Below are 56,048 nucleotides of genomic sequence, written 5' to 3'. Positions count from 1 at the left end.
ATACGGTCGACCGCGCACTGCCGACCGTCGCCTCGGTGCTGTACGACGCGGTCCTGCTGCCCGGCGGCCCCACCGGCACCCCGCCGCTCACCGCCGACCAGGACGCGATGCGCTTCGTGCGGGACGCCTACCGGCACGGCAAGCCGGTGGGCGCGCTCGGCTCCGGCGTGGGCGTGCTGTCGGCCCTGGAACCGGAGGGCGTGCGGGTGTCCACCGAGTTCCACACCGTGGTCTCGGACCAGGGCGTCGTGACGGACACCTCACCCGGCACGGCGAGCGCGGAGTTCGTACGCGCGTTCGTGGCGGCCGTGGCCGGACACCGGTACTGGAACCGGCCGCCGGCGCTGCGCTGAGCGGGCCATCGGGGCGGGGCGCGGGGAACTGCGCCCCGTCTCGGGCGCGGGCGCGGAACACTGCGCGCCCGGCCCTCACGGGCCCGCGGCGTCAGGAGCGTTCTCCCAGCGGGGCGCGCCCGCGTTCCCGCGCACCCTCGCGGGTGCGGCCGGCGGCGACGGGGCGCCGCGGGTTGCGGCGCAGGTACTCGCCCTCCAGTTCGGCCATCCGGCCGTTGTGGGCGCGCAGCGCGTCGTTCGAGGCGTACAGCAGCGTGTCGTGGCGCGTGCGGTGGATGTTCTCCAGCTCTTTCATGAGCTGCTGGTCGTCCAGCGTGCTGGGGTCGACTCCGGTCATGGCGGTGTTCCACTCGTCGTGTTCGTTCATGGGCTTCGGGTACCCGCCCGGTGAGCACTACCCCCGAGCGGCATCCGGGAGAAACCATGGATCTCGCCTTTCTGCATCCACTCTACGAACATCCGGGCCCCTGGGCCTCCGTCTACGTCGACACCTCCCGCCACACCGAGAACACCGCCCACGTGCGGCACCTCACCGCCGAGGCGATGGCCCGGGAGCTGGCCGAACAGGGCGCCGACGACGCGACGTGCCGGGCGGTACGGAGCGCGCTGGAGGATCTGCGGCACTCCCCCGAGCCACATGGCCGCGCGCTGTTCGCCCGGGCCGGGGAGGTGGTGCTGGATCCGCCGCTGGCCCGCTCCCCGCGGGGCGACCTGGCCCGCTGGGCACCGCTGCCGCACACCGCGCCCCTGCTGGAGCTGGCGGGCGAGGACCCGGTCTGTGTCGTGGCCTACGTCGACCGCAAGGGCGCCGACTTCGAGCTGCGCACCGGGCTGGGCCGAAAGGACGCCGGCACGGTGACCGGGCGGACCTGGCCGATGCACCGTACGGGCTCCGCGGACTGGTCCGAGCGGCACTTCCAGCTGAAGGTCGAGAACACCTGGGAGCACAACGCGGCCGAGATCGCCGACGCGCTCAGCGTCTGCCAGGAGGAGACACGGGCCGACCTGCTGGTCCTCGTGGGGGACGACCGGGAGCGGCGGACCGTGCGCCGGCGGCTGCCCGAGCGGCTGCACGACCTGGTGGTCGAGGCCCCCCACGGCACCGGCAGCAGGCTGCTGGAGGAGGACGTGGAGCGGGCCCGCACCGAGCATGTACGGCAGCGGGCACAGCGCGAGCTGGAACGGTTCCTCGCGGCCCGTGAGCCGGGTGCCGACGGGCGGGCCGGGGCCGCGGAGGGCGTGCCCGCGCTGGTCGAGGCCGCCCGTGAGCACCGTATCGACGAGCTGCTGCTGCACCCGGACGGGCCCGACGCGCATCGCCAGGTGTGGATCGGCGAGGATCCGGACCAGATCGCGGTGCGCCGTACGGAGCTGACGATCCTCGGCGAGCAGAACTCCTGGTCGGCCCGGGCGGACGACGCCCTGATCCGCTCGGCGGTCGCCACCGGCGCCGCCGCTCTGGCGGTGACGCCCGCGACGGAGGCGAACGGGGCCGAGGGGCCGGTGGGCGGCCTGGGGGCGCTGCTGCGCTGGGCGTGAGCGCGGGTCGCCCCCGGCGCCGTCCCCGGCCCACCGGTTGTGACCGGTGGGCCCGCTACCGTGCCCGTTCCACCCGCCGCTCGTCCCACACCGGCTCCGGCGTCTCGCGGACGCGTCCGTCGCTGCCGAAGACCAGGTAGCGGTCGAAGGAGCGGGCGAACCAGCGGTCGTGGGTGACCGCGAGGACCGTGCCGTCGAAGGCCTCCAGGCCCTCCTGGAGGGCCTCGGCGGACTCCAGGTCCAGGTTGTCCGTGGGCTCGTCCAGGAGGAGGGCCGTGACGCCCTGAAGTTCCAGCAGGAGGATCTGGAAGCGGGCCTGCTGGCCGCCGGAGAGCCGGTCGAAGGCCTGCTCGGCCTGCTGGGTGAGCTCGTAGCGGCGCAGCCGGGACATCGCGGCACCCCGGTCCTGGGAGTGTTCCGTCCACAGGATGTCCAGGAGCTTGCGGCCGACCAGCTCGGGGTGCGCGTGGGTCTGGGCGAAGTGCCCCGGCACGACCCGTGCCCCGAGCTTCCAGCCGCCCGTGTGCGCGACGCCCTCGCCGGCCAGCAGCCGCAGGAAGTGCGACTTGCCGGAGCCGTTGGAGCCGAGCACGGCGACGCGTTCGCCGTAGAAGACCTCCAGGTCGAAGGGTTTCATCAGGCCGGTGAGCTCAAGTCCCTGGCAGGTGACGGCCCTTACGCCGGTACGGCCGCCCTTGAGCCGCATCTTGATGTCCTGCTCGCGCGGCGGCTCGGGCGGCGGGCCGGCCTCCTCGAACTTGCGCAGCCTGGTCTGTGCGGCCTGGTAGCGGGAGGCCAACTCATGGCTGATGGAGGCCGCCTGACGGAGGTTCAGGACGAGCTTCTTCAGCTGAGCGTGCTTCTCGTCCCAGCGCCTGCGCAACTCCTCGAAACGGGCGAAGCGTTCCTGGCGGGCCTCGTGGTAGGTGGCGAAGCCGCCGCCGTGCACCCAGGCGTCCGCGCCGGTCGGCGAGGGCTCCACCGAGATGATCTTCTCGGCCGAGCGGGCGAGGAGTTCGCGGTCGTGGGAGACGAAGAGGACCGTCTTGCGGGTCTCCTTCAGCCGCTCCTCCAGCCACCGCTTGCCGGGCACGTCGAGGTAGTTGTCCGGCTCGTCCAGCAGCAGCACCTCGTCGGTGCCGCGCAGCAGCGCCTCCAGCACGAGCCGCTTCTGCTCGCCGCCGGAGAGGGTGCGCACCTGCCGGAACTGCGCCTTGTCGTAGGGGACGCCCAGCGCGGCCATGGTGCACATGTCCCACAGCGTCTCCGCCTCGTACCCGCGCACCTCGGCCCAGTCGGCGAGCGCCTGCGCGTACTTCAGCTGGGCGGCCTCGTCGTCGACGGTCATGATCAGGTGCTCGGCCTTGTCGACGGCCTGCGCGACCTCACGGATCCGCGGCGAGGCGACCGACACCAGCAGGTCCCGTACGGTCGACTCGTCCCGTACGGAGCCCACGAACTGGCGCATCACACCGAGCCCGCCGCTGACGGTGACGGTCCCGCCGTGCGGCTTCAGCTCGCCGGAGATCAGCCGCAGCAGGGTCGTCTTGCCGGCGCCGTTGGGCCCGACCAGGGCGACCACGGCCCCTTCGCCGACCCGGAACGACACATCGCCGAGCAGCGCCCTCCCGTCGGGGAGGTAGTACTCGAGGTGTGCGGCTTCCAGATGTCCCATGGAGCCGCATTGTGCTGGTCGGGGGCGGGACCGGGCAAACGCATATCCGGCGCCGGACCGGCTCGACGGGGCACGAGACCGACATGCTGCCGACCGCATACAGTCGACGGGCGGTCGTAGACGGATGGTCGTACACGGGCTGACGTATGCGGCGGGTACGCGACCGTCGTACACGCTCGACCGCCGCGCCCCACCCGACGCCGCGCCGCCCAGTCTCCCCGTCGCCCGACGCCCCGTTACTCGACCTCGTCCAGCGGCCGCCCCGCCGGTCCGCTCTCCGGTCCCCGGCCCGTGGTCGCCACGACCGCGCCCGCCCAGGACAGGGCCTTCCAGCCGTCGGCCGGGGAGCCCTCCAGGATCACCACGCCGGTGTTGTCGAGGGGGCGGGCGGCGGCGAAGTCGACGTCGACGTTGTCGGCGCGCGCGGCGGTCCACATCCGGATCGCCGCGCCATGGCTGACCAGGGCGACCGTGCCGGCCCCGAGGTCCGCCGCCTCGGCGACCACGGCGTCGTAGCGCGCGAGCACCTCGGCGCCGCTCTCCCCGCCCGGCATCCGCAGCTCGGTGTCGCCGGCGGACCAGGCGAAGATCGTCTCCATGTAGGTCCGGCCCGCCTCCGAGTAGCCGTCCAGCATCTCCAGATCCCCGGCGGACACCTCGCGGATGCCGTCGCGCACGACGATGTCCAGGCCGCGGGCGGCGGCCAGCGGGGCGGCGGTGAGCTGGGTGCGGATCAGCGTGGAGGCGTACAGGGCCTCGACGTCCTCGTCGGCGAGCGCCTCGGGCAGGGCGGCCGCCTGGCGTTCGCCGAGGGCGGTCAGGCCGGGCCCGGGAATCGCCGTGTCGAGCAGGAAGTCGACGTTGGACGGGGTCTGACCGTGCCGGACGAGGAGCAGTCGCATGCGGCAAGCCTCCGGTGTCGTGACCGCTCCAGGGCAAGAAACGGCCACTTCAGGGTACCTGTCACGGCATGACCCCTGACGTGGACCTCACCGCCCCGAAGCCCGGTCGGCACGGCGTCCGTGACGCGCTGCTGGCGCTGGACTGCCGGCTTTTCGAGTTCGCCGCCGAGCGGAACTGGCCCCTCGCCGAGCCCGTGTTGCCGCGGCTGAGCCGGAGCGCCAACCACGGTGTGCTGTGGTTCGCCGCGGCGGCCGCGATGACGGCGAGCCGCACCCCGCGGGCCCGCCGGGCCGCCGCCCGCGGACTGGCCTCGCTGACCCTGGCCTCGCTCACCATCAACACCCTCGGCAAGCGGTCCGTGCGCCGGCCCCGGCCGGTGCTGGATCCGGTGCCGCTGGTGCGGCAGCTGAAGCGGCAGCCCATCACCACCTCGTTCCCCTCCGGCCACTCGGCGTCGGCGGCCGCCTTCGCGGCCGGTGTCGCGCTGGAGTCCCCGGCCTGGGGCGCGGCGGTGGCGCCGGTGGCGTGGTCGGTCGCGCTGTCCCGGGTCTACACGGGCGTGCACTTCCCGAGCGATGTGCTGGCCGGTGCGGCGCTCGGGGTGGGGGCCGCGTTCGCCGTACGGGGCCTGGTGCCGACGCGGGCCCAGATCGTGCCGCCGGCCCGGCCCCGGGCCGCGGTGCCGGCGCTGCCCGACGGCGAGGGTCTGATCGTGGTGGCCAACGGTGCCGCGGGCAGCGTGGAGCGGGTGCGCGCCCTCCAGGACGCGCTGCCGGGATGCGAGGTCGTGGAGTGCGAACCCTCCGATGTGCGCGCCGAGTTGGAGAAGGCGGCGCCCCGCGCCCGGGTGCTCGGGGTGTGCGGCGGGGACGGCACGGTGAACGCCGCCGCCGAGGTCGCCCTGCGGTACGACCTGCCGCTCGCGGTGCTGCCGGGCGGCACGCTGAACCACTTCGCCTACGACCTGGGCGTGGAGGACGTCCGCGATCTGGCCGGGGCCGTGCGGGGCGGCGAGGGCGTGCGCGTGGACGTGGGCCGGTTCACCTGCGACGGCGCCCGGAGCGACGGGACCCGGGCCGACGAAGGCCGAGGCGACAGCGCACGGGCCGACGGCACCCAGGGCATCTTCCTCAACACGTGCAGCTTCGGCGTGTACCCGGAGCTGGTGCAGGAGCGGGACCGCTGGTCGAGCCGGATCGGCGGCTGGCCGGCCGGGGTGCTCGCGGCGCTGCGGGTGCTGCGCGCCGACCGGCATCCGCTGGAGGCCGAGTTCCGGGGCCGGGCGCGGCCGTTGTGGCTGCTGTTCGTCGGGAACGGCACCTACCACCGGGTGGGCCTGACGCCGGGCCGCCGCCATGACCTCGCGGACGGGCAGCTGGACGTGCGGGTGGTGCACGGCGGACGGCGGCCCGCGGTGCGGCTGCTGGCGGCCGCCCTCGCCGGCCCGCTGACCCGCTCCCCCGTGCACGCGGCGGTCCAGGTGGGCCGGCTGCACCTGGCGGGTGTGGCGCCGGGTTCGCTCCTCGCCTACGACGGCGAAGTCACCGAGGTGGCGGGCGAGGTGACGCTGGAGAAGCTCCCCGAGGCGCTCACGGTGTACCGCCCGATCCCCAAGAATTGACTCACCGTCAGTCCAGATAGCAAAACGGCGGTCTCATCATTCGACATGCGGGCGTACGCTGCCGATCACCGACAGGACGTCGAACAGGGGAGTTCAGCCATGTCGAAGCCGCACATGCCGAAGCCGCAGGAGACCGCTGTCTACACGCACGGGCACCACGAGTCGGTGCTGCGCTCGCACACCTGGCGCACCGCCGCCAACTCCGCCGCCTACCTGCTCGGTTCGCTGAAGCCCCACATGAAGATCCTGGACATCGGCTGCGGCCCCGGCACCATCACCGCCGACCTGGCGGAACTGGTGCCCGACGGCCGGGTCACCGGCGTCGACCACGCGCCCGGCATCCTGGAGCAGGCCCGGGCCACGGCCGCCGGGCGCGGCCTGACGAACGTCGACTTCGCGGTCGCCGACGTGCACGCCCTGGACTATCCGGACGACACCTTCTGCGTGGTCCACGCCCACCAGGTGCTCCAGCACGTCGGCGACCCGGTCCAGGCGCTGCGCGAGATGCGGCGGGTGACCCGGCCGAACGGGTTCATCGCCGTCCGCGACTCGGACTACGCCGCGATGACCTGGTACCCGGCCTCCGAGGGCATGGACGACTGGCTGGAGCTGTACCGTCGCGTGGCCCGCGCCAACGGCGGCGAGCCGGACGCCGGGCGCCGGCTGAAGTCCTGGGCGCTGGCGGCGGGCCTGACGGACCTCACCGCCACCTCCTCCACCTGGACCTACTCCACCGCCGAGGAGCGGGCGTGGTGGAGCGGGCTGTGGGCGGACCGCACCGTGGCCTCGGCGTACGCCGACCGGGCGGCGGAGGGCGGCCACGCCACGCCGGAGCGGCTGACGGCCGTGTCGGAGGCCTGGCGGGAGTGGGGCAAGCGCGAGGACGGCTGGTTCGCCGTCCTGCACGGAGAAATTCTGTGCAGGAAGAGTGCCTGAATCCTGGTTTTCGGGAAACCCGGACAGCAGGAGGTTCACATTATGGTTGCCATCCTGCTCGTACTGCTTCTGGCGCTTATTCTGTTCGGTGCCGGATTCGCGGTGAAGATTCTCTGGTGGATCGCACTGGCGGTGCTGGTGCTCTGGCTGCTGGGGTTCCTGATGCGCGGGACCACCGCGGCCGGAGGCAGGGGCCGTTGGTACAGGTGGTGAATCACCCGGCGACGTCCGGCGTGATTCCGAGATACCGGATATCCGGAGTTGATCCGGAGCGATAAGTAACCGGGAGAATTCACTCCCGGGGAAGCAGTGGTCCCAGCGGCCCGAGGTCCAGATTCAGGTCCTCGGGCCGCAGGCCGTACCGCTCGCGCAGCTCGGTCATGCGGTCGTCGAGCAGCATCAGGGTGAGCCCGATCCGCTCCTCCTGCTCCTCGGTCAGTCCACCGTCGTCGAAGCGGCGCAGCGCCTGGCGCTCCATGAGCTGACGCAGCAACTCCACCACGGTCAGGACGAGTTTGACCAGGTCGCGCTCGACGGTGTCGGGTTCGAGGTCCAGCCGGTTGCGGGCGTGCGTCACGTCGAGTCTCCCCACGGCGAGGGTACTTGGGCGTTCACGGAGCTGATCAGGGCGTTGAGGTCGATGCGGACGAGGTCGACGTCCGCGATGCGCAGCGTGATGTCGCCCTTGATGACGACCCCGCCGGCGAGCAGCCGGTCGAGCAGGTCCACCAGGGCGATCTCCCGGCGTTCGACGACGGTCACGGTTTCTCTCCCGCGAAGGAATAGGCGGCCCAGGGGCCGGTGAGTTCGACCCGCATTCCGGGTGCTTCGCCCTTGGTCCGGTCGACGAGTTCCACGAATTCCTCGGAATGGGCGCGCGGCACCAGATAGGCGGCATTGAGCACATTGCGGCCCGCCGCACCGGAGAGCGCGGGATTCTGCGGGGTGTGCAGCCGGGAATCCTCGGCGTAGTCGGACAGCGTTTCGTGCAGTCCGCTCGCGAATGCCTCGGCGCGCTGCCAGGCGTCCTCGTGGGCCCGTACCCGCGAACTGCGCTGCCGTAGGTAGTCCCGGCCGCTGGCCGCCTTCTGCGCCGGTGCGGAGTCGTCCTGCGGTTCGGCCTCGACGTACACCTTGACGCCCCACTCCACCCGGCCCTCCAGCCGGTCCAGGGTGCGCCGGAAGTCGGCCTCGCGGGCCTCCAGCATGGTGCGTACGCCGCTGTCGTCCCGGAAGACGGTGGCGAGGCGCAGCGGGAGCGGGGTCGTGACGACGGTGAGGGCGTCGATGACGCCCTGGTGGGCGCGGGCGGTCTCGGTGAGCCAGTCCAGGTCCTCCAGACGCGTGTGGAGCGGTCCTTCGGCGAAGTCCCGCTCCGGCACATGGCTGACCACGGCGATCAGGCCGTGGTGGGCCAGCAGTCTGGGCGGATCGCCCGCCACGCCCGACAGCTGGACCTGAAGGGGCGCCTTGAACGGCCGGCAGACGGCGTACACGTAACGCAGTCCGGTCATCAGGTCTCCTTCTCGGTCCTGCCGGGTTCCAGGCGGGCGATTCGCTCGCGCAACTCGGCGTTCTCTCTGGTGAGTTCGTCGCGACGGGCCCGGGTGGAGAGGGCGGGGTCGTCCTCCCACCAGTCGATACCCATCTCCTTCGCCTTGTCGACGGAGGCGACGATGAGACGCAGTTTGATGGTGAGCAGTTCGATGTCGAGCAGGTTGATCCGGATGTCGCCGGCGATGACCACGCCCTTGTCGAGGACGCGCTCCAGGATGTCGGCGAGGTTCGCGCTGCCGTCACCGCGGCCGTAGGGCTCGGGCAGCCGTCCGGGGGTCGTCATCGACGGCTCCCACCCTCGGCGTACTCGTAATCCTCCTCGTCCGCGGCCTCCTCGTCGTACTCACCCTCGGGCTCTTCGTCGTCCTCGGCCTCCGCCGCGTCCTCCTCGTCGTCGTACTCGGCCTTCTCGTCCTCCTCCGCGTCCTCCTCGCCTTCCTCGCCCTCTTCCTCGGCGTAGGGGCCCTCTTCCTCAGCTTGCTCTTCCTCGCCCTCGTACGCCTCCTCGTCCTGCTCGCCCTCTTCCTCGGCGACGGCGTCCTCGTGGCTGCGGACGACCTCGCCGTCGCGGATCTCGCCGCGCCAGCCGTCCTCGACCTCGCCCTTGAGGGTGACGAAGCGGACGTAGTTCTTGAGGTCGAGCCGGGCCCGGCGACCCTGGGCGCGCCAGATGTTGCCGGTCTTCTCGAACAGGCCCTTGGGGTAGTACTCGATCACCAGCAGGACCCGCGTGAGGCTGTCGGCGAGCCGGTGGAAGGAGACGACACCCTTGGTGGTGCCCTTGGCGCCCTCCGACGTCCACGCGATGCGGTCGTCGGGGACCTGCTCGGTGGTGTGGGCCTTCCAGCTGCGGTTGGACCAGAAGACCTTCATCTGCCAGTCCGAGGTCGTGTCGTCGGCGCGGTTGGCGCTCTTGACGCCCTTGGCGAAGGTGCTGAAGTCCTGGAACTGGGTCCACTGGTCGTAGGCGGCGCGCAGCGGTACGCCGACGTCGACGTACTCGATGATCACCGTCGGCTTCTTGCCCGCCCCGCCCTTGCGCTTGCCCTTGCCCCCGCCGAGGTTCTTGAGGGCGCCCATCACGTTCTCCTTGGCGCGGGAGGCCCCGAGCTCCAGGGCGGAGCGCAGTGGCCCCTTGCCCTCGGCGAGCTTGCGGCCGCCGTCGAGCGCGAGCTTGGCGAAGCCCGGGCTCTTTCCTTCGGCGATGTCGTTGAGTTTGACCGTGCTCTCGCCGAGCTTGCGGCCGGCGCCGATCAGCAGGCGCTGGGCCTGCGCGGTGAGGTATTCCTGCACCTCGGCCTTGAGCCGGTCGGTGGCCTCGCTCTGGGCGAGGTTGCCGAGCGGGCCGGCCTGCTTCGTGGCGCCGCGCGCCGCGGAACCCGCGGAACCGAGGGTCTCCGTCATCACTCACCGCCTCCCTTCGACACCCGGGACCTGGTACCGCGGGCGGCGGTGCGCGCCGCGGCGGTCTTCTTGCCGGTCGTCTTCTTGGCCGCGGTCGTCTTCTTCGCGGCCGCCTTCTTCGCCGGCGCCTTCTTGGCCGGGGCCCGCTCCGAGGTCTTCTTGGCCGCCTTCTTGGCGGGCGGGGCCTTCTTCGCCGGAGGCTTCTTCTCGGCCGCCTTACGGCGCGGCCCGGACTCGTCGTCCGACTCCGCCTCGGGCTCTTCGTCCTCGTCGGCCGCGTACTCCTCGTCCTCGCCCGCGTCGTCGCTCTCGTCGTGCTCGGCGCGCTCGGCGTCGTCCTCGTCCTCGTCCTCGAAGCCGAGGTCCGACGTGTCCGGCACCACGCCCGCGATCTGGTCGCGGACCTGGGCGGTACGTCCGTGCAGCCGGTCGGCGATCGCGTCGATCTGCCGCTCGACCATCGCGCCCGAGGCCGCCTTGCCGACCCCGCGCAGATCCTCGCGCAGCTGGTCCCCGATCTCCTTGAACTGCGGGTTGTTCCGCAGCTGTCCGGAGACCAGGTCCGCGACCGCGCGCGGGCTCAGGTTCATCCGCTTGCCGGCCACCAACGTGCCCACGGCGAAGGCCAGTTTCAGCTTCTTGGTACGTCCGAGGACGTACCCGGCCCCTACCGCAAGGCCGAGTCCCACTCGATTCATCCTGATGTCCACTCGTCCGTGCCGGCCCGCGAGCGCGAGCCGATCTCCAGTCGGTCGAGGAGTTCGTCCTCCCTGCGGTCGAACTCCTCCTCGTCGATCTCGCCCGACTCCAACTGCTCCTCCAGCTGCGCGAGTTCGGCCCGGACCGTGGCCGGGTCGTAGTAGATCCGCTCCGCCTCGCGCAGCACCTGTCCGATCACCCACGCACTCCCGCGCACCGGGGCGAACGGCAGCAGCAGGACCTCTCCGATCAGGCCCACGACGTCACTCTCCTGAACTCTCCGCACCGGCCGTGCTGCCCGCGGGCTCGGCGGGGCCGGGCTCCACGAAGCTGTACGGCGGCAGCGGGCCGTTGACCCGCAGTTCGAGGTGCGGTCGGGACTTGCGGACCTGCTCCACCGAGGCCATGAACTCCTCGGCCGCGTCGCGGTCCACCAGGAACGACACGTTGGCGAGCCAGCCGGTCGACTCGGGACCGGCGCTGACGGCGGCGGCGACGGCCGCCAGGTCGTGCTGCACCTCGGCGGCGTCCTCGGCCTCGCGCGCCTTGACGGCGGCGACCACCATCTCGCCGAGCCGTAGCTTCTCCTCGTAACTGCCGCCGCCCGCCTGCCGGTTGGCCTCGGTCTGGGCGCGCAGTTCGGGGTTCTCGGCCATCACCCGGTGCAGTACGGCCTCTTCGTCGTGCGTGGCCTTGATGTTGTACTCGACCTTGCCGTCCAGCGTCCGCAGCCGCTCCTTGTAGTGCTCGGCTCGTTCGGCGAGCACCGCGGTGACGGTGTCGTCGTCGGGTGCGACGCTGCCGAACCGCATGGGCAGCACACAGCCGCCCGCGCCGGCCTCGGCGAGCACGCTCTGGTGGGCGAGCAGGTCCTTGCGCTTGGGACGCAGCCCTTCGGGCGCGTCACTGACGACGGCCGCCAGGTCGCCCTCCTTGAGGATGCGCACCGGGCGCGGCGGATCGCCGACGCCGCCCATGCCGTCGGGCAGCTTCGCCTGGGAGCCGTCCGTGATGCCGTACACGTACGTGCTCACTCCTGCTCCTCCTTCCGGCGCGCGGCCGTCGACTTACGGGCCCGCGGTCGCTGTTCGGTTCGCTCTTCGTTCCCGCCCTCGTCGCGCGCCTGCTTGAAGGCGTCGGAGAGGGTCTGCGCGGCGCCGGACAGGGCTCCCTTGGACTTGCCGCGGGCGCCGGACTCGGTGATCTCGCCGACCAGGTCGGGCAGGCCGGGGGCCTTGCGGGGACCGGCCTCGAGGTCGAGCCGGTTGCACGCTTCGGCGAAGCGCAGATAGGTGTCGACGCTGGCGACGACGACCCGGACGTCGATCTTGAGGATTTCGATACCGACCAGGGAGACCCGTACGAACGCGTCGATGACGAGCCCCCGATCGAGGACAAGTTCCAGGACGTCGTAGAGACCGCTGCTGCCGCCTCCGCCGCCGCTCTGCTGTGCCGGGACAACGGTCATGCCGACCGCTCCTCCTTGTCTGTGGGTGTGACGGGGACCAGAGGGCGACCTACCGGCCGCCCGGCCTGTGTGAGTCGGCCCGCCCGCGTTCGTAACGACGAACGCGCCGGTAACCGGTCAGCTGGCCCTCGGGGTCCAGATCGACCTGATAGCTCGCCATCAGGCTCATCGTGTCCGGAACCCTCGCGAGCTCCATGACCTCGATCTCCAGCGACCAGCCGTCCTCGGTCTGCTCGAAGGACGACACCGATTCGGCGGCCATGCCGGTGAGCTCCGCGAGCTGGGTGCGCGCATGACGCAGCACCTGCATGGGGTTCGGCCGGTCCTCCGCCGTGTCCTTTTCCGTCTTTTTGGGAGATTCCTGTGAATCCTGAGCGTCTGATGTGTTTTTTGTGTTTGCCATGGCCACCTCTCACTCCGGGTGGCCGCACTCACGTTCGCCAAACCTCCGAGACCTACGCGGGTCATCCACGCAACGCGTTGAGCCTGCGCCGGGCGGGTCCCAGAGCCCGGCCCCCGGTCATCACACCGGCCCAGGGGTTGGTGCGGGCCTGGTCGACGGCGTCCTCGACGCTCCAGCGGCGGGCGTCGAGGCCGGGGTCGTCCAGCTGGGTCCAGGACATGGGGGTGGCCACGGGGGCGCCGGGCCTGGCGCGCACGGTGTAGGGCACGACCGCGGTCTGGGCGTAGCCGTTGCGCTGTATGTCCAGGTAGAGGCGGTCGCCGCGGTCCTTCTTGCGGGGGGCGGTGGTGAACTTCTCGGGGTGCGCGGCGGCCAGGGTTTCGGCGACTTCCCGGGCGAACGCGCGCACCTCGTCGAAGTCGTCGTGCCCGTTCACCGGCACCACCACGTGCAGGCCGCGCGAGCCTGTCGTCATCAGCGCCGAGGGCAGTTTCAGCTCGTCGAGCAGCTCCGCCAGCAGCCAGGCCGCCTCGTGGACCGGCGCGAAGTCGTCCCCGGAGGGGTCGAGGTCGAAGACCATCCGGTCGGGGCGCTCGACGCGTCCGACGCGGGACAGCCAGCGGTGCAGGGTGAGACAGGCCTGGTCGGCGAGGTAGACGAGGGTGGCGGTGTCGTCACACACGGTGTGGCAAACCGTGCCGCCCTCCTTCGGCAGTTCGACGCGCTGGATCCAGTCCGGATAGGACTCCGGGGTGTTCTTCTGCATGAACGTCGGACCGCCGACGCCGTCCGGGAGCCGCTCCAGCATCAGCGGACGGCCCCGCAGGTGGGGCAGCATGAAGGGGGCGACGGCCCGGTAGTAGTCGACCAGGTCGGCCTTGGTGTACTCCTTGCCCGCCCCGTCGCCGGGGAAGAGGACCTTGTTCGGCCGGTGCACCTCGACGGTGCGGCGCCCGGCCCGCACCGTCCGGGTGGCGTCCTCGCTCACCGTACGATCGCCTCTTCGACCAGCAGGCGGGCGGCCGCCGCGATCGACTCGGCGTCGATGCCCATGGCGTGCAGCTGTTCGTCGGGCGAGGCCGAGCCGGGCATCGTACGGACGGCCAGCCGCACCAGGCGCGGTACGGGCCGTCCGTCGAGGAACGCGTCGAGGACGGCGTCGCCGAGGCCGCCCTCCTCGTGGTGGTCCTCCACGGTCACCAGACAGCCGGTCTCCTCGGCGGCCCGGCGCAGGGTGAGCCGGTCGACGGGCTTCACGGAGTACAGGTCGATCACCCGGACGGCGATGCCCTGCCCGGCCAGCGCGTCGGCGGCGGCCAGCGCCTCGAACACGGTGACGCCCGCCGCGACGATCGTCAGCCGGTCGCGGTCCGAGGAGCGCAGTACCTTGCTTCCACCGACGGGGAACTCCTCGTCGGGGCCGTAGAGCACCGGGCCGCCGCCGCGCGAGGTACGCAGATAGCGGATGCCGTCCAGGCCCGCCATGGCAGCGACGAGGTGCGCGGTCTGGTTGGCGTCGCACGGGTACAGCACGGTCGAGCCGTGCACCGCCCGCATCATCGCCAGATCCTCCAGACCCATCTGCGAGGGCCCGTCCTGCCCGATGGCGACACCCGCGTGCGAGCCGACGAGGTTGATGCCGGCGCCGCTCACGGAGGCCATGCGCACGAAGTCGTACGCGCGCGTGAGGAAGGCCGCGAAGGTCGAGGCGTACGGCACGAAGCCGCGCGCGGCGAGTCCCACCGCGGCGGCGACCATCTGCTGTTCGGCGATGTAGCACTCGAAGAACCGGTCGGGGTGTTCCTTGGCGAAGAACTCCGCGCGCGTGGAGTCGCTGACCTCGCCGTCCAGGGCCACGACGTCGCCGCGCGCGGTGCCGAGGGCGGCGAGGGCCTGTCCGTAGGCGTCCCGGGTGGCGATCTTCTCGTCGGATCCCTTGTCCCACCTGGGCAGTTCGAGGTGTCCGGCGCGTACGGCGTGCAGCATGCGGGCGGCGGGCGGTTCGTGGACGTGGATGCGGAGGTCGCGGGGGCCGCCGAGTTCGGCGATCGCCTCGTCGGCGTCGGGCAGCGGCTTGCCGTGCAGGCCCTCGCGGTCCTGGACGGCCTCGACGCCCTTGCCCTTGAGGGTGCGGGCGAGGATCGCGGTGGGCTGTCCGGCGGTGGAGACCGCCTCGCCGTACGCGCGGTCGACGGCGTCCACGTCGTGTCCGTCCACCTCGACGGTGTGCCAACCGAAGGCCTGGAAACGGCGGGCGTAGGCGTCCAGGTCGTGGCCGTGCCGGGTCGGGCCGCGCTGGCCGAGCCGGTTGACGTCGACGATCACCGTGAGGTTGTCGAGGTGCTCGTGCGCGGCGTGCTCGGCCGCCTCCCACACGGAGCCCTCGGCGAGTTCGCTGTCCCCGCACAGCACCCACACGCGGTAGTCGGTGCGCTCCAGCCGCTTGCCGGCGAGCGCGATCCCGACCCCGACGGGCAGCCCCTGCCCGAGCGACCCGGTGGCCGTCTCCACCCACGGCAGCCTGCGCGGCGTGGGGTGCCCCTCGAGTCGGCTGCCGAGCCCCCGGAACGTGGCCAGTTCGGCGTCGTCGATCGCGCCGACCGCCTTGTAGGAGGCGTAGAGGAGGGGTGAGGCGTGTCCCTTGGAGAGGACGAAGCGGTCGTTGCCGGGGTGGGCGGGGCGGTCGAAGTCGTAGCGGAAGTGGTGCGCGAGCAGTACGGCCATCAGGTCGGCGGCGGACATCGACGAGGTCGGATGCCCGGACCCCGCGGCATCGGCCGCGCGCACGCTGTCCACGCGCAACTGCTGTCCCAGGTCCACGAGTTCGGCGGTGTTCATGAGTCTCCCTCTGCGGAGGTGGCGGGGCGGTCGGAGCGCTTCACGGGGCCCGGGGCGGCATCCGGGTCCGGGGCCGCGTCAGGACCGTGGGGCCCGGCGGGCTCACCGCCGGGCTGGTTCTTGGCGGGTTCGCCGCCGGGCTGGTTCTTCGCCGGTTCGCCGCCGGGCTGGTTCTTGGCGGGCTCACGGCCTGCCCGCCCCTTCGCGGGCCCACCGCCCGACCGGCCCTTCGCGGGCCCACCGCCCGCCCCGCTCCTGGCCGTTCCGGCACCGGACCGCGTCTTCGCCGGTTCCTCCGTGTCCGCCCCGGCACCGCGCTCCGGGCGCCCCGGTACGCGGGCCAGCTCGGGGGAGGCCGTGTCCAAGGGGACCGACCAGGAGCGGACGAGGCCCAACTGGACGGCCTGCCGGGGCAGTACGGCGTCCAGCAGCCAGTCCGCCGCGACCCGGACCCGGTTGCCGGGCATCGCCGCGAGGTGGTAGCCGCGGGTGATCGCGCCGGCCGCCACACCGGACAGCGGGATGTTCAGCGGGTTGGCGGCCGCCTTCGCACCGCCGAGGTCCACGACGAACCCCAGGTCCCGGTGGACGTAGGGCCGGCTCGTGCCGTCCCCCAGGGAGGCGGCCACGTTGTGGGCGGCCGTGCGCCCCTGCCGCCAGGCGTGCTGGGCGGTCATCGGCGTGTACTGCCCAGGGTTGCGCGCATCCGGCACCGCGGCCGCGTCACCGCAGGCGAACACCTCGGGCCGGCCCGGCACCCGCAGCTGCGGGTCCACCAGCAGCCGGCCCCGCTCCATCGGCAGCCCGAGCGACTCGGCGAGCGGATCGGGCCGCACCCCCACGCACCACACCAGCGTGCGCGTCTCGACGAACTCGCCGTCGGTCAGCAGCACCCCCTTCGGCGTGGCCTCCTTCACGGACGTCCCCATGCGCACCTCCACGCCCCGTTCCCGGAGCGTGCGGTCGGCGGTGCGGGAGAGATGCTCGTCGAGTTCGGGCAGGACCCGCGGCGCGACGTCGAGGAGCAGCCAGCGCGGCCGCATGCCCTCGCGCAGCGGCTGCCCGCGTACCTGCGCGTCGGTGAACAGCTGTCCGTGCGCGGCGACCTCGGTGCCGGTGTAGCCCGCGCCGACCACCACGAAGGTGCAGCGGGCCGCGCAGGTGGCGGGATCGTCGGCGCCGGCGGCGAGTTCCATCTGCCGGGTCACGTGGTCGCGCAGATACAGCGCCTCCGGCAGTCCGCGGAAGCCGTGGGCGTGCTCGGCCACGCCGGGGATGGGCAGCAGCTTGTTGACGCTGCCGGCGGCCAGCACCAGCCGGTCGTAGCCCAGGCTGCCCTCGCCGCCCTCGGGGTCGGTGTAGTGGACGGTCCGCCCGTCCAGGTCGACGCCGTGGGCCTCGCCGAGCACCAGCCGCACCCGGGGCAGGGTGCCCGACAGGGAGACGGTGACCCGGCGTGGCTCCAGGATGCCGGCGGCGACCTGGGGTAGCAGGGGCAGATACAGGAAGTGGTCGGTCGGGTTCAGCAGGGTGATCTCGGCCCTCCCCCGGGCCTTCCGGGACAGTTCTCGGGCTGTCCGGTACCCGGCGAAACCGGCGCCGACGATCACGATGCGGGGTCGACTCACAGTGCGCCTCCGGGGCTGTCGCGTACCTCGGGAGCCTTCCGCGTCCCCCTGGCCAGGTGGCCCAAACGTCCGCCGGGCGCCGCACACCGCACCTCACGTCCGCCGGTTTCCGGCCTCGCCGCCGGGTACCCGGACCGCGTCCCGTCCCTCCCGTCGATGAGGTATCGGAGGTACCCCATGCCCGAGTACGGCTACTTCCTGTCCTGCGAGGAGTTCGGCCCCGCGGATCTCGTCGAGCAGGCGAGGATGGCCGAACAGGCCGGATTCCGCTCGCTGTGGATCTCGGACCACTACCACCCGTGGAACGGCGCCCAGGGCCAGAGCCCGTTCGTCTGGTCGGTCCTCGGCGCGCTCTCGGAGGCGGTGTCGCTGCCCGTGGAGACGGCGGTGACCTGCCCGACCGTCCGCACGCACCCGGCGGTGGTGGCGCAGGCCGCGGCGACCACGGCCGTCATGACGGACGGCCGCTTCCGGCTGGGGGTGGGCAGCGGCGAGGCCCTCAACGAGCACATCCTGGGCCATGTCTGGCCGCCCGCGCACATCCGTCTGGAGATGCTGGAGGAGTCGATCCAGATCATGCGCCGGCTCTTCACCGGCGAGGAGGTCAACCACCACGGCACGCACTACCAGGTCGAGAACGCCCGCCTCTACACCGTCCCCGACGAGCCCGTGCCCATCGACATCTCCGGGTTCGGCCCGGCGGCGACCTCGCTGGCGGCCCGGGTGGGCGACGGCTACATCACGATGACGCCGGACGAGTCGATGGTGGCCCAGTTCCGCAAGGGCGGCGGGGGCGCGAAGCTCGTCAGCGGCGGTACGAAGGTCTGCTGGGGCACCGACCGCGAGGAGGCGGTACGGACCGTGCACCGGCTGTGGGCGAACCAGTTCCTGCCGGGCGAGATGGCGCAGATCCTGCCCTCTCCGAGCCACTTCGAGCAGCTCCAGCCGCTGGTCGGCGAGGAGACGGTGAGCGAGAAGGCGGTGTGCGGGGACGACGTGGACGAGCACGTGGCGGCGCTGTCCGCGTTCGCCGACGCCGGCTTCGACCGGGTCTACGTCAACCAGATCGGCCCGGACCAGCGCGGCTTCTTCGACTTCTACCGCACCAAGGTGCTGCCGCAGCTCCAGCAGGGCTGACGATGAAGCTGCACCTCCCGGCGGTGTCGGTGTACACGGTGCCGACCGACGCCCCCGAGGCCGACGGCACCCTGGCCTGGGAGTCCACGACCATGGTGGTCACCGAGGTGACCGCGGGCGACGCGACCGGCACCGGCTGGACGTACGGCCCGCCGGCGATCGGCGACTTCCTGCACCAGCACCTGGCCCCGCTGGTGGAGGGCCGCGAGGCGCTGGACATCCCGGCCGTGCACGACGCGATGTGCCGCTCGGTGCGCAACGCGGGCCGGCAGGGCATCGCCGCGTGCGCGATCTCGGCGCTCGACATCGCCCTGTGGGACCTCAAGGCCCGTCTCCTGGAGGTCCCTCTCGTCCAGCTCCTCGGCACCGCCCGGCGCCGGGTGCCGGTCTACGGCAGCGGCGGCTTCACGACGTACGACGACACGCATCTGGCGGCCCAGTTGGGCGGCTGGGTGCACGGGCAGCAGATCCCGCGCGTCAAGATCAAGATCGGTGAGGGCTGGGGCCGGGCGGTCCCCCGTGACCTCGCCCGGGTCCGCGCGGCGCGCCAAGTGATCGGCACGCGCGCCGAGTTGTACGTCGACGCGAACGGCGCGTACACCCGCAAGCAGGCGGTCCGGGTCGGCGGGGTCCTCGCCGAGCTGGGCGTGGGCTGGTTCGAGGAGCCGGTGTCCTCGGACGACCTGACGGGGCTGCGCCTGGTGAGGGACGCGGTGGTCTGCGACGTCACGGCGGGCGAGTACGGCTACGACCTCCCCTACTTCGCCCGCATGATCGCCGCCGGCGCGGTCGACTGCCTCCAGATCGACGCCACCCGCTGCGGCGGACTGACCGAGTTCCTGCGCGCCGCCGCCCTGGCTCAGGCCCACGGCCTGGAGGTGTCCACCCACTGCGCCCCGCACGCCCACGCCGCGGCCGCTGCCTCGATCCCCAACCTCCGCCACATGGAGTGGTTCCACGACCACGTCCGCATCGAGTCGATGCTCTTCGACGGCGCCCTGGACCCGACCGGCGGCACGGTGCGCCCACTGACGGGCATCGGCCACGGCCTGACGCTACGAGCCGAGGACGCCCGGGAGTTCAGGGTGGCCTGATGTCCGGGGACGGCCCCCGAGCGAGCTCAGGGTGGCCTGATGTCCGGGGCGGCCCCCGAGCCCCGAGGACCGACTCGCTGCTTCTCCGCTAGCGGCGGCGCCACACCGAACGGGCGGTCAGGATCCCCGCCCCGAGGGCGAGGGCGGTTCCTGCCCGCCCTCGGTTGCGCGAGAACCAGTCCTGCGGGCTGCTCGACGTCGACTCCTCGTCGAACCGACCGTGCGCCCCGAAGTCGCGCCCATGAGGCCCGTCCGCCGGGCTCCACAGGTTGCCGGTGACGCCGTGCGCCCCCTCGTCCTGCTGCGACTCGAACGCGGTCCGCGCCAGATAGCGGTCCAACGCTCCCGGGATCACGGCATTGGCGACGAGGGTGGCCGCGGTGGAACCGCCCACCCAGTACTCCCGCCGCCGCCCGTGAGCCGCCGCGTGCACGATCGCCCGCGCCGCCACCTCCGGCTGGTACACCGGCGCGACGGGCCGGGCCCGCCCCGGCATCCGGCTCAACACCCAGTCGAACTGCGGGGTGTTGACGGCCGGCAGCTGCACCATCGTCGTACGGACACCGCTGCCGGAGTGCAGCAACTCGCAGCGCAGGGACTCGTTGAAGCCCTGGATGGCGTGCTTGGCGCCGCAGTACGCCGACTGCAACGGCACCCCGCGGTACGCGAGCGCCGAGCCGACCTGCACGATCGTCCCCCGGTCGCGCGGCAGCATGTGCCGCAGCGCCGCCCGGGTGCCGAACACATAGCCCAGGTACGTCACTTCGGTCACCCTGCGGAACTCGTCCGGGGTGATCTCGGTGAACGGGGCGAAGACCCCGGCGAAGGCGTTGTTGACCCAGACGTCGATGTGCCCGAACGCGTCGGTGACCTTCTGCGCCGCGTCGTCCACCGCCTTGGCGTCGGCCATGTCCACGGTGACGACGAGGGCCTCACCTCCGGCGCGCTGCACCTCGTCCGCCGCGGCGGCGAGCCCCTCGCGGCCCCGGGCCAGCAGGGCGACCCGGTCGCCGCGGGCGGCGAATGCCCGGGCCGCGGCCCGCCCCACGCCGCCGCTGGCCCCGGTCACCACAACAGTCCTGGCCCGCCGGGACAGCGCCTTCAACGGTCGGCCCACCACACATCACGCCCGGTGGTGCGGCTGCTCGGGGTCGATGTCGTCCGGCTTCGGCGGTACGCCGGGCCCGGGCTCTCCCCTCGGCGGTGTACCGGCGACGGGCCCGCCGGCCGCCCCGCCGGCCCCACCGGGCGCGACGGGCGGTACCGGCGGATACGGCATGCCGAGCCCGCTGGGCGGGGTGCCCGGTGCCGTGCCGCCGACGACGTGGTCGTGGCTCGCCGCGCGCCCGGCCTCCCGCTCCGGCGTGGGCCGGGACGTGGAGGGCCGGGCGGCGCCGCGCAGCACATAGGCGACGGCCCCGAGGATCGCCGCGGTGATCAGGGCGGCGGCCCAGTCGGGCAGGCCGAGGGCGAGGACCAGCCCCAGCGCGAGGGCGAGGGCGGCACCCGCATAGAGGGCGACGGCGCCGGACGCGGCGTACAGCATGGCCTTGCGGCGCTGCTTGCGGGTCTGCTCGCGCAGCTCCTCGCGTACGGTCTCGCGCGCCACCTGCGCCAGCTCGTCGACCAGATGCTTGTCCAGGTGTTCCAGATGATCCAAGCGGTCCATGCCCGCCGGGTACCCGCACGCCCGTACGCATAACGCCGTCCGTCACGGCCGATCACCGGTGCGCGCAGACTCCCCTCCCGTGGTCGGGGTGGGGGGATCGCGTGAAACGATCTCCCGGCCAGGCCGCCCCGACTAGGCTCGTCCGCATGGACATTCTGGGAGCCACGCTGCGTGTCTGCGTCGACGACCTGGAGACCGCGGTCCCCTTCTACGAACGGCTCGCCGGCGGCCCCGCCCTCCGCTTCGAACGCGGCGGCGTCCAGGTGGCCGCCGTCGGCTGCTTCCTCCTGATGAGCGGCCCCGAGGCCGAGTTGGAGATCCTCCGCAAGGTCGCGGCCACCATCGCCGTCAAGGACGTCGACGAGGCCCACCGGGTCCTGTCCGAACTGGGCGCGCACATCATCGCGGGACCGGTGGGGACCCCGGCGGGACGCAACCTGATCGCCATGCATCCCGACGGGGTGGTGTACGAGTACGTGGACCGGCGGGCGTAGGCGGCCGGTCCCCACGTACGCCGACCCGGCGACGACCGGCTGCCGACCGGCGACCGGCGACCGTATACAGGATCTTGACGACCGGTCACCGCATACGGAAGTCGTAGCGCGCCGGCAGCGGTTCCTCGGCGATCCGCTCCCACAGCCGCCCGACGGCCTCCGCCCCCTCCCGTAGGTCGGCGACCTCGAACCCCGCCTCGAAAACGGCCCGTGCCTCCTCCCGCCGTCCCTCGGCGACCAGGAGCCCTGCCTCGACGAACCGGAACCGGCCGCGCGCCCGCGTCCCGGGGTGCAGCCGCTCCCACACCGCCCGCGCCTCCGCGGGGCGCCGCACGGCCAGCAGCGCCTCGATCGCCTCGCGTCCCAGTGCGGCCGTGGCCGCCGTCCACACCTCACCGGCGTCGCGCCGCTCCCGGCACAGGTCGTCGAAGGCCTCGGCGTACCGGTCGGCGGCCCGCTCGTGGTGACCGACCTCCTGATCGGCCACGGCCAGGCAGCGCAGCAACGGCCAGACGGACGGGGCGAGTTCGAGGGCCCTCTCCCAGCTTCGCACCGCCTGCGCCCGGTCACCGGCGTGCCACTGCGCGACACCGAGGTGGTACTCGGTGTGCGGGGTGGCGGGCGCCGTCTCGAGCATGTCCCGCCAGTGCGGGGCGACCAGCGTTCCACCGGGCGGCCGCACCCGGCGCGGCTCCGGCAGCGCCCCGGCCCGCAGCAGCTGGAGCCACGGCTCCTGCTCCTGCGTGAGGGTGTCCTCGGCGAAGGGCGTGCCGGGCAACTTCCAGTCCGCGCGCAGCACTTCGAGGGCGCCCCAGCCGGATCCGGTGGCGAGGACCTCACCGGGTTCGGTGTCGGCGCAGGCCTTCCAGGCGGCGTACGCGGCGTCGACGTCGGCGCGCGGCAGCACCGCCTCGAGCCGCTCCTCCGCGGCCCGGGCCTCCGCCGTCCCGGCCGCCGCGGACTGGGGCGGACAGCTCAGCGGCCCGTACGCCTCCAGCCACGACACCTCGCTCTCCGCGTCCAGTCGTACGTGCTCCAACTGCGTGCGGGCGAGGCCCGCCTGGATCTCGCGGTAGCCGGCGCCGCCGGGCTCGGTGAGCCATTCCTGCCAGCGCCGCCCGCCCGGTCCCGCGCCCCACACGAACAGCTTGCGTCCGCGCAGCGCGTCCGTGGACGTCTGGACCAGCCCGTGTCCGTCGTCGTCGAGGGCGGCGATCCAGCGGCGGTGCCCGTCGGGCAGGTCGTAGAACCAGTCGGCCGCGTGCGACTGCCGCCGGATCTCGTCGTACGACGGAACCGGCACCTTCCGCAGGCGTCGCTCGTACCCGAAGTTCCAGGCCTCGTCGGCGGGGACGAGCACCCGGCGGTCCTCGGGCACGGCGGTGTTGGACCACCAGTACGTGGCCACGGGCCTCTCGTGCGGATTCCGTATACGGACGCCCGCATACAGGAAATCGGATCCCGTCGGCAGCCACAGGTCGACCTGGAACGGCAGGTCGCGCAGCCGTTCCCACTCCCACAGGCGCAGCATCTCGCCACCGTCGGGGGCGGGGACGCGGGCGGCGTGCAGCGGGGCGCAGGACAGGGTGGTGTGGCCGGTGGCGCCGATGTTCCATTCGATGCCGCCGGAGAACCAGGCGCCGTTGAGGGCGAAGGCGGCGGGCTGGAACACCGGGTTGCGGTACAGGAGTTCACGGCCGGACGGCTTGTGGAGGAGGGAGGCGATCCGGCCGCCCAGGCCGGGCAGGACGGTGGCCCGCAGCCGGTCGTTCTCGATGACCAGGGTGTCGATCCCGCGCGGCTCGCGCACCCGCTCGTAGCCGTCCCTGACATGCACGGGAAGCAGACTGCGCAGTGGCTCGTAGCCGATCTGGCGGGCCATGTCCCGGGGCAGGTCGTCCCGGTCGTCGACGCGGTGGAGGGCGTCGAGCGGCCGTAGCGGGGGCAGCGGGTTGTCGGGTCCCAACTCCGCGGCGGGCAGCGTCAGTAGCTCGTGCCGGATGGTCGTCACGTTCGCCATGGAAGCCGCTCGCCGGGGAGCTGAACAGGGGAGCCACCGGTCAGGATTGGGCAAAGGCGGACACCACGATGTCGGCGAGGAGGGCGCCGGCCGTTCCGTCCGGGTCCAGGTCGGGGTCGTAGATGGTGACGTTGAGCCCGACGCAGTGCGGGGAGGCCAGCAACGGGCGCAGCAGGGCGACGAGTTCGACGGGCAGGAGTCCGTGCGGGTCGGGGCTGTCCACGGCGGGCATGACGGACGGGTCGAGAACGTCCGCGTCCAAGTGGACCCAGAATCCGTCGAGTTCGGGGATCTCGAAGGCCTGGGCGGTGGCCCGGGCGAGCGCGTCGGCGCCCCACTCGCGGATGTCCCCGACGGTGACCACGGGGATCTTGAGGTCGGCAAGTTCTCTGCGGTCGTCCTCGAACTCGTCGCGGTTGCCGAAGAGTCGTACGTCCTCGTCCAGGAGGTAGGGCCTCAGGCCCTCCAGGTTCGTGAGGTCGTCCTGTCCGCGCCCGGTCGCCAGCGCGACCTCCTCCCCGCCTGCCGCGCCGATCCGGTCGGAGTTGCCGGGGTGCCGGAAGTCGGCGGAGGCGTCCACCGCGGCGAGCCCGTAGCGGCCGAGCCGGCGCAGCGCGAGGGAGGCGCCGAGCTGGATGGAGCAGTCGCCGCCGAGGACCACCGGGAACTCCCCGGCCCGTACATGTCGCTCGATCCGGTCGGCGAGTCGCACGGTGTAGGCGGCGAGCGCGGCCGCGTTGAAGACGCCGTCGCCCTCCCGCCAGTCCTCGCGGTCGTAGCGCGGCGGCACGACGACCCCGCCCTCCAGGGCGCCCAGCCGTTGCACGATCCGCTGCTCGCGCAGCGCTCCGGCGAGCTTGTAGCAGCCGGGTACGGTGCCGGGCGCGGGCGGCCGCAGCCCGAGGTTGGAGGGGGCGTCCAGGACCACTCTCGTACGCATGGGACTCACTTCCGGATCATCTCGGCGGTGACGGCCCACCGCTCGTGGTCCCGCCAGGCCCCGTCGATGTAGAGCATGTTCGGCGAGAAGCCCTCCAGGCGGAAGCCGCAGGAGCGGGCGAGGGCGATCGACGCGGCGTTGGTGGGCTGCACGTTGATCTCCAGGCGGTGCAGGCGCATCCCGCCGAAGGCGTACCGCACGACCATGCCGAGCCCCTCCCGCATCAGTCCGCGTCCGGCGGCGTGCGCGAAGGCGCCGTAGCCGAGCGCCCCGCACAGGAAGGCGCCCTCGACGATGTTGTTGATGTTGATGAACCCGGCGATGGCCCCCTCGCCGTGCTCGCCGTCCTTCTCGCAGACCAGGAAGCCGGCCTTGGTCGGGTCGTCGATCAGCCGGCCCGCGTACGCGGTGAACGCGCTCGCGCTGTCCGGCGGGAAGAGCCACGGCTGGTGCAGTTCCTTGCTCTCCCGGGCCCGCGCGGTGAACTCGGCGCCGTCCGCGTGGGTGATGTGGCGTATGCCCACGCGGGGGCTCTCTACGAGATAGCGGGGTGCGGTGTGCGGCATCCCGACACCTTACGACGGGTCAGCTGCGGCGCTTCATGAAATAGGCGCCGCACAGGGCGCCGATGACGGCCGTGGCCAGCAGCGCCATCCACAGCGGCATCGTCACTTCGGGGATCAGCAGTCTGATCTTGGTGGCGCGGGTGTTCTCGAAGATGAAGATCAGGGCGAGGAGGGCGAGCAGCAGGACGACCACCCGGGCGGGCGTCACCGCGCCACCGCCCTTTTTGCCGGTGGCGCCGCCGCTCTGGGAGGTCTTCGGGCTCATGCGACCAGGGTGAGCCCGAAGCCCTGGCCCCGCGCGGCGGGCGCCGCCCACCGGGTGAACCGACCGCGGGCCGGCCGGAGGGTTCAGCGGCCGACCACGGGCAGCTCCAGCACCCCGGTGTCCTGCGGCGCGCTGACCACGGTCACCGGCTTGATCCCGCGGTTGCCGAAGTAGGCGTCGTCGCTCGCCGCGATCACGAACCGCAGCCGGTGCCCCTTCTCGTACCGGTGCACGATCCCCGGCAGGGTCACCGTGAAGGTCCGGGTGACGTCGGGCACCCGGACCGGGGCGACCAGCCGGTGCACCAGCGTCCTGGTGCCGTCGGGCGCGATGTCGTACAGCTTGGCGAAGAGCACGAGCTTGTCGGCGGCGTTCCCGGAGTGCTGGGTCCGCTCGGCCTTCGGTGAGACCACCTTCAGCGTGGCCCTGGGCGCGCCCACGACGTCGGTGGTCCGTGCCAGTGGCTCGCTGGTCCAGCCGAGGTAGGTGCCCTCGGTGTCGTACGGGGCCGGGTCGGGCAGCCCGAGCGTGCCGTACAGCGAGCTCTCGGAGTGGCTGGTGGGGACGGCCCAGTTGGTGTACGTCCGGCTGCCGCGGGTCACCTTGGAGCGGTTGTCGACGAGCTTGCCGTCGCCGGACAGGTACAGCTTCTGGCTGAGTGCGGGGAGTCGGTCGGCGGTGGTGTAGGTGCGGGTCGGGTCGGTGATCCAGTCGCGGTAGTAGGCGAAGGCCGGTCCGGTGTCGGTGCCGGTCTTCTTGTGGAGGTAGCGGTCGAACCAGGCGAGGACGCGCGTGCCGACGTAGGTGGACTCCAGGTTGCCCTGGCCGAGGTTCAGCTCGCCGGGCACCATGCCGCCGCTGTGGCCCCAGGACTGCCAGATCATCTTGGTCGGGGTGCCCTGGGCCTTGAGCGTCCTGTACGTCGCCGTGGCCTCGTTGAGGTTGAAGAGGCTGTCGGCCTGGCCCTGCACGAGCAGCGTGGGTGCCTTGACGCGGCCGAGGTAGGAGACCGGGGAGACGCCGCGGGAGTAGGCGAGCAGATCGGCGGTCCGGTCGGCGGGATAGCTGCCGGAGTTCAGGGTGCGGATGGTGTCGCAGGCGTCGGTGACGAAGTGCAGACAGCCGAGGGAGTTGATCCGGGACGGGTCCAGGTTGGGGGTCGTGAGGGGCTGGCTCTCGCCGATGAGGTAGAAGCCGTTGGCCCACTGCCATTTGAAGGCGCCGGGGACCGGGCCGTGCGGGTCGGCGTTGTTCGGGTCGAGGGAGTAGGCGAGGTCGTGCCAGGTGATCAGCGGGACGAGCGCGTCGACGCGGTGGTCGACGGCGGCCGTCGCCATCTGGACGGCGCCGCCATAGGAGCCGCCGATCATGCCGACGCGCGGGTCGCCCTTGCGGTCGAGGGTGACGAAGTCGGCCTTGGTGCCGTCGTCGGCGGCCCGCTTCCCGGCGAGGAAGTCGACGAGTCTCGAGGCGGCCGTCCCGTCGATCGCCGGGTCGTCGAGCGAGATCAGACAGCCCGAGGCGCCGAAGCCGAGCCCGGAGTAGACGAGGGAGACGTAGCCGCGTTCGGCGAAGGCCTTGCCGATGGCGTCGGTGGAGCCGTCGGACTTGCTGCCACCGAAGCCGTTGGTGGCGAGTACGGCGGGGGCGCGGTGGGTGCGGTCCACGCCCGCCGGCCGGTAGAGGTCGGCGTCGACGGTGCAGGTACGGCCACCGGCCTGGACGGTGAACTTCAGCCCTGTGACGGTGTATAGGGCTGTTGCGGCGGCGGGGCCGGCACCTGCCGCGCCGAGCAGGAGAGCGAGTGGGACGCAGTATCCGAGCACACGACGGGACACGAGACCTCCGCGCTGAGGACAACTCGACCTACCGACCGGTAGGTACCGGCCGGTAGTCATGGTGTGACACGTGTCAGACGGGGTCAATCACCGTAACGAGTGTTTCTTGACGAGAATTCAGTGGAGCGCCGGTTCCGCGAGGGTCAAGGTGCCCCGGTCGGCGTCGAGTTCGGCCGCCACTCCGAACGGAATCGTCAACGCCCCTTCGCAGTGCCCGAATCCGAACCTCTCCACGACGGGCACCCCGAGACCGCCGAGCCGGTCGAGCAGCAGGGCGCGCACCTTGTCGTACGGATCGCACTCCTCCCACGACCCGAGAAGCACCCCGCGCACCCCCTCGAACCAACCCGCGCGCAGGAGTTGGGTGAGGTAGCGGTCCAGTCGGTACGTCTCCTCCCCCACGTCCTCCAGGCACAGCAGCCCGCCGCGGGCCGAGGGCCGGGCGTGCGGGGTGCCCAGCTCGGCGGCGAGCAGGCACAGACAGCCGCCGAGAGTGACGCCCCGCGCCCGTCCGGGGACCAGGGCCGTGCCGCCGGAGGCGATCGTACGGACCGTCTCCGGCGCGAGGAGGGTGGACCTGAGATGGTCCTGGGCTCGCGTGTTCTTGAGAAAGTCGACGCTCGCCGCCATCGGCCCGTGCAGCGTGACGAGACCCAGTCGGACGGCGAACGCCTCGTGCAGCGCGGTGATGTCGCTGTAGCCGACGAACACCTTGGGACCGGCCGCCCGCATCGCCTCCCGGTCGAGCAGGTCGATCATCCGCTGCACGCCGTACCCGCCCCGCGCGCACAGCACCGCGTCGACGGACGGATCGCACCAGGCGGCCTGCAGGTCGGCGGCCCGGTCCGCGTCCGTGCCCGCCAGGTAGCCGAACTCGCCGTGCCGGTCCAGCACATGGGGTGCCACCACCGGGTCCAGGTCCCAGCCGCGCAGGACGTCGAGGCCGGCCTGCAGCCGCTCCTCGGGCACGGGGCCACTGGGCGCGACGACGGCCACGCGGGCCCCGGGGGCGAGCCGGGACGGTCTGCGGAGTTCCTTCACTTGCTGAGCTCCAATGTCGGGATGCCGGGTGGGTTCAGGACGAAGACCTGGGCGTACAGGGAGAGTTCGGACTCCAGTGCCCGGGTCATCGTCTCCGCCCGCCGGAACCCGTGGCCCTCCCCCTCGAACGCGATGTACGCGTGCGGTACCCGCCGGCCTTCCATCCGGGCGAGGAACCGCTCGCACTGGGCGGGCGGGCAGATCACGTCGTCCAGGCCCTGGAGCAGCAGGAAGGGCGCGGTGATCCGGTCGGCGTGCTCGGTGGGCGACCGTTCCGCGTACCGCGTGGGCGCCTCGGCGAGCGAGCCGACCAGGCTCTCCAGGTACTGCGACTCGAAGTCGTGGGTCACTCCCTCGCCCCAACTGGTCAGGTCGAGGACGGGGTAGACGATGGTGCCGCAGGCGTAGACGTCGGTCGTGGCCAGGGAGGCGGCCGCGGTCCAGCCGCCGGCGCTGCCGCCGCGGATCGCGAGCCGGTCCCGGTCGGCGGTGCCCTCGTCGGCGAGGGCCTGGGCGACGGCCGCGCAGTCCTCGACGTCGACGACGCCCCACTGCTCGCGCAGCCGGTTGCGGTACTCCCGGCCGTAGCCGGTCGAGCCGCCGTAGTTGACCTCGGCGACGCCGATGCCCCGCGAGGTGAAGTAGGCGATCGCCAGGTCGAGGACCAGGGGGACCCGGCTGGTGGGACCCCCGTGCGCCCAGACGACGTACGGCGGCAGTTCGTCACCGGGTGCCACACAGGCCGGGTGGTGGGGCGGGTAGATGTGGGCGTGGACGTCGCGGCCGGCGGGTCCGGTGAAGGTGCGGATCTGCGGCTCGGGGTAGTACGCGGGGTCCACGGGGTCGTCGTGGCCCGCGCCGATCACCCGCGCCCGGCCGGTGCGGGTGTCCAGCTCCACCAGTTCGTGGGCGCTGCGCGGGCTGGCCCCGACGGCGACGACCCGCTCGCCGTGCACGGCGAGGGTGGGCGCGAACTCGGTCCAGGGGCCCGCCGCGTCGACGACCTCTCCGGTCTCGGGGTCGAGGATGCCGAGCGCGGTGGCGCCGCGGCCGTGCACGACGGCGATGGGTCCGCTCTCCAGCGGGGCGAACCAGCGGTGGCCGAGCTTCCACAGCGGCCCGCCGAACTCCTCCTCGCGCGGACACAGCGGCTCCCCGTCGCGGTAGAGGTTCCACCAGCCGGTGCGATCGCTCGCGTACAGCAGGGCACCGTCGTGGGCCCAGTCCACCTGCGCGATCGACTCCTCGGGCCCGCCCGCGACCGTCCGGGGCGCCCCGAGGGTGCCGTCGTCCCGGACGTCCGCGAGCACCAGCTCGGTGCCGTCCCACGGCATCCGCGGATGGTCCCAGGCCAGCCAGGCCGCACGCCGCCCGCCCGGGGCGAGGCGGGGCCCGGTCACGAACCGGTGCCGGGAGTCGGTGAGTTCGCGTACGGCGTCGCGGTCCTGGGCGGCCGAGCCGTCCAGCGGCACCGCGGCCGGGACGCGGCGCACGTCGCCGGGCCCGTCCCCGGTGAACTCCTCCAGCACGCACCACACCTCGCCGCGTTCGAGGAGCAGCACCGGCTCCGCCCAGCGCAGCCCGCCGCCCACCGGGGAGATCGGTGTGAGGGGTCTCGGGTCGGCGCCCGGCACATACCGGTACAGGCGCTGGTCGGCGAAGTTCACGAAGACCACGAGCGGTTCGCCGGCCACCACCGCGCCCGCCCAGGGCCGGCCGCCGTACTCGATGACCCGGCTGCGGGCGTCCCAGGGGGCCTGCAGCACCGACTCCACCACCCCGTCGGCGCGGCGCCGTACCAGGGTGCGCCGGCCGCCCTCGGTGGGGCGTGGCTCGGTCCACCACACCTCGTCGCCGACGAAGCCGGTGAACTCGGGATGCCCGTCGTGCGCGGCGGCCAGGGCCGCGCCGATCGGCGAGGGCCAGGACCCGTACGGCAGTGTCTCCACTTCTCCCCCAGTTCGCTCAGGCCGTGCGCAGGAAACGGTCGAGGACACGGACGCCGAAGTGCAGTGCCTCGACCGGGACCCGCTCGTCCACGCCGTGGAAGAGGGCCTGGTAGTCGAAGCCCTCCGGCAGCTTCAGCGGCGTGAATCCGTAGCCGGTGATGCCGAGTCGCGAGAACTGCTTGGCGTCCGTGCCGCCGGACATGCAGTACGGCACCACGTGTCCCTCCGGCGCGAACTCCTCGACGGCGGCACGCATCCTGGCGTACGTCGCCGAGTCGACCGGCGCCTGGAGCGCGACCTCGCGATGCTGGTACTCCCACTCCACGTCCGGCCCGGTCAGCAGGTCGAGGGTGGTGCGGAACTCCTCCTCGCCGCCGGGCAGGTAGCGCCCGTCGACGTGGGCCACGGCCTCGCCCGGGATCACGTTGACCTTGTACCCGGCCTCCAGCATGGTCGGGTTGGCGCTGTTGCGCACGGTCGCCTCGACGAGCTTGGCCGCCGGGCCGAGCTTGTCCAGCAGCCGGTCGACGTCCCTCAGGTCGGTCTCGATGCCGTACAGGGCGGCGAGTTCGGTCAGGGCCGCCCGTACGGTCGGGGTGAGGCGCAGGGGCCACTCGTGTTCGCCGATGCGGGCGATCGCGGCGGCCAGGCGGGTGACCGCGTTCTCCCTGTTCACCTTGGAGCCGTGCCCGGCCCGTCCGCGCGCGGTGAGCTTCAGCCAGCCCGTGCCCCGCTCCCCGGCCGCGATCGGGTAGATCTGGCGGCCGCCGCCGTCGTGGAAGGTGAACGCCCCCGACTCGCTGACCCCCTCGGTGCAGCCCTCGAAGAGCCCGGGGTGCCGGTCGGCGAGGAACCCGGAGCCGTCCTCGGCGCTGGCCTCCTCGTCGGCGGTGAAGGCGATCACGATGTCCCGCCGGGGCCGTACCCCTTCGCGCGCCCAGGCGCGGACGACGGCGAGGATCATCGCGTCCATGTTCTTCATGTCGACCGCGCCCCGGCCCCAGACCACCCCGTCGCGGACCTCCCCGGAGAAGGGGTGCACGCTCCAGTCCCGGGCCTCGGCGGGCACCACGTCGAGGTGACCGTGCAGGAGCAGCGCGTCGGCCGACGGGTCGGTGCCCTCGAGGCGTGCGACGACGTTGGCGCGTCCCCTGGTGCGTTCCAGCAGGACGGGCGTGAGGCCCGCCTCGGCCAGCCGCGCGGCCGCGTACTCGGCGGCGGGCCGCTCCTGGCAGTCGCCGCCGCCCCGGTTGGTGGTGTCGATACGGATCAGGTCGGAGGTGAACGTGACGACCTCGTCCAGTGCCTGCTCGTCAGCCATACTGCTCCTCCACCGCGGCCGAGACGATCGTGGTGACCGCCTTGAAGGTGCGAATCCCCTCGTACATGGTGGCGCTCGTGTACCCCACCTTCCGCTCGCCGATCCGGCCGACGCCCGGCACGACGGTCGCGGCGAGCGCGAGGTGCTCGGCGTCGAACTCCAGGACGATGGTGAACGGCCCGGCCTGGACCGGTTCGTGACGGACCGCCAGCGCGGTCGCCTCCTTGGCCGCGGCTCGGATGTCGGCGGCGGTCCTGGCCGGTGTCCGACACACGGCCGCGTACCGCGACACATGGTCCTTGACCGCGACCTTGAGCGCCTCGGGCGCGTAGCCGAGGGCGTCCTCGCAGGCCACGTCGTCGCCGGTGACGAGGACGACGGGGACGCCGTACTCGGCGACCACGTGCGCGTTGAGCAGCCCCTCGCTCGCGCGGACGTCGTTCAGCCACACCCCGGTGATGGAGTTGGCGAGGTAGGTGTGGGCGAGGACGCCCTCGGAGCCCGCGCCCGCGTGGTAGCCGACGAACGCGATGCCGTCCACGTCGCCGTGCTGCACGCCCTCCACCATGGACAGCGACTTGTGCCGTCCGGTGAGCATCTCGGTGCGGTCGTCGAGGCACTCCAGGAGCAGGTTGCGCATGGTCCAGTGCGCCTCGTTGACCACCACCTCGTCGGCGCCGCCGTCGAAGAAGCCCTGCACCGCCGCGTTCACGTCCGAGGTGAACATCGAGCGGCAGCGCTCCCACTGCGGCGTCCCCGGCAGCACGTCGGCCGGCCAGGTGACGCCGGTGGCGCCCTCCATGTCGGCGCTGATGAGGATCTTCATGCCGACTCACGCTACGCGGTTCCGCCGCATCCCGGCAGACCTGTGGATAACTCTCACCGGCCCGGGCCAGTGACGGTCACACCTCAGGCCGTACGCCCCACCACCAGCCACTTCGACGGCAGCTCGATGCGGGTGCCGTCGGGTCCGTGCTCGGTGGTCGTCAGGGGCAGTTCACCGCTCGCGAGGACGGTGAGTCCGGCGGAGCGCACATGCTCCGACAGCGCGTCGTCGGAGACCTCGCCGGGCGCGATGCCGTGCCGGAAGATCGGTGCCAGCTTGGGCGGCGGGCCGGCGGGGCCCTGGGCCAGGCCCATCAGGATGGGCTTTGCTGCCTCGGACAGCTCGACGAGGAAGCCGCGGCCGCGGTCCCCGAGGAGGGCCGCGAGTCCGTCCACCAGTGGCTGCCGGTCGGCGGGCTCGCACTGGTGGAGCACGCCCCGCATATAGACGTTGGAGTCGCCGAGTTCCGCGTGCAGTGCCGCCGCCTCGCCCTTCTCGACGGCGTCCAGCACCCGGTAGCCGGCCTGGCCCGCCGGATCGGCCTGCCGGGCCCGGTCCAGGGCCGCCTCGGACAGGTCGACGCCCAGGACGTGCGCGAAGCGGTCGGCGAGGAAACGGGTCTGGGTGCCGTTGCCGCAGCCCAGGTCGACCAGTGGCAGGACCGGGTCGCTCACGTACGGCTCGAACAGGGCGAGGTGGAGGCCGACCGTCACCGCCGGTTCCGCGTCCCAGAACACCTCCCCCTGACCGTCGGGAGCCTCCCGCCAGAAGCTCTCCCAGGCCTCCCGGTACCGACTCGTCACGCTCATGCCCAACTCCCCAGGATGCGACCGCGACCCGCCGCAAGTGACGGGCCAGTACGGTTTATCGCGCCCTGGTCGCGGCTACAAGCGCACGGCGCATTCCTTCACTCCCTGTGCGACTCGGGTACGCCCTCGCGCCCCGTGCGCCCCTGGGGTGCGTCAGCGTCGCGGCAAGGTCAGTTCGAACCAGACGGTCTTGCCGGCCTTCGTACGGCTGGTGCCCCACTCCCGGGCGAGGGTGGTGACGATCCGCAGTCCGCGCCCGAACTCGTCCTCGGGTCCGGCGCTCAGCAGGGTCGGCAGCTCGTGGTCGTCGTCGTCCACTTCGCACAGCAGCGTGTCGCCGCGCACCAGGCGCAGTTCGACGGGGCGGCTGTGGGAGTGGCGTACGGCGTTGGTGACGAGCTCGCCGACCATCAGCTCGGCCGTGTCGACGAGCCGGGCCAGACCCCAGTCGTGGAGCTGCTCGCGCACCACGGAGCGCGCCCGGCCGACCTCGCGGGGCTCCGGGGAGAGCCGCCACTCGGCGACGTCGTCCGGCTCGATGCCGTTGAGGCGGGCCATCAGGAGGGCGACGTCGTCCTTGCGGCCGCCGCGGGTGTTGAGGGCGCGGATGATGGTGTCGCAGGCGTCGTCCATGGAGGCGGCCGGATGGGCGGCGGACTCGCACAGCGTCGCCAGGCCCACGCCGATGTCCTCGCCGCGCACCTCGACCAGCCCGTCGGTGCACATCACCAGCCGGTCGCCGGGCTGCACGCGCACGCGTACCGACTCGAAGGCCACCCCGCCGACGCCGATGGGTGCGCCCGTGGGCAGGTCGAGGAGTTCGCTGCGGCCGTCCTCGGCGTGCACGACGACCGGCGGGATGTGACCGGCGTTGGCGATGTGCAGTTCGCTCGCGATCGGGTCGTACACGGCGTAGAGGCAGGTCGCGAGGTAGGTGTCGCCGAGTCGTTGGGCGAGGTCGTCGAGGTTGCGCAGCAGCTGGGCGGGCGGCAGGTCGAGGGCGGCCATGGTCTGTACGGCCGTCCGCAACTGGCCCATCATCGCGGCCGAGTTGAGGCCGTGGCCCATGACGTCGCCGACGACGAGGGCGGTGCGGGCGCCGGGCAGTTTCACCGAGTCGAACCAGTCGCCGCCGACCCGGCCGAGCAGGGTGCCCGGCAGATAGCGGGTGGCGATGTCACAGCCGGCCATGCGCGGCGGGATGTGCGGCAGCATGCTGTCCTGGAGGGTCTCGGCGACCGACTCCTGGTAGGTGTACATGCGCGCGTTGTCGAGCACGAGGCCCGCGCGGGCGGCGAGTTCGGCGCCGGTGACGCGGTCCATGTCGTTGAACTCGACGCGCTCGGGGTGCCGGAGCAGGATCATGAAGCCGAGGACGACATTGCGTGCCTTGAGCGGCACGACCAGCATCGAGCGGCCGGTGATCAGCGGCCGGATGTCGCGCTTCTCGAACTGCGAGGCGATGGCGTGCCCCATCTGCTCGCTGATGCGCGGCACGAGGACGGGCTCACCGCTGGTCATGCACTGGAAGAACGGGGTGTGGGCCGGGAACGGCATGGCCTCGCCGACCGGTACGACGTCGTCCCAGCGGCCGGGTTCGTCGGTGTGCTCCAGGGCGACCCGGTGCCACATGGTCGTGGTGTCCGGCACGCCCTCGGGGAACCCCTCGCCGGCCACGACCTGTTCCCGCAGATAGGTGCCGGCGACGTCGGTGAAGCGGGGCACGACGGCCCGGCTGACCTCGACGATGGTCTTGGACAGGTCCAGGGAGGTGCCGATGCGGCCGCTGACCTCGGTGAGGAACTCCAGGCGCTCGCGCACGGCGGCGTACTCGAGATCCTCGACCTCGTCGGCGAGTTCCTGCGGGACGGGCAGCCCCTGGGCGGCGGCCCGCGCGGCCCGCTCACGGCGCGCCTTTCGTTCGATGCGGCGGGGCACGCCCCAGTCCGGGGTGACGGGCACCCGGTCGTTCTGGCTGAACTCCAGGACGGGGTAGCCCAGTTCGAGGATCTGGGCGACGATCCGGGCGCCTTCCCCGACGCTCATGCTGGGCAGGATCTCGGGCAGTCGCCGGGCCAGTTCCTCGGCTCCGGGGAAGTCGGTGTGCAGCGCGAAGGCGGGTGCGATGCGCTCGCCGGGGATCTCCTCGTCGGGATCGTCCGCGCGCAGTGCCCCCGCGTCGGCGGCGAGCACCAGCAGCCGCTCGCGTCCCGGGCCCACCAGGGGGTACGCCCACCACAGGACGTCCAGCCGGTCGGGCTCGGCGACCGTCAGCCGGGCGCGGCCCGCCGCCGGGTACGACAGGTTGCCGTCGAGGGAGGACTCCAGGTCGGGTCCGAGACCGTCGTAGGCCGCGTACACGCCGAACGGCGTGGTGTCCTCGTCCTCGTCCTCGGGCAGAGCGCCGGAGACGGGCAGCAGGTCGACCGCCGGGCGGCCGATCGCCTCTTCCTTGGCGGCGCCGAACAGCCGTCGCGCGCCCCTGCTCCAGTGGGACACGAGACCGTCGCGGTCCACCACGACCACGGCCAGGGGGATACGTCCGGCCGCGGCCTGTTCCACCACGCCGTTCCCAGCTCCGCGGCTGGGAGGTGTATCCCTCTCGGTGCCACGGTCGCTGCCGTTTGCCATGGCCCAGGCCCTTTCTCCCCACGGCTCCGCAAGATCTGTGCCGCTCGATCCACCGTACGGCCACGCGTGGTGGTGATGTGCGGCAATGCGGGAATTGACCGCGCGGATCACCCCCGCGTGCGCCCCCGCGCCCCCTGGTCCGGACAGAACCTGCCGGTTGGGGGCCTGTTGGGGTTACTGACGGGTTTTCAGTCCTCGTGTCCGAGTTGGAGATCCCGTTCCGTTCGGCCTCCGCCCGCCATCTGGAGGACGGTGGCGACGGGCGGGTAGCCGGCGGCGATGACGGTGTACTCGCCGGAGGAGAGGTCGACGAACCGGAAGGTGCCGTCGGCGCCGGTGGTGAGGGTGTCCACGACGTTGCCCGCCGCGTCCAGGAGCGTCACGCGCGCGTCCTCGACGGCTCGTCCGCCGCCCGCCCGCACGGTGCCGCGCAGCACGGCGCCGCCCGCGAGTTCGACGTCCTGACGGGTCTCCCGGGAGGCCTGGACGGTGACGGGCAGAGCGGCGGGGCGGAAGGCGGGGGCGCTCGCGGCGAGGGTGTACTCGCCGGCCACGAGTTCGGTGATGACGTACCCGCCCTCGCGGCTGGTGCGGGTGGTGGCGACGACCTCGCCGTGGACATTGGTGAGGGTGACGGTGGCGTCGCGTACAGGGGTGCCGTCCGCGGTGCGGACGTGGCCGGTGAGGCGTCCGGCGCCGCCGAGGACGACGTCGAGTTCGACGGGCCGCTCACCGACGGTCACGGAGACCGCCTGCGGCTGGTGTCCGCCGGCCGCCGCGATCAGCACGTAGGACCCCGCGCCGGGGGTGGAGAGCGCGTACCGCCCGTCCTCGCCGCTCGCCCCGCGTCCGATCTGCTGTCCGACGACGTCGATGAGGGTGAGCGCCGCGCGCGGGACGACGGTTCCGTCGGGGTGCTGAACGGTGCCGCAGACGGGGATTCCGGCGGTGTACGGCGAACGGGCTTGCGGGATCGGGGTGTTCAGGGGTGCGGGCTCGGTTTCGGCGGTGTGGTGGGACACCAGGGGTTTCTCCTTGAGGAAGAAGGCGATCAGCAGGCCGAGGACGAGGACCGGCACCAGGTAGAGGAAGATCCGCGGCATGGCGTCGGCGTAGGCGCGGATGTAGGCGTCGCGCAGGTCGGGCGGCAGCGCGTGGACGAGCTGGGGGGTGAGGGACTCGGCGTCGGGAAGGCCGGTCGTGCCGGGCAGGCGCTCCTGGAGGGCGTCACCCAGCCGGTCGGCGAAGAGGGTGCCGAAGATCGCGGCGCCGACGGATCCGCCGATCTGCCGGAAGTAGTTGTTCGCGCTCGTCGCCGTGCCGAGGTCGCAGACGCGCACGGAGTTCTGCACGGCGAGGATGAGGACGGGCATCACCATGCCGATGCCGGCACCGAGGACCGCCATCCAGAGGCTGTAGTGCAGCCGGGGCGTGTCGACCTCGAGCCGGGACAGCAGCCACATGCCGAAGACGGACAGGGCGCCGCCGAGGACGGGGTAGATCTTGTAGCGGCCGGTGTGGCTGATGAGCTGGCCGGCGATCACGGAGGCGCCGACGATGCCGCCCATCATGGGCAGCATCAGCAGCCCGGACTCGGTGGCGCTCGCCCCGTCGACCATCTGGAGGAAGGTCGGCAGATAGCTCGCCGCCCCGAAGAGCGCGACGCCGACCACCAGGCCCACCAGGCCGGTGATGTTGAAGACCGAGTCCCTGAACAGCCGGAGCGGGATGAGGGGTTCGGACGCGAAGTGCTCGGCGAGGAGGAAGAGGACCGTGGACGCCGCCGCGCCCGCGCCGAGTCCGAGGATGACGCGGGAGTCCCAGGCGTACTCGGTACCGCCCCAACTGGTCAGCAGCACCAGGCAGGTGGAGGCGGCGGCGAGCAGCAGCGCGCCGGGGACGTCGAGCCGGGGCTTCGCGGTGGGCCTGGGGAGCTTGAGGACGGCGGTGACGACGAGCAGGGTGACGAGGCCGAAGGGGACGTTGAACCAGAAGCACCACCGCCAGGAGAGGTGGTCGGTGAAGTACCCGCCGAGCAGGGGCCCGGCGACGGAGGCGAGGCCGAAGGCGGCGCCGATGAGGCCCATGAAGCGGCCGCGCTCCCGGGCGGGCACGATGTCGGCGATGATCGCCTGCACACCGATCATGAGGCCGCCCGCCCCGACGCCCTGCACCGCGCGGTAGGCGATCAGCTGGTCCATCGTCTCGGCGCGTCCCGCGAGGGCGGAGCCGACGACGAAGACGACGATCGCGAACTGGAAGACGCCCTTGCGGCCGAGCAGGTCGCCGAGCTTGCCGTAGATCGGCAGGCCGATGGTGGAGGTGAGCAGATAGGCGGTGATCGCCCAGGACATCTTGTCCAGGCCGTGCAGTTCGCCGACGATCTTCGGCAGCGCGGTGGCGACGATCATCTGCTCCAGCGCGGCGAGGAGCAGCGCGAGCATGAGGGAGAAGAAGATCAACCGGACCCGGCGGGGGCCGAGTTCGACGGCCCCGGCGGGGGTGGGGGCGGGGATCGACGGTGGTTGTTCGGCCGTTTCGTCCCGTGGTCCGTCCTGCACCGCAGTGGTCCCGCCCATGTGCCGCTCCCCTCGTCGCGCCCGCACAATTCCCGCGTAAAGCGACAACTACGAGCAAGCGCGACGAGTTACGGCAGATCGGCACGGGCCGGGGAGATCCACTCGATCCGGTGAGGGGGTCAACAACCCCCGGACACCGGGGACTTAACCCTCGACCTCGGTGGCCAGGTTGTCGAGGACGGCGTCGTAGATCCGGCTGAGGCCCTTGGGCGCGAAGGTCTTCTCGAAGAAGCCACCGATGCCGCCGGCGCCGTTCCAGACGGCGGTCACGACGACGCGGGACTTGCCCTCGCCGGCCGGGGTGACCCGCCAGGTGGTGACCATGGAGGAGTTGCGGTCCTTCTCGACGAGCTCGCCGTCGGTGGGCTCGCTGACCTCGAGGAGACAGTCGCGGATCCGCTTGCTGGTGGCCTGGAGCTTCCAGTGGACGAGGGTGCCCTCACCGTCGCCGCCCTCGCGCACCTCGTACTCGCTGAAGTGCTCGGACAGCACCTTCGCGCGCGTGCCGCTGTAGTCGGCGAGGGCGTCGAACACCTTCTCCGCGTCCGCTGCGACGACCCGCTCCGTAGTGGCCTCGACCTGCGCCATTGCTTCCTCCAGGACCTGATTTCTCGGGGGTTGGGGCAAGCCAACCACCCCGGTCCCCGGCCGCCCAAATCGGGGCCCCGCCGGTCTTCGAAAACACCCTCGCACGATCAAGGGAACATGTGTTCTATTCTGTGGGCAGTGCTACCGAGGAGGCGTCATGCGCTGGGAGAACCTCACATCGGACTCCGGCCACAGCCGGGCCGACGACACCGCGCTGTTCGGCGCGGAGGCGGTCGTCACCCGCACCTTCGACACACCGGAGTTCAACGGGATCACCTTTCACGAGATCCGGGCCCGGTCGATCATCAACCGGGTGCCCGCGGTCTCCCGTATGTCCTTCCAGTGGACGGTGAACCCCTACCGCGGCTGCACGCACGCGTGCGTCTACTGTTTCGCGCGCAAGACGCACAGCTATCTGGACCTCGACACCGGGCTCGGCTTCGACTCGCAGATCGTCGTCAAGACCAACGCCCCGGAGCTGCTGCGCCGACAGCTCGGCTCGCGGCGCTGGCTCGGCGAGCACATCGCGATGGGCACGAACGTCGACTGCTACCAGCGCGCGGAGGGCCGCTACCGCCTGATGCCGGGCATCATCGGCGCCCTGCGCGACCACGCGAACCCGTTCTCCATCCTGACCAAGGGCACGCTGATCCTGCGCGACCTCGACCTGCTCAAGCAGGCGAACGAGGTGACGGATGTCGGCATCGCCGTCTCGGTCGGCTTCACCGACCCGGACCTGTGGCGCACCGTGGAGCCGGGCACGCCCGCGCCGGAGCGCCGCCTGGAGGTCGTACGGACCCTGGCCGAGCACGGCATCGGGTGCGGGGTCCTGATGGCGCCGGTGATCCCGTTCCTGAGCGACGAACCGGCCCAACTCCGGGCCACCGTACGGGCGATCGCGGCCGCCGGCGCCACCTCCGTGACACCGCTGGTGCTGCACTTGCGGCCCGGGGCGCGGGAGTGGTTCATGGCCTGGCTGGCCGCGCACCATCCACACCTGGTACGGCGCTACGAGCGGCTGTACGCGGACGGCTCCTACGCGCCGAAGTGGTACCAGCGCCGGATCACCCGTCAGGTCCACGAACTGGCCCGCGAGTACGGCATCGGCCCCGCGGACGGCGGCCTGCCGCGGCGGCTCCCCGAACCCGAGCCGGCCGCACCCGATATGCCCGGAGGAACCCAACTCACGTTGATCTGAGAGCATTCGAGCGCATACCGCGCCCCAATCGGGTCAAGTCTTGCCAGAACGCGTTCTTCCAGGCTCGCTTTCCGGGACGATGCGGCGTGGACCGTGACACTCGCGGTTCGAAACCCTCCGTCCTGGGAGGACTCCATGAGAAAACGCGCAGCCGTGCTGTGCGGCGTTTCCGTCGTCGTGGCCGGTACGTTCACGGCCCTGCCCGCCGACGCGAGCACTCCGCGTACCGCGGACACCGCTCAGGCCGCGAAGCTCACCTGGAAGAGCTGCGGCACCACGAACTACCCGACGCTCCAGTGCGCGTCCCTCAAGGTCCCACTCGACCACCACAACCCGCACGGGCGGCAGATCACCCTCGCCCTGTCCCGTGTCCCGCACACCGCGAAGAAGTCCCAGGGCCCGCTGCTGGTCAACCCGGGCGGTCCCGGCGGCAGCGGTCTGACCCTCGCGGGATTCGTCGCCGGCTCGCTGCCCAAGGCGGTCGCGGCGCAGTACGACGTCATCGGCTTCGACCCGCGCGGTGTGGGCAAGAGCAAGCCCGCCCTCGACTGCAAGCCCGGCCACTTCAACCCGGTCCGCCCCGACTCGGTGCCGAGCACCCCGGCCATCGAGCAGGCCAACCTCCAGCGCGCCAAGTCCTTCGCGAAGGCCTGCGGCACGAAGTACGCCGATGTGCTGCCGTACATCAACACCGTGCAGGCCGTACGCGACATGGACTCGATCCGCGCGGCCCTGGGCGCGAAGAAGATCAATTACTTCGGTTACTCCTACGGCACCTATCTCGGCGCGGTCTACGCCAAGCTCTTCCCGGAGCGCGTGCGGCGCCTGGTCCTGGACTCCATCGTCGATCCCACGGGCGTGTGGTACGAGGACAACCTCGGCCAGGACTACGCCTTCAACGACCGCCACCGCGCGTTCATGGCATGGGTCGCCAAGTACGACTCCACCTACAAGCTCGGCACCGATCCGGCGAAGATCGAGGCCAAGTGGTACGCGATGCGCGCGGCCCTCGCGAAGACCCCGGCCGGCGGGAAGGTGGGCGCCTCGGAGCTGGAGGACACCTTCATCCCGGGCGGTTACTACAACGGCTACTGGCCTTATCTGGCGGAGGCGTTCGCGGCCTACGTGAACGACAAGAACGCCGACCCGCTGGTCGAGGCGTACGACAACTTCGCCGCCGTCGACGCCTCCGGCGACAACGGCTACAGCATCTACACCGCGGTGCAGTGCCGTGACGCCGACTGGCCGCGCCACTGGAACCAGTGGCGGGACGACAACTGGGCGGTGTACAAGAAGGCGCCGTTCATGACCTGGAACAACGCCTGGTACAACGCGCCGTGCGCGTTCTGGCCGACCAGCTCGCTCCAGCCGGTGAACGTCGCCAACGCCAAACTGCCGCCGGCGCTGCTGTTCCAGGCGACGGACGACGCGGCCACCCCGTACCAGGGCGGCGTGACGGTCCACCGTCTGCTGCGCGGCTCCAGCCTGGTGGTGGAGCAGGGCGGCGGGAACCACGGCATCACGCTGAGCGGGAACGCCTGCCTGGACAAGCACCTGGCGGCGTATCTGACCGACGGCACGGTGCCGCGCAGTGGCGGCGAGGTCGACGCGGTGTGCGACAAGCTGCCCGACCCCGAGCCGCTGAGCTCGGCGACGGCCTCGGCGTCACGGGGCTCGACCCTGCACGGGATGCTCGGCTTCCGCGGCTGAGCACTCCGCCCGGCGAGGTGTGAGGGCCTGTCGGGGGCGTTGTCAGTGCCATGGTCCACCATGGACGCATGAGTGAGCTGACCAGGATTCCCGCCCCCGACGGGCTCGCCCCCACCGCCCAGTACTCCCACGTCGTCATGGGCACCGGCACGTTCGTCGCGATCTCCGGCCAGCTCGCCCTGGACGAGAACGGCAAGCCCGTCGGCGAGGGCGACCCCGCCGCACAGGCCCACCGGATCTTCGAGAACCTGCGCCGCTGTCTCGCCGCCGCGGGCGCGACCTTCGACGACGTCGTCAAACTCACCTACTTCGTCACGGACATGGCGCACCTGCCCGCGATCCGCGCGGCCCGCGTCGAACACATACCCGACGACCGCCTGCCGGCCGCGTCGGCGGTACAGGTCGCCGCACTGGTGCGCCCCGAGTTCCTGATGGAGATCGAGGCGTTCGCGATCGTGGGCACATGACCGAGGTCCGCGAGATGACCTCGGCCGACTGCACGCGCGTGGCCGAGATCCGGGTCCGCGGCTGGCAGAGCGCGTACCGGGGTCTCATGCCCCAGCCGTACCTGGACGCGCTGGACGTGGCCGAGGAGGCCGCACACCGGCGGGACCGCTTCCGGCAGGCCGACGCCGGCGTCGTGAACCTGGTCGCCGAGCAGGGTGGCGAGGTGGTCGGCTGGGCCGCCCTCGGCCCCTACCGGGACGGTGAACGCCACACCCCGGACGCCGAGTTGTACGCGATCTACGTCCACCCCGGCCACTACGGCGGCGGCCTCGGGCACGCCCTCCTCCAGGAGTCGGTACGCCGCTGCGCGGCCGCCGGGCACACCCGTATGTACCTGTGGGTCCTCGAGGGCAACACCCGAGCCCGGAGCTTCTACGAGCGCGCCGGCTTCCACGCGGACGGTGCCGAGGAGCCCTTCGAGGTGGCCGGGGTCGCCGTGCCCGAGGTGCGGTACGTCCGCGAGCTGCCCTCCGGGTGCTGACCCGGCGTCCCTTTCAGCGCTGCGCCGGGATCCTCGCCAGTGCGTGCACCGCCGCCTCGGCCAGCGCCGGATGGGCGAGCGCCTCGTTCAGTACGGCTCTGGCGCGGGCGTCGCCCAGGATGCCGAGTCCCTCCACGCAGGCGAGCGCCACCCGGCGGTAGGGGTCGTGGGGACGCAGGCGGCGCTCCAGGGTGGTGATGAGCGCGGGCACCGACTCGGGCGCGCCCAGCTCCGTCAGGAGCCGGACCGGGTGCAGGGCGTAGGCGACGCGCAGTTCGTTGGTCGCGAGTGCGGCGGCCGCGCGGGCGGTGCGGGGGTCGCCGAGGCGGGCCAGGGCATGGGCGGCGGAGGCGCAGCGCTGCGGGTCACGGTGGTTGAGCAGCAGGACGAGTGACTCGAAGGCGCGCCGGTCCCCGGCGACACCGAGCCGGAAGGCGGCGAGTTCCCTGGCCCACAGCGGCTGCCCGGGCTCGATGAGCACTTCCGCCAGTTCGTCGAGGTCCTTCGTCTCCGTCAGCCGCTCGTACGCGGCCGACGCTCCCGACTCCTGCCGTAAGCGCTCCGTGAGTGATCGCAACTCTTCGTCCATGACAGGCAGCCTAGGCGGGCCGTGAGCGGCTCGGGACGTACATCACAAACACGAGGACTGGCGCGCTCGTTACCCGCCGGTTAAGCTCAGACGAGCGAGTTACCCACTCGTGGAACTCCTTACGGCGGCCTGGTGACGCAGCCGCCGTGAGAGCAGTCGGTTCGGTACCTCAGGTACCAGTACTTCAGTACGACGTGGCTCCGGGACAGGGCCGGTCGGCTTCACCGTTCTCCGGGCGTGTGCACGCCCGTGACGACGGCACCGCACCACCGGGCGTGTGCGCTTGCAGCCCGGCAACACCCGCATCCTCCACGCACCCGGTGCGCCTTCAGGCGTACCGGGTCGCGTTCCCAGTCGTCACCACCCTCATTCCTGGAGTCCCGCGATGGCCGCTCCCCTGTCCGACATCCCTCTGTCCCCGTTGCAGACCATTGCCGTCGTCGGCCTCGGCACGATGGGCACCGGCATCGCCGAGGTCCTCGCCAAGGCCGGCCGCGAGGTCGTCGGCATCGACATCAGCGAGGCCGCGGCCGCCCAGGCCGTCACCGCCCTGGAGACCTCGACCGCCCGCGCCGTGGAGCGCGGCCGGCTCACCGAGCAGGAGCGCACGGACGTCCTCGCCCGGGTCCGCACCTCCACCGACCTGCGCACCGCGGCCGACGCCGACCTGGTCATCGAGGTGGCGCCGGAGTCGTACGAGATCAAGCACCAGATCTTCCGTGAGCTCGACGGGATCGTGCGCCCCGAGACGATCCTGGCCACCGGCACCAACGCCCTGTCCGTCACCCGGCTCGCGGCCGACTCGGCCCGCCCGGAGCGGGTGCTCGGGCTGCACTTCTTCAACCCGGCGCCGGCGATGAAGCTGGTCGAGGTCGTCTCCTCGGTGCTGACCGCGCCGGCCGCTGTCAGCGCGGTCACCGATCTCGCGCTCGCCCTCGGCAAGGAGCCCGTCGCGGTCGGCGACCGGCCCGGTTTCGTCGCCGACGGGCTGCTGTTCGGCTACCTCAACCAGGCCGCCGCGATGTACGAGGCGAAGTACGCCTCCCGCGAGGACATCGACGCCGCGATGCGGCTCGGCTGCGGACTGCCGATGGGCCCCCTCGCCCTGCTCGACCTGATCGGCATCGACACCGCGCGCACCGTCCTGGAGGCCATGTACTCCGAGTCCCAGGACCGGCTGCACGCTCCCGCCCCGATCCTCAAGCAGCTGGCCGAAGCGGGCCTGACGGGCCGTAAGACGGGCCGCGGCTTCTACTCCTACGAGGCGCCGGGCAGCGCGACGGTCGTGGCGGACGCCCTGACCCCGGCCACCGGCGGCTCCGAGACCCCCGGCCGTCCGATCCGTGCCGTCGGTGTCGCGGGCTCGGGCACCATGGCGTCCGGCATCGCCGAGGTCTTCGCCAAGGCGGGCTACGAGGTCGTCCTGGCCGCCCGCAGCGAGGAGAAGGCCGAGACCGCCAAGGCCCGGATCGGCAAGTCCCTCTCCCGCTCGGTCGACAAGGGGCGGATGACCGCCGAGGCGGCCGCCGAGACCCTGGACCGGATCACCGCGGCCGGCTCCTACGACGCGTTCGCCGACGTCGACCTGGCCGTGGAGGCGGTCGCCGAGGACCTGGAGGTCAAGCAGCAGCTGTTCGCGGCGCTGGACAAGGTCTGCAAGCCGGGCGCGGTCCTGGCCACCACCACCTCCTCGCTGCCGGTCGTCGCTTGCGCCCGGGCCACCTCGCGTCCCCAGGACGTGATCGGCATGCACTTCTTCAACCCGGCGCCGGCCATGAAGCTGGTCGAGGTGGTCCGTACGGTGCTCACCGCCGAGGACGTCCACGCGACGGTCCGCGAGGTCTGCGTCAAGATCAGGAAGCACGCGGTGGACTGCGGCGACCGGGCCGGCTTCATCGTGAACGCACTGCTTTTCCCGTACCTCAACAACGCCGTGAAGATGGTCCAGGAGCACTACGCCTCGCTCGACGACATCGACGCCGCGATGAAGCTGGGCGGCGGCTATCCGATGGGCCCCTTCGAGCTGCTGGACGTCGTCGGGCTCGATGTCTCGCTCGCGATCGAGAAGGTCCTGCACCGCGAGTTCCGCGACCCGGGCCTGGCCCCGGCGCCGCTCCTGGAGCACCTGGTGGCCGCGGGCTGCCTCGGCCGCAAGACCGGCCGCGGCTTCCGCGAATATGCCCGCCGCTGACACGTCCGGCGACTGGTTCCCTGCCGCTGAGGACTGGGGCGGACTGCTCGACCCCACGGGAAACCCCCTGGGCGGCCCCGCAGGAGGCCCCTCGCCCGCACCGGGCGGGGGGTACCCGGGACATGAGCGCCAACCTGCGCACATGCAGTACGTTCGGGTCATGTCCCAGCCCGCCAAGTCCTCACGTACACCAGCTACGCCCGACGCGCCGGAAAGTGCCGCAGGCAGTCGCGCGGCGGCCCAGCGGCTCAAGATGCGCCGAGAACTGGCGGCCGCGGCGATGGAGCTGTTCTCGACCAAGGGGTACGAGGCGACCACCGTCGACGAGATCGCGGCCGCGGCAGGAGTCGCGCGCCGCACCTTCTTCCGCCACTTCCGCTCCAAGGAAGAGGCGATCTTCCCCGACCACGACGACACGTTGATCCGCGCCGAGGCCGTCCTCAACGCCGCTCCCCCGCACGAGCATCCGCTCGACACGGTGTGCAACGGCATCAAGGAGGTCATGCGGATGTACGCGGCCCGGCCGGAGATCTCGGTCGCCCGCTACAAGCTGACGCGCGAGGTGCCCACCCTGCGCGAGGCGGAGATCGCGTCGGTGGCCCGCTACGAGCGGCTGTTCACCCGCTACCTCCTCGGCCACTTCGACGAGCACGCGCACGACGACGACGCCAACGACGACCCGCTGCTGGCCGAGGTCGCCGCGTCCGCGGTCGTCACCGCCCACAACCACGTGCTGCGGCGGTGGCTGCGGGCCGGCGGACAGGGCGATGTGGAGTCACAGCTGGACCACGCCTTCGCGATCGTGCGCAAGACGTTCGGTTCCGGCATGGGGGCCGGGCGCAACACCACCGCCCGACCGGCCGCCGCGACGGTCTCCACCCACGGCGAGGTACTGGTCACGGTCGCCCGTACCGACGCCCCGCTCGACCAGGTCATGCGGACCATCGAGGAGGCGCTCAAGGAGCGCTGAGCGCTACCGCACCGCTGTGATGACGGCCACCCCTCGGGGTGGCCGTTTTCGTGTGTCTCCACCCGATTTCAAGCGCTCTTCAAGCCGCGTTCGATCGATCATCGCTCATTTGTTACGTAAAGATTTCACCTGAGAGCAATTCCTGGCACTCAGTGCCTTGCGAGGTGACACGCGGTGTCATACGTTGATGTTGTCCGGGCGGCCGGCGTGCAGAGACCTTTCGTACGCCGGCTGTCCCAACAAGTCATCGACTTGCCCGCCCGGACGCCTGCGTCACAGGCACCCTCCGCGCCACAAAGCGCTGCCGAAGCACCACCTCGCCGAACCGACGGCACTTCCCACCCAACCCTCAGCAGCACCGACGTAACCCTCAGCGTCCCTCCCTCAGGACGCGTATCGCCGGAGGCAACACCGTGACCGTGAAGGACATCCTCGAAGCGATCCAGTCGCCCGACTCGACGCCGGCCGACTTCGCCGCTCTGCCGATCCCCGAGTCGTACCGCGCGATCACCGTGCACAAGGACGAGACGGAGATGTTCGCGGGCCTCGAGAGCCGCGACAAGGACCCGCGCAAGTCGACCCACCTGGACGACGTGCCGGTCCCCGAGCTCGGCCCGGGCGAGGCCCTGGTCGCCGTCATGGCATCGAGCGTCAACTACAACTCGGTGTGGACCTCGATCTTCGAGCCCCTGTCGACCTTCGGGTTCCTGGAGCGCTACGGCCGCACCAACGACCTCGCCAAGCGGCACGACCTGCCGTACCACATCATCGGCTCCGACCTCGCGGGCGTCGTCCTGCGCACCGGCCCCGGCGTCAACGCCTGGAAGCCCGGTGACGAGGTCGTCGCGCACTGTCTGTCCGTCGAGATGGAGTCCTCGGACGGCCACAACGACACGATGCTCGACCCCGAGCAGCGCATCTGGGGCTTCGAGACCAACTTCGGCGGCCTCGCCGAGATCGCGCTCGTGAAGTCCAACCAGCTGATGCCGAAGCCGGCCCACCTCAGCTGGGAGGAGGCCGCCGCACCGGGCCTGGTGAACTCCACCGCCTACCGCCAGCTCGTCTCCCGCAACGGCGCCGGCATGAAGCAGGGCGACAACGTCCTGATCTGGGGCGCGTCCGGCGGCCTCGGCAGTTACGCCACGCAGTTCGCCCTCGCGGGCGGCGCCAACCCGATCTGTGTCGTCTCCAGCGACCAGAAGGCGGACATCTGCCGCTCGATGGGCGCCGAGGCGATCATCGACCGCAACGCCGAGGGCTACAGGTTCTGGAAGGACGAGCAGACCCAGGACCCCAAGGAGTGGAAGCGCTTCGGCAAGCGCATCCGCGAACTCACCGGCGGCGAGGACATCGACATCGTCTTCGAGCACCCCGGTCGCGAGACCTTCGGCGCCTCCGTGTTCGTCACCCGCAAGGGCGGCACCATCACCACCTGCGCCTCGACCTCGGGCTACATGCACGAGTACGACAACCGCTACCTCTGGATGTCCCTGAAGCGGATCATCGGCTCGCACTTCGCCAACTACCGCGAGGCCTGGGAGGCCAACCGGCTCATCGCGAAGGGCAAGATCCACCCCACCCTGTCGAAGGTCTACTCCCTGGAGGAGACCGGCCAGGCGGCCTACGACGTGCACCGCAACCTCCACCAGGGCAAGGTCGGCGTGCTGTGCCTGGCCCCCGAGGAGGGCCTGGGCGTGCGCGACGAGGAGATGCGCGCCACGCACCTCGACGCCATCAACCGCTTCCGCAACATCTGAGACACCCGGGGTCATAGATGACTGAGCGTCAGCCCGCCGAAGGCGCGCGGGAGAAGGACCGGCCGTGGCTCATGCGCACGTACGCCGGCCACTCCACGGCCGAGGCGTCCAACGAGCTGTACCGCCGCAATCTCGCCAAGGGGCAGACAGGGCTCTCCGTGGCCTTCGACCTGCCGACGCAGACCGGCTACGACTCCGACCACATCCTCGCCCGCGGCGAGGTGGGCCGGGTCGGTGTGCCGGTCGCGCACCTCGGTGACATGCGCCGGCTGTTCCAGGACATCCCCCTGGAGCAGATGAACACCTCGATGACGATCAACGCCACCGCCATGTGGCTGCTGGCGCTCTACCAGGTCGTCGCCGAGGAGCAGGGCGCCGACATCACCAGGCTCCAGGGCACGACCCAGAACGACATCGTCAAGGAGTACCTGTCCCGCGGGACGCACGTGTTCCCGCCGGGGCCCTCGCTCCGGCTGACGACGGACATGATCTGCTACACGGTCAACCACATCCCCAAGTGGAACCCGATCAACATCTGCAGCTACCACCTCCAGGAGGCGGGAGCCACCCCCGTCCAGGAGATCGCGTACGCGATGTCGACGGCGATCGCGGTCCTGGACGCCGTCCGGGACTCCGGCCAGGTGCCGCCGGAGAAGTTCGGGGACGTCGTCGCCCGGATCTCCTTCTTCGTGAACGCCGGCGTCCGCTTCATCGAGGAGATGTGCAAGATGCGCGCCTTCGGCCGCATCTGGGACAAGGTCACCCGTGAGCGCTACGGCATCGAGAACGCCAAGCAGCGCCGCTTCCGCTACGGCGTCCAGGTCAACTCCCTCGGTCTGACCGAGGCGCAGCCGGAGAACAACGTCCAGCGGATCGTGCTCGAGATGCTGGCCGTGACCCTCTCCAAGGACGCACGCGCGCGTGCCGTGCAGCTGCCCGCCTGGAACGAGGCGCTGGGCCTGCCCCGGCCCTGGGACCAGCAGTGGTCGCTGCGCATCCAGCAGGTCCTCGCCCATGAGAGCGACCTGCTGGAGTACGAGGACATCTTCGAGGGCTCGCACGTCATCGAGGCGAAGGTGTCGGCCCTGGTCGAGGAGTGCCTCACCGAGATCGACCGGATCCAGGAGATGGGCGGCGCGATGGCCGCCGTCGAGTCCGGCTACCTCAAGTCCCAGCTTGTCTCCTCGCACGCCGAGCGCCGGGCCCGGATCGAGTCCGGCCAGGAGAAGATCATCGGCGTCAACATCTTCGAGACGACCGAGCCCAACCCGCTCACCGCAGACCTCGACACCGCGATCCAGACCGTGGACCCGGCCGTCGAGGCCCGCGTGATCGAGGGACTCCAGCACTGGCGCGACACGCGCTACCAGCCGCCCTTCAACCACCCGCGCCCGTGCAAGGCGCTGGAGAAGCTGAAGGAGGCCGCCAAGGGCACCGCCAACCTCATGGAGGCGACCCTGGAGTGCGCCCGCGCCGGCGTCACGACCGGCGAGTGGGCCGGGGCGCTGCGTGAGGTGTTCGGCGAGTTCCGGGCGCCGACCGGGGTCTCGTCGGCGCCGGTCGCGGTGCCGGCGGAGGAGGGCTCGGCCATGGCGGACGTGCGCCGCAAGGTCGATCTGACCGCCAGGGACATGGGCGTCGGCAAGCTGCGCTTCCTGGTCGGCAAGCCGGGCCTGGACGGGCACTCCAACGGCGCCGAGCAGATCGCCGTACGCGCGCGTGACGCGGGCTTCGAGGTGGTCTACCAGGGCATCCGTCTGACGCCCGAGCAGATCGTGGACGCGGCCCTCGCCGAGGACGTGCACGCGGTCGGCCTGTCCATCCTGTCCGGCTCGCACGCCCAGCTGGTGCCGGACGTCCTGGAACGGCTCCATGTGGCCGGTGCCACAGACATCCCGGTGATCGCCGGTGGCATCATCCCGAACGGGGACGCCGAACAGCTCCGGGCAGCCGGAGTGGCCGCGGTCTTCACCCCGAAGGACTTCGACATCACCGGAATCATCGGCCGGATCGTCGACGAGATCCGCAAAGCGAACAAGCTCGACCCCCTGGAGGTCCCCGCATGACCGTCAACCGTCTGCGTCCCCGCCGCTCGTGTCTCGCGGTGCCGGGAAGCAACCCCCGCTTCCTGGAGAAGGCGCAGGGCCTCCCGGCGGACCAGGTCTTCCTCGACCTGGAGGACGCGTGCGCCCCGCTCGCCAAGCCCGAGGCACGGCACACGATCGTCAAGTTCCTCAACGAGGGCGACTGGACCGGTAAGACGCGCGTGGTCCGGGTCAACGACTGGACGACCGAGTGGACGTACCGCGATGTCGTCACCGTCGTCGAGGGAGCGGGCCAGAACCTCGACTGCATCATGCTGCCGAAGGTGCAGACCGCCCAGCAGGTCGTCGCCCTCGACCTCCTGCTGACCCAGATCGAGAAGACGATGGGCTTCGAGGTCGGCAAGATCGGCATCGAGGCGCAGATCGAGAACGCCCAGGGCCTCAACAACGTCAACGAGATCGCGACGGCCTCCCAGCGCGTCGAGACGATCATCTTCGGCCCGGCCGACTTCATGGCGTCGATCAACATGAAGTCGCTGGTCGTCGGTGAGCAGCCGCCCGGCTACCCGGCGGACGCCTACCACTACATCCTGATGAAGATCCTGATGGCCGCCCGCGCCAACGACCTCCAGGCGATCGACGGCCCCTACCTCCAGATCCGCAACGTGGAGGGCTACCGCGAGGTCGCCCAGCGCGCCGCCGCGCTCGGCTTCGACGGCAAGTGGGTGCTGCACCCGGGTCAGGTCGAGGCGTCCAACGAGATCTTCTCGCCCTCGCAGGAGGACTTCGACCACGCCGAGCTGATCCTGGACGCGTACGACTACTGCACGTCCGAGGCCGGCGGCAAGAAGGGCTCGGCGATGCTCGGCGACGAGATGATCGACGAGGCCAGCCGCAAGATGGCGCTGGTCATCTCCGGCAAGGGCCGCGCGGCGGGCATGCAGCGCACCTCGAAGTTCGAGATCCCGGAGGCCTGAGCGCGATGCAGTTCGGACGCACCTACGAGGAGTTCGAGGTCGGGGCGGTCTACAAGCACTGGCCCGGGAAGACGGTCACGGAGTACGACGACCACCTCTTCTGCCTTCTCACCATGAACCACCACCCGCTCCACATGGACACCAACTATGCGGAGAACACGACGGACTTCGGCAAGAACGTCGTCGTGGGCAACTACATCTACTCGCTGCTGCTCGGCATGTCCGTGCCGGACGTCTCCGGCAAGGCGATCGCCAACCTGGAGATCGAGTCGCTGCGGCACGTGGCGCCGACCTTCCACGGCGACACGATCTACGGCGAGACGACGGTCCTCGACAAGACCCCCTCCAAGTCGAAGAACGACCGCGGGATCGTCTACGTCGAGACCAAGGGCTACAAGCAGGACGGCACGCTGGTCTGTGTGTTCCGCCGCAAGGTGATGGTGCCGACCGAGACGTACATCAAGGAGCGCGGCGGCGAGCAGCCCGGCCGCCCCACTCTGAAGCAGCAGGAGAAGTAGTCATGGCGCGACTCGCCCAGACCGCCGGTCTCACCGACATCCAGCAGGAAATCCTCTCCACCGTCCGCGACTTCGTGGACAAGGAGATCATCCCGGTCGCCACCGAGCTGGAGCACCGCGACGAGTACCCGCAGAGAATCGTCGACGGGCTCAAGGAGTTGGGCCTGTTCGGCCTGATGATCCCGGAGGAGTACGGCGGTCTGGGCGAGTCGCTCCTGACGTACGCGCTGTGCGTCGAGGAGATCGCCCGGGGCTGGATGTCGGTGTCCGGCATCATCAACACCCACTTCATCGTGGCGTACATGCTCAAGCAGCACGGCACGCAGGAGCAGAAGGACCACTTCCTGCCGCGCATGGCGGCCGGCGACATCCGCGGCGCGTTCTCGATGTCGGAGCCGGCCCTGGGCTCGGACGTGTCGGCCATCACGTCGAAGGCGGTGAAGGACGGCGAGGAGTACGTCCTGAACGGCCAGAAGATGTGGCTGACGAACGGTGGGACGTCAAGTCTGGTCGCCGTTCTCGTCCGAAGTGACGAAGGACTCACTCCCGAGGAGGCGGCCGCCAAGCCGCACAAGTCGATGACGACCTTCCTCGTCGAGAAGGAGCCCGGCTTCGGAGAGGTCCGCCCCGGCCTCACCATCCCCGGGAAGATCGACAAGATGGGCTACAAGGGCGTCGACACCACCGAACTGATCATGGATGGCCTGCGAATTCCGGCCAACCGGGTGCTCGGCGGCGTCACCGGTCGAGGTTTTTACCAAATGATGGACGGCGTGGAGGTCGGCCGCGTCAACGTGGCGGCGCGTGGCTGCGGTGTCGCTCAGCGTGCTTTCGAACTCGGCGTCTCGTATGCCCAGCAGCGTCACACTTTCGGCAAGCCGATCGCTCAGCACCAGGCGATCCAGTTCAAGCTGGCCGAGATGGCTACCAAGGTCGAGGCCGCGCATGCGATGATGGTCAACGCGGCACGCAAAAAGGACTCCGGGGAGCGAAACGACCTTGAGGCTGGGATGGCGAAGTACCTCGCCTCCGAGTACTGCAAGGAGGTCGTGGAAGACGCCTTCCGGATCCACGGCGGCTACGGCTTCTCCAAGGAGTACGAGATCGAGCGCCTCTACCGCGAGGCTCCGATGCTGCTGATCGGTGAAGGTACCGCCGAGATCCAGAAAATGATCATCGGTCGCAGGCTGCTCGAAGAGTATCGATTCCAGGGCTGATTGTCCGGATACGGGGTGTTTTCTTGGAGAAGAAGGTCACACCCCGTCAACACTCTTCAGCCGCCGACTCGGCTTCCTGGCTTGCCCAGTTGTGGCCCTCGACCGGTACGATCCCGGGAAAGCCGCCGTCCCCCGTTACCGCGCGGCGCCATCCGCTACGAAGGTCATCCATGCCCCACAGCCAAACCTCTGCACCACGCGACAGCCAGGTCGGCGGCGTACGCCTCGCGCGCGGAGCATCGCCGTGGCTTCTCCCGACGGTCGCCACCGCAGCCCTCAGCCTCGTGCGTGCGCGCAAGTCCGGTGCCGCCAAGGCCGTCGCCGTGCCCGCCACCGCGCTCGCGGCGGGCATGCTGTGGTTCTTCCGCGACCCCGAGCGCGAGATCGCCACGGGCCGGGTCATCTCGCCCGCGGACGGTGTGGTGCAGAGCATCATGCCGTGGAAGGACGGGCGCACCCGCGTCGCGATCTTCATGAGCCCGCTCAACGTCCACGTCAACCGCGCGCCTCTCTCCGGCACGGTGACGTCGGTCGAGCACATCCCGGGCGGGTTCGTTCCGGCGTTCAACAAGGAGAGCGAGAACAACGAGCGCGTAGTCTGGCACTTCGACACCGAACTCGGTGACATCGAGATGATCCAGATCGCCGGCGCGGTGGCCCGCCGCATCGTTCCCTACATTCCGCAGGGCACGAAGGTCGAGCAGGGCGACCGCATCGGTCTGATCCGCTTCGGTTCGCGCGTCGACATCTACCTGCCGGAGGGCGTGGACGTCGCGGTCGAGGTCGGTCAGAAGACCGTGGCTGGGGTGACTCGCATTGACCGTGATTGATCCTGAGACACAGGCGGGCTGGGTGCCCGAGGCCGTCGAGGCGGACGAAGAAGAGGAGATGCCTCTTTCTCTCCGCCTGTCGATAGCGGACACCCTCACCCTCGGCAACGCCACGTGCGGCTTCATGGCGGTGTACTTCACCACCACCGGCATCCTGATCCCGCAGCTCACGGGCAGCCAGGAGTCCGGCATGGCCCGCAACAGCGCGGCCACCGCGGTCATCCTGATGCTCTGCGCGGCGGTGTTCGACCTGTTCGACGGCCTGGTGGCGCGCAAGCTGCGCTCCTCGCCGATGGGCGCGGAGCTGGACAACCTCTCCGACCTGGTCAGCTTCGGCCTGGCACCGGCGTACTTCGTCCTCGTCTACGGCATGGTCGCCGCCGACGCCTCCCAGCGGGTGGCGGCGGTGGGGGCGATCGTGGTGCTGCTGGCGGTGGTGCTCAGACTCGCGCGGTTCTCCTGTGTGACGGTGAAGGACGGCACCTTCCAGGGCATGCCGTCACCGTTCGGGGCGTTGACCGTGGTCTCGATCGTGCTGCTCGAGCTGCCCTTCGAGGCGACGCTGATGGCGATCCTGGGGACGGCGTGGCTGATGGTGAGCCGCGTGGAGTACCCGAAGCCGCGGGGCATCCTCGCGGTGGCGATGCTCTGCTGGATCGTGTCGGCCATGGGCCTGCTGGCGGCGTGGGCGTTCGACGCCCCGGGGGGACAGCTGCTCCTCCAGACGGGCTGCGCGCTGCAGCTGGTCATGGGCGCGGTCATCCCGTTGTTCGCCACGGCCCGCCGGGTGAACAACTTCCGGGACAACCGGCGTGAGGCGCGGGCGGCACAGCTGCCGTAGGGCTTCGGCACATCACAGCGAGGGGGCCCGAACCGGATGGCGGTTCGGGCCCCCTCGCTGTTGCGGCTGCCGGGTCGGCGCAGTTCGTCCGCTGCGGGCCGGTCGGGGCTGGTCGCGCCCGCGCGGCGGAGCCGCATATCGATGCAGCCCCGCGCCCCTTCGGGGCCTCAGGCCCCGGGCGTGTACGCCTCCGCCACTTCGGACGCCGCCGCCTCCCGTACGACCTTCATGCCGCCCGTCACGCTCTTGTCGGGCTGAAGGATCACACTCTGCCGGGAGGACGGGGACTTCGGGTCGGTGAAGTTCTGGGCGGGGCCGAAGCCCAGGTCGAAGGCGTTGATCGTGAGCAGGGCCTTGTCGACGCCCTCGCGGGTGAGGTCCTTGCTCGCGCAGGCCTTCTTCAGGGCCTCGCCGAAGGCCGACACGGCGGTCCAGCCGGCGACGATGCCGTTGTCGAGGGCGTCCTTCGGATAGGCGGCCTGATAGTCGGCCACGAGCTTCTTCGCCTGCGGGGTGTCCGCGCCGATGGGCAGCGACGGCGAGGCCACGTAGTAGTTCTTCATCAGGGCCGGTCCCGCCTGGGTGGCCAGCAACTGGGGCGCGAAGGCGGAGTTGTTGCCGATGATCGGCACGTCGAAGCCGCCGGCCGCCGCCACCCCGACGAGCGAGGCCGCCTGGCGCGGACCCGCGCTGAGCACGATCGCCTTGACACCGGCCTGCTTGAGGGCGGCGACCTGGGCGGTCATGTCGTTGTCGGTGGGCTTGATCTTCTGCTCGACGACCGTCAGCCCCGCCTCCTCGGCGATGTGCCGGGAGCCGACCAGGGCGCTCTCGCCGTAGTCGCCCTCGAAGTACACATGGCCGATCTTGTCGCCCTTCTTGACGCCCTTCTCCTGGAGCAGGAAGTCGACGGCGTTGATCGTCTCGATGTCGTACGTGGAGCCGATGACCCGGATGTACGGGCTGCCCAGCAGCGCCGCCGACCAGGCCTGCGGCAGCACCAGCCCCTTGTCCTGGCCGTCGACGCGCTGCTTGACGGCCGCGACGAAGGGCGAGCCGATGAACTGGGCGAAGCCCAGCACCTTCGGTTCCAGCTCGGTGTAGGCGGAGACGGCCTTCTGCGGGTCGTAGCCGTGGTCGCGGACGGTGAGCTGGACCTTGTAGCCGCAGACGCCGCCGGCGGCGTTCAGCTGCTTCACGTACAGCTGCTGGGCCTGGGTGACGCTCTTGCCGAGCGTCGCGTAGACACCGGTCATGTCGGTGAGGGCGCCGAGGCTGATCGTCCTGCCGGAGATCCCGTCACCGGTCTTCACCCCGCCCGCGCCCGCCTTGTCACCGTCGTCGTCCTTGGCCTTGGAGCTGCAACCGGCCAGTACGAGCAGTGCGGCGAGCGCGCCCGCGGCGGTCCTGGCCGCGTATGTCCTGT

At 71.3% G+C, this 56,048-nt stretch carries 54 protein-coding genes (2 of these 54 only partly in view); 21 read left to right on the top strand and 33 right to left on the bottom strand.

Annotated features, from left to right (window positions below):
• Window positions 1-353, top strand: partial view of a catalase gene (locus ABKA17_RS13600; RefSeq protein WP_353692247.1) — the end only. The gene continues 1,864 nt to the left of window position 1, outside the view; 353 of the gene's 2,217 nt are visible here — the last part of the coding sequence; its start codon lies beyond the left edge, outside the window; the stop codon is at window positions 351-353.
• Window positions 354-444: 91 nt separating this feature from the next.
• On the opposite strand, the gene ABKA17_RS13595 is transcribed toward ABKA17_RS13600, so the two are convergent.
• Entirely contained in the window at window positions 445-720 is a 276-nt protein-coding gene (locus tag ABKA17_RS13595; RefSeq protein ID WP_353692246.1) for a DUF6158 family protein, read from the bottom strand.
• A gap of 56 nt (window positions 721-776) precedes the next feature.
• Between ABKA17_RS13595 and ABKA17_RS13590 the strand changes: the two genes are divergently transcribed.
• Window positions 777-1,892 carry a baeRF2 domain-containing protein gene (locus ABKA17_RS13590; protein WP_353692245.1) on the top strand — a complete coding sequence of 372 codons (1,116 nt, stop codon included), beginning with the start codon at window positions 777-779 and terminating at the stop codon, window positions 1,890-1,892.
• Window positions 1,893-1,947: 55 nt separating this feature from the next.
• Here ABKA17_RS13590 and ABKA17_RS13585 read toward each other — a convergent pair whose 3' ends face one another.
• Together ABKA17_RS13585 and ABKA17_RS13580 are read right to left on the bottom strand one after the other, a co-directional pair.
• On the bottom strand, window positions 1,948-3,567 hold the full coding sequence (locus ABKA17_RS13585) for an ABC-F family ATP-binding cassette domain-containing protein (RefSeq protein WP_353692244.1): 1,620 nt from the start codon (window positions 3,565-3,567) through the stop codon (window positions 1,948-1,950).
• A 236-nt stretch (window positions 3,568-3,803) separates the two neighbouring features.
• Entirely contained in the window at window positions 3,804-4,469 is a 666-nt protein-coding gene (locus ABKA17_RS13580; protein ID WP_353692243.1) for a histidine phosphatase family protein, read from the bottom strand.
• Between the two features lie 68 nt (window positions 4,470-4,537).
• On the opposite strand from ABKA17_RS13580, the gene ABKA17_RS13575 reads away from it, so the two are divergent.
• The 3 genes from ABKA17_RS13575 (at window position 4,538) to ABKA17_RS13565 (ending at window position 7,240) form a co-directional block, all read left to right on the top strand.
• Window positions 4,538-6,091, top strand: coding sequence for a bifunctional phosphatase PAP2/diacylglycerol kinase family protein (locus ABKA17_RS13575; RefSeq protein WP_353692242.1), 1,554 nt, complete (start codon window positions 4,538-4,540; stop codon window positions 6,089-6,091).
• Window positions 6,092-6,205: 114 nt separating this feature from the next.
• Window positions 6,206-7,027 carry a class I SAM-dependent methyltransferase gene (locus ABKA17_RS13570; protein ID WP_353692345.1) on the top strand — a complete coding sequence of 274 codons (822 nt, stop codon included), beginning with the start codon at window positions 6,206-6,208 and terminating at the stop codon, window positions 7,025-7,027.
• A gap of 42 nt (window positions 7,028-7,069) precedes the next feature.
• A complete protein-coding gene (locus tag ABKA17_RS13565; protein ID WP_059195288.1) occupies window positions 7,070-7,240 on the top strand; it encodes a hypothetical protein in 171 nt (56 codons plus the stop codon).
• Window positions 7,241-7,319: 79 nt separating this feature from the next.
• Here ABKA17_RS13565 and ABKA17_RS13560 read toward each other — a convergent pair whose 3' ends face one another.
• The 13 genes from ABKA17_RS13560 to ABKA17_RS13500 all read right to left on the bottom strand — a co-directional run bounded on the left by ABKA17_RS13560 (window position 7,320) and on the right by ABKA17_RS13500 (window position 17,024).
• Window positions 7,320-7,604, bottom strand: coding sequence for a gas vesicle protein K (locus ABKA17_RS13560; RefSeq protein ID WP_353692241.1), 285 nt, complete (start codon window positions 7,602-7,604; stop codon window positions 7,320-7,322).
• Window positions 7,601-7,789, bottom strand: a complete 189-nt coding sequence (locus ABKA17_RS13555) for a gas vesicle protein (RefSeq protein ID WP_353692240.1) — start codon at window positions 7,787-7,789, stop codon at window positions 7,601-7,603. The genes ABKA17_RS13560 and ABKA17_RS13555 overlap by 4 nt, the downstream gene beginning before the upstream one ends.
• A complete protein-coding gene (locus ABKA17_RS13550; RefSeq protein WP_353692239.1) occupies window positions 7,786-8,541 on the bottom strand; it encodes a GvpL/GvpF family gas vesicle protein in 756 nt (251 codons plus the stop codon). The genes ABKA17_RS13555 and ABKA17_RS13550 overlap by 4 nt, the downstream gene beginning before the upstream one ends.
• Window positions 8,541-8,867 carry a gas vesicle protein gene (locus ABKA17_RS13545; protein WP_353692238.1) on the bottom strand — a complete coding sequence of 109 codons (327 nt, stop codon included), beginning with the start codon at window positions 8,865-8,867 and terminating at the stop codon, window positions 8,541-8,543. Before ABKA17_RS13545 ends, ABKA17_RS13550 begins: the two co-directional genes overlap by 1 nt.
• Window positions 8,864-9,988 carry an SRPBCC family protein gene (locus tag ABKA17_RS13540; protein ID WP_353692237.1) on the bottom strand — a complete coding sequence of 375 codons (1,125 nt, stop codon included), beginning with the start codon at window positions 9,986-9,988 and terminating at the stop codon, window positions 8,864-8,866. Before ABKA17_RS13540 ends, ABKA17_RS13545 begins: the two co-directional genes overlap by 4 nt.
• Window positions 9,988-10,686, bottom strand: a complete 699-nt coding sequence (locus tag ABKA17_RS13535) for a DNA primase (RefSeq protein WP_353692236.1) — start codon at window positions 10,684-10,686, stop codon at window positions 9,988-9,990. Before ABKA17_RS13535 ends, ABKA17_RS13540 begins: the two co-directional genes overlap by 1 nt.
• Window positions 10,683-10,946, bottom strand: coding sequence for a gas vesicle protein GvpG (locus ABKA17_RS13530; protein WP_353692235.1), 264 nt, complete (start codon window positions 10,944-10,946; stop codon window positions 10,683-10,685). The genes ABKA17_RS13535 and ABKA17_RS13530 overlap by 4 nt, the downstream gene beginning before the upstream one ends.
• 4 nt (window positions 10,947-10,950) lie before the next feature.
• On the bottom strand, window positions 10,951-11,721 hold the full coding sequence (locus ABKA17_RS13525; RefSeq protein ID WP_353692234.1) for a GvpL/GvpF family gas vesicle protein: 771 nt from the start codon (window positions 11,719-11,721) through the stop codon (window positions 10,951-10,953).
• On the bottom strand, window positions 11,718-12,155 hold the full coding sequence (locus tag ABKA17_RS13520; RefSeq protein WP_353692233.1) for a gas vesicle structural protein GvpA: 438 nt from the start codon (window positions 12,153-12,155) through the stop codon (window positions 11,718-11,720). The genes ABKA17_RS13525 and ABKA17_RS13520 overlap by 4 nt, the downstream gene beginning before the upstream one ends.
• Window positions 12,156-12,204: 49 nt before the next feature.
• Entirely contained in the window at window positions 12,205-12,558 is a 354-nt protein-coding gene (locus ABKA17_RS13515; protein ID WP_353692344.1) for a gas vesicle protein GvpO, read from the bottom strand.
• A gap of 61 nt (window positions 12,559-12,619) precedes the next feature.
• Window positions 12,620-13,546, bottom strand: a complete 927-nt coding sequence (gene ligD, locus ABKA17_RS13510; RefSeq protein ID WP_353692232.1) for a non-homologous end-joining DNA ligase — start codon at window positions 13,544-13,546, stop codon at window positions 12,620-12,622.
• Window positions 13,543-15,396, bottom strand: a complete 1,854-nt coding sequence (locus ABKA17_RS13505; RefSeq protein WP_353692231.1) for a transketolase — start codon at window positions 15,394-15,396, stop codon at window positions 13,543-13,545. The genes ligD and ABKA17_RS13505 overlap by 4 nt, the downstream gene beginning before the upstream one ends.
• Window positions 15,393-17,024 (bottom strand): NAD(P)/FAD-dependent oxidoreductase, encoded by a 1,632-nt coding sequence (locus ABKA17_RS13500; protein WP_353692230.1) that lies wholly within the window; start codon window positions 17,022-17,024, stop codon window positions 15,393-15,395. The genes ABKA17_RS13505 and ABKA17_RS13500 overlap by 4 nt, the downstream gene beginning before the upstream one ends.
• 177 nt (window positions 17,025-17,201) lie before the next feature.
• On the opposite strand from ABKA17_RS13500, the gene ABKA17_RS13495 reads away from it, so the two are divergent.
• On the top strand, window positions 17,202-18,161 hold the full coding sequence (locus ABKA17_RS13495; protein WP_353692229.1) for a TIGR03557 family F420-dependent LLM class oxidoreductase: 960 nt from the start codon (window positions 17,202-17,204) through the stop codon (window positions 18,159-18,161).
• Window positions 18,162-18,163: 2 nt separating this feature from the next.
• Entirely contained in the window at window positions 18,164-19,255 is a 1,092-nt protein-coding gene (locus ABKA17_RS13490) for an enolase C-terminal domain-like protein (protein WP_353692228.1), read from the top strand.
• 88 nt (window positions 19,256-19,343) lie between these two features.
• Here ABKA17_RS13490 and ABKA17_RS13485 read toward each other — a convergent pair whose 3' ends face one another.
• Both ABKA17_RS13485 and ABKA17_RS13480 read right to left on the bottom strand, forming a co-directional pair.
• Window positions 19,344-20,360 (bottom strand): SDR family oxidoreductase, encoded by a 1,017-nt coding sequence (locus ABKA17_RS13485; RefSeq protein ID WP_502994225.1) that lies wholly within the window; start codon window positions 20,358-20,360, stop codon window positions 19,344-19,346.
• An 18-nt stretch (window positions 20,361-20,378) separates the two neighbouring features.
• On the bottom strand, window positions 20,379-20,924 hold the full coding sequence (locus ABKA17_RS13480) for a phage holin family protein (RefSeq protein WP_353692227.1): 546 nt from the start codon (window positions 20,922-20,924) through the stop codon (window positions 20,379-20,381).
• Between the two features lie 146 nt (window positions 20,925-21,070).
• On the opposite strand from ABKA17_RS13480, the gene ABKA17_RS13475 reads away from it, so the two are divergent.
• Complete coding sequence (locus ABKA17_RS13475; RefSeq protein WP_353692226.1) at window positions 21,071-21,418, top strand: VOC family protein; 348 nt, start codon at window positions 21,071-21,073, stop codon at window positions 21,416-21,418.
• 85 nt (window positions 21,419-21,503) lie between these two features.
• On the opposite strand, the gene ABKA17_RS13470 is transcribed toward ABKA17_RS13475, so the two are convergent.
• The 13 genes from ABKA17_RS13470 to ABKA17_RS13410 all read right to left on the bottom strand — a co-directional run bounded on the left by ABKA17_RS13470 (window position 21,504) and on the right by ABKA17_RS13410 (window position 38,791).
• Complete coding sequence (locus tag ABKA17_RS13470; protein WP_353692225.1) at window positions 21,504-23,438, bottom strand: DUF5107 domain-containing protein; 1,935 nt, start codon at window positions 23,436-23,438, stop codon at window positions 21,504-21,506.
• A 40-nt stretch (window positions 23,439-23,478) separates the two neighbouring features.
• The gene (locus ABKA17_RS13465; protein WP_353692224.1) at window positions 23,479-24,378 is read right to left on the bottom strand and encodes an arginase family protein; all 900 of its coding nucleotides are present in this window, start codon (window positions 24,376-24,378) and stop codon (window positions 23,479-23,481) included.
• A 5-nt stretch (window positions 24,379-24,383) separates the two neighbouring features.
• A complete protein-coding gene (locus ABKA17_RS13460) occupies window positions 24,384-24,944 on the bottom strand; it encodes a GNAT family N-acetyltransferase (RefSeq protein ID WP_353692223.1) in 561 nt (186 codons plus the stop codon).
• A gap of 19 nt (window positions 24,945-24,963) precedes the next feature.
• Entirely contained in the window at window positions 24,964-25,209 is a 246-nt protein-coding gene (locus ABKA17_RS13455; protein ID WP_353692222.1) for a LapA family protein, read from the bottom strand.
• A gap of 83 nt (window positions 25,210-25,292) precedes the next feature.
• Window positions 25,293-27,107 (bottom strand): CocE/NonD family hydrolase, encoded by a 1,815-nt coding sequence (locus ABKA17_RS13450; RefSeq protein ID WP_353692221.1) that lies wholly within the window; start codon window positions 27,105-27,107, stop codon window positions 25,293-25,295.
• Window positions 27,108-27,164: 57 nt separating this feature from the next.
• Complete coding sequence (locus tag ABKA17_RS13445; RefSeq protein WP_353692220.1) at window positions 27,165-28,088, bottom strand: S66 peptidase family protein; 924 nt, start codon at window positions 28,086-28,088, stop codon at window positions 27,165-27,167.
• Window positions 28,085-30,037 (bottom strand): S9 family peptidase, encoded by a 1,953-nt coding sequence (locus ABKA17_RS13440; RefSeq protein WP_353692219.1) that lies wholly within the window; start codon window positions 30,035-30,037, stop codon window positions 28,085-28,087. The genes ABKA17_RS13445 and ABKA17_RS13440 overlap by 4 nt, the downstream gene beginning before the upstream one ends.
• Window positions 30,038-30,053: 16 nt before the next feature.
• Window positions 30,054-31,358 (bottom strand): M20/M25/M40 family metallo-hydrolase, encoded by a 1,305-nt coding sequence (locus tag ABKA17_RS13435; RefSeq protein WP_353692218.1) that lies wholly within the window; start codon window positions 31,356-31,358, stop codon window positions 30,054-30,056.
• Complete coding sequence (locus ABKA17_RS13430) at window positions 31,351-32,184, bottom strand: M55 family metallopeptidase (protein WP_353692217.1); 834 nt, start codon at window positions 32,182-32,184, stop codon at window positions 31,351-31,353. Before ABKA17_RS13430 ends, ABKA17_RS13435 begins: the two co-directional genes overlap by 8 nt.
• 83 nt (window positions 32,185-32,267) lie before the next feature.
• Complete coding sequence (locus ABKA17_RS13425; protein WP_353692216.1) at window positions 32,268-32,993, bottom strand: class I SAM-dependent methyltransferase; 726 nt, start codon at window positions 32,991-32,993, stop codon at window positions 32,268-32,270.
• 153 nt (window positions 32,994-33,146) lie between these two features.
• The gene (locus tag ABKA17_RS13420) at window positions 33,147-35,624 is read right to left on the bottom strand and encodes a SpoIIE family protein phosphatase (RefSeq protein ID WP_353692215.1); all 2,478 of its coding nucleotides are present in this window, start codon (window positions 35,622-35,624) and stop codon (window positions 33,147-33,149) included.
• 188 nt (window positions 35,625-35,812) lie between these two features.
• Window positions 35,813-38,203: an MFS transporter gene (locus ABKA17_RS13415; protein ID WP_353692214.1), complete on the bottom strand. Its 2,391-nt coding sequence runs from the start codon at window positions 38,201-38,203 to the stop codon at window positions 35,813-35,815.
• A 144-nt stretch (window positions 38,204-38,347) separates the two neighbouring features.
• The gene (locus ABKA17_RS13410) at window positions 38,348-38,791 is read right to left on the bottom strand and encodes an SRPBCC family protein (RefSeq protein ID WP_353692213.1); all 444 of its coding nucleotides are present in this window, start codon (window positions 38,789-38,791) and stop codon (window positions 38,348-38,350) included.
• 157 nt (window positions 38,792-38,948) lie between these two features.
• Between ABKA17_RS13410 and ABKA17_RS13405 the strand changes: the two genes are divergently transcribed.
• The 4 genes from ABKA17_RS13405 (at window position 38,949) to ABKA17_RS13390 (ending at window position 42,687) form a co-directional block, all read left to right on the top strand.
• Window positions 38,949-39,989, top strand: a complete 1,041-nt coding sequence (locus ABKA17_RS13405; protein WP_353692212.1) for an Rv2578c family radical SAM protein — start codon at window positions 38,949-38,951, stop codon at window positions 39,987-39,989.
• 135 nt (window positions 39,990-40,124) lie between these two features.
• On the top strand, window positions 40,125-41,699 hold the full coding sequence (locus tag ABKA17_RS13400; protein WP_353692211.1) for an alpha/beta hydrolase: 1,575 nt from the start codon (window positions 40,125-40,127) through the stop codon (window positions 41,697-41,699).
• Window positions 41,700-41,767: 68 nt separating this feature from the next.
• Entirely contained in the window at window positions 41,768-42,166 is a 399-nt protein-coding gene (locus tag ABKA17_RS13395; RefSeq protein ID WP_353692210.1) for a RidA family protein, read from the top strand.
• Window positions 42,163-42,687 (top strand): GNAT family N-acetyltransferase, encoded by a 525-nt coding sequence (locus ABKA17_RS13390; protein WP_353692209.1) that lies wholly within the window; start codon window positions 42,163-42,165, stop codon window positions 42,685-42,687. Before ABKA17_RS13395 ends, ABKA17_RS13390 begins: the two co-directional genes overlap by 4 nt.
• Before the next feature lie 13 nt (window positions 42,688-42,700).
• Here the strand turns inward: ABKA17_RS13390 and ABKA17_RS13385 are convergent, their stop codons facing one another.
• Complete coding sequence (locus ABKA17_RS13385) at window positions 42,701-43,276, bottom strand: adenylosuccinate lyase (RefSeq protein ID WP_353692208.1); 576 nt, start codon at window positions 43,274-43,276, stop codon at window positions 42,701-42,703.
• Between the two features lie 385 nt (window positions 43,277-43,661).
• On the opposite strand from ABKA17_RS13385, the gene ABKA17_RS13380 reads away from it, so the two are divergent.
• The 9 genes from ABKA17_RS13380 (at window position 43,662) to pssA (ending at window position 54,622) form a co-directional block, all read left to right on the top strand.
• Window positions 43,662-45,467 (top strand): 3-hydroxyacyl-CoA dehydrogenase family protein, encoded by a 1,806-nt coding sequence (locus ABKA17_RS13380; protein ID WP_353692207.1) that lies wholly within the window; start codon window positions 43,662-43,664, stop codon window positions 45,465-45,467.
• Between the two features lie 160 nt (window positions 45,468-45,627).
• Window positions 45,628-46,437, top strand: a complete 810-nt coding sequence (locus tag ABKA17_RS13375) for a TetR family transcriptional regulator (RefSeq protein ID WP_353692206.1) — start codon at window positions 45,628-45,630, stop codon at window positions 46,435-46,437.
• 413 nt (window positions 46,438-46,850) lie between these two features.
• The gene (gene ccrA, locus ABKA17_RS13370; protein WP_353692205.1) at window positions 46,851-48,194 is read left to right on the top strand and encodes a crotonyl-CoA carboxylase/reductase; all 1,344 of its coding nucleotides are present in this window, start codon (window positions 46,851-46,853) and stop codon (window positions 48,192-48,194) included.
• 17 nt (window positions 48,195-48,211) lie between these two features.
• Window positions 48,212-50,260, top strand: a complete 2,049-nt coding sequence (locus tag ABKA17_RS13365; RefSeq protein ID WP_353692204.1) for an ethylmalonyl-CoA mutase — start codon at window positions 48,212-48,214, stop codon at window positions 50,258-50,260.
• Window positions 50,257-51,216 carry an HpcH/HpaI aldolase/citrate lyase family protein gene (locus tag ABKA17_RS13360; RefSeq protein WP_353692203.1) on the top strand — a complete coding sequence of 320 codons (960 nt, stop codon included), beginning with the start codon at window positions 50,257-50,259 and terminating at the stop codon, window positions 51,214-51,216. Before ABKA17_RS13365 ends, ABKA17_RS13360 begins: the two co-directional genes overlap by 4 nt.
• 5 nt (window positions 51,217-51,221) lie before the next feature.
• On the top strand, window positions 51,222-51,734 hold the full coding sequence (locus tag ABKA17_RS13355; RefSeq protein WP_046257947.1) for a MaoC family dehydratase: 513 nt from the start codon (window positions 51,222-51,224) through the stop codon (window positions 51,732-51,734).
• 2 nt (window positions 51,735-51,736) lie between these two features.
• Entirely contained in the window at window positions 51,737-52,951 is a 1,215-nt protein-coding gene (locus tag ABKA17_RS13350) for an acyl-CoA dehydrogenase family protein (RefSeq protein ID WP_353692202.1), read from the top strand.
• Between the two features lie 170 nt (window positions 52,952-53,121).
• Window positions 53,122-53,781, top strand: a complete 660-nt coding sequence (locus tag ABKA17_RS13345; protein ID WP_353692342.1) for a phosphatidylserine decarboxylase — start codon at window positions 53,122-53,124, stop codon at window positions 53,779-53,781.
• Window positions 53,782-53,803: 22 nt separating this feature from the next.
• The gene (gene pssA, locus ABKA17_RS13340) at window positions 53,804-54,622 is read left to right on the top strand and encodes a CDP-diacylglycerol--serine O-phosphatidyltransferase (RefSeq protein ID WP_353692341.1); all 819 of its coding nucleotides are present in this window, start codon (window positions 53,804-53,806) and stop codon (window positions 54,620-54,622) included.
• A 167-nt stretch (window positions 54,623-54,789) separates the two neighbouring features.
• Here pssA and ABKA17_RS13335 read toward each other — a convergent pair whose 3' ends face one another.
• Window positions 54,790-56,048, bottom strand: the 3' portion of a protein-coding gene (locus tag ABKA17_RS13335; protein ID WP_353692201.1) for an ABC transporter substrate-binding protein. It continues 4 nt past the right edge of the window; the window shows 1,259 of its 1,263 coding nt (coding positions 5-1,263); the start codon falls outside the window, past its right edge — the gene reads right to left on this strand; the stop codon is at window positions 54,790-54,792.

Source organism: Streptomyces sp. RG80 (assembly GCF_040446465.1).
GTDB lineage: Bacteria > Actinomycetota > Actinomycetes > Streptomycetales > Streptomycetaceae > Streptomyces.
This window is presented reverse-complemented; position numbering and strand designations above follow the sequence as displayed.

Coding starts and splice junctions, on each gene's coding strand:
- ABKA17_RS13595 (WP_353692246.1), bottom strand. CDS start 720: ATGAACGAACACGACGAGTGGAACACCGCCATGACCGGAGTCGACCCC.
- ABKA17_RS13590 (WP_353692245.1), top strand. CDS start 777: ATGGATCTCGCCTTTCTGCATCCACTCTACGAACATCCGGGCCCCTGG.
- ABKA17_RS13585 (WP_353692244.1), bottom strand. CDS start 3,567: ATGGGACATCTGGAAGCCGCACACCTCGAGTACTACCTCCCCGACGGG.
- ABKA17_RS13580 (WP_353692243.1), bottom strand. CDS start 4,469: ATGCGACTGCTCCTCGTCCGGCACGGTCAGACCCCGTCCAACGTCGAC.
- ABKA17_RS13575 (WP_353692242.1), top strand. CDS start 4,538: ATGACCCCTGACGTGGACCTCACCGCCCCGAAGCCCGGTCGGCACGGC.
- ABKA17_RS13570 (WP_353692345.1), top strand. CDS start 6,206: ATGCCGAAGCCGCAGGAGACCGCTGTCTACACGCACGGGCACCACGAG.
- ABKA17_RS13565 (WP_059195288.1), top strand. CDS start 7,070: ATGGTTGCCATCCTGCTCGTACTGCTTCTGGCGCTTATTCTGTTCGGT.
- ABKA17_RS13550 (WP_353692239.1), bottom strand. CDS start 8,541: ATGACCGGACTGCGTTACGTGTACGCCGTCTGCCGGCCGTTCAAGGCG.
- ABKA17_RS13545 (WP_353692238.1), bottom strand. CDS start 8,867: ATGACGACCCCCGGACGGCTGCCCGAGCCCTACGGCCGCGGTGACGGC.
- ABKA17_RS13540 (WP_353692237.1), bottom strand. CDS start 9,988: ATGACGGAGACCCTCGGTTCCGCGGGTTCCGCGGCGCGCGGCGCCACG.
- ABKA17_RS13535 (WP_353692236.1), bottom strand. CDS start 10,686: ATGAATCGAGTGGGACTCGGCCTTGCGGTAGGGGCCGGGTACGTCCTC.
- ABKA17_RS13520 (WP_353692233.1), bottom strand. CDS start 12,155: ATGACCGTTGTCCCGGCACAGCAGAGCGGCGGCGGAGGCGGCAGCAGC.
- ABKA17_RS13515 (WP_353692344.1), bottom strand. CDS start 12,558: ATGGCAAACACAAAAAACACATCAGACGCTCAGGATTCACAGGAATCT.
- ABKA17_RS13505 (WP_353692231.1), bottom strand. CDS start 15,396: ATGAACACCGCCGAACTCGTGGACCTGGGACAGCAGTTGCGCGTGGAC.
- ABKA17_RS13495 (WP_353692229.1), top strand. CDS start 17,202: ATGCCCGAGTACGGCTACTTCCTGTCCTGCGAGGAGTTCGGCCCCGCG.
- ABKA17_RS13490 (WP_353692228.1), top strand. CDS start 18,164: ATGAAGCTGCACCTCCCGGCGGTGTCGGTGTACACGGTGCCGACCGAC.
- ABKA17_RS13480 (WP_353692227.1), bottom strand. CDS start 20,924: ATGGACCGCTTGGATCATCTGGAACACCTGGACAAGCATCTGGTCGAC.
- ABKA17_RS13475 (WP_353692226.1), top strand. CDS start 21,071: ATGGACATTCTGGGAGCCACGCTGCGTGTCTGCGTCGACGACCTGGAG.
- ABKA17_RS13470 (WP_353692225.1), bottom strand. CDS start 23,438: ATGGCGAACGTGACGACCATCCGGCACGAGCTACTGACGCTGCCCGCC.
- ABKA17_RS13465 (WP_353692224.1), bottom strand. CDS start 24,378: ATGCGTACGAGAGTGGTCCTGGACGCCCCCTCCAACCTCGGGCTGCGG.
- ABKA17_RS13460 (WP_353692223.1), bottom strand. CDS start 24,944: ATGCCGCACACCGCACCCCGCTATCTCGTAGAGAGCCCCCGCGTGGGC.
- ABKA17_RS13455 (WP_353692222.1), bottom strand. CDS start 25,209: ATGAGCCCGAAGACCTCCCAGAGCGGCGGCGCCACCGGCAAAAAGGGC.
- ABKA17_RS13450 (WP_353692221.1), bottom strand. CDS start 27,107: ATGACTACCGGCCGGTACCTACCGGTCGGTAGGTCGAGTTGTCCTCAG.
- ABKA17_RS13435 (WP_353692218.1), bottom strand. CDS start 31,358: ATGGCTGACGAGCAGGCACTGGACGAGGTCGTCACGTTCACCTCCGAC.
- ABKA17_RS13430 (WP_353692217.1), bottom strand. CDS start 32,184: ATGAAGATCCTCATCAGCGCCGACATGGAGGGCGCCACCGGCGTCACC.
- ABKA17_RS13425 (WP_353692216.1), bottom strand. CDS start 32,993: ATGAGCGTGACGAGTCGGTACCGGGAGGCCTGGGAGAGCTTCTGGCGG.
- ABKA17_RS13420 (WP_353692215.1), bottom strand. CDS start 35,624: ATGGCAAACGGCAGCGACCGTGGCACCGAGAGGGATACACCTCCCAGC.
- ABKA17_RS13415 (WP_353692214.1), bottom strand. CDS start 38,203: ATGGGCGGGACCACTGCGGTGCAGGACGGACCACGGGACGAAACGGCC.
- ABKA17_RS13410 (WP_353692213.1), bottom strand. CDS start 38,791: ATGGCGCAGGTCGAGGCCACTACGGAGCGGGTCGTCGCAGCGGACGCG.
- ABKA17_RS13405 (WP_353692212.1), top strand. CDS start 38,949: ATGCGCTGGGAGAACCTCACATCGGACTCCGGCCACAGCCGGGCCGAC.
- ABKA17_RS13400 (WP_353692211.1), top strand. CDS start 40,125: ATGAGAAAACGCGCAGCCGTGCTGTGCGGCGTTTCCGTCGTCGTGGCC.
- ABKA17_RS13395 (WP_353692210.1), top strand. CDS start 41,768: ATGAGTGAGCTGACCAGGATTCCCGCCCCCGACGGGCTCGCCCCCACC.
- ABKA17_RS13390 (WP_353692209.1), top strand. CDS start 42,163: ATGACCGAGGTCCGCGAGATGACCTCGGCCGACTGCACGCGCGTGGCC.
- ABKA17_RS13385 (WP_353692208.1), bottom strand. CDS start 43,276: ATGGACGAAGAGTTGCGATCACTCACGGAGCGCTTACGGCAGGAGTCG.
- ABKA17_RS13380 (WP_353692207.1), top strand. CDS start 43,662: ATGGCCGCTCCCCTGTCCGACATCCCTCTGTCCCCGTTGCAGACCATT.
- ABKA17_RS13375 (WP_353692206.1), top strand. CDS start 45,628: ATGTCCCAGCCCGCCAAGTCCTCACGTACACCAGCTACGCCCGACGCG.
- ABKA17_RS13365 (WP_353692204.1), top strand. CDS start 48,212: ATGACTGAGCGTCAGCCCGCCGAAGGCGCGCGGGAGAAGGACCGGCCG.
- ABKA17_RS13360 (WP_353692203.1), top strand. CDS start 50,257: ATGACCGTCAACCGTCTGCGTCCCCGCCGCTCGTGTCTCGCGGTGCCG.
- ABKA17_RS13355 (WP_046257947.1), top strand. CDS start 51,222: ATGCAGTTCGGACGCACCTACGAGGAGTTCGAGGTCGGGGCGGTCTAC.
- ABKA17_RS13350 (WP_353692202.1), top strand. CDS start 51,737: ATGGCGCGACTCGCCCAGACCGCCGGTCTCACCGACATCCAGCAGGAA.
- ABKA17_RS13345 (WP_353692342.1), top strand. CDS start 53,122: ATGCCCCACAGCCAAACCTCTGCACCACGCGACAGCCAGGTCGGCGGC.